The following is a 57,671-nucleotide window of genomic DNA, read 5'->3' as shown; positions in this document are numbered from 1 at the left end:
CAGCGGGGTGGTAACCTTTAACGCCAGTTGGGGCCAGACCGCACGGGCGTCAACCCCGACAGGTCATGGGCGGCGCGCAGGCCACCACCGGCCCGACGGCCACCACGTGCGCCACCACGGCTTTCTCCCGCAGCGCCACGGCCTGCGCCACCACGGGCCTCGGCGGTTTTTTCGGCTCCGGCTTTCAGCACCGGGGCGGCCGCCAGTTCCGCTTCAAGCTGGGCAATACGCTTGCGCACGCTTTCACGCAGGGCAGGCGAGGTGTGAGACTTCATGGAAGCCAGCGTCTCCTTGAGGTCGCGCAACTGCTTCTGCTTTTCCGCCAGTGAGCGACGAATGGGCTGGTTATCCGACATCTGACCATGAAACGAACGCATCGTTCTCTCTCTTCCCCCATACAGAGGCCGCGCGCCTGTTTACCGCACGGCAGATTATTGAAAATACCGGATTCCCCGCCCCTTTATTCAGGGGCGGAACAGCCGCAACACCGCACAGCCCGCCAGCATGGAGCCAACGCTATGGCGCGGATTGCGACCGTTTTATGAATTTCGGTGCAGGATCTCCCGCAGCGCATCAAGCAGTGCCTGGCACTGCGCGTCCGTTCCGACCGTGATACGAAGCCACGCTTCGGTGCGCTCACCCTTAAGGTGACGGACGATAATCGCTTTCTCCCTCAGTCGGGCGGCCAGTTCAGCCGCCTCGCGGTTCGGGTGGCGAGTGTACACAAAATTCGCACAGGACGGCAAGACATCAAAGCCGTGTTCCACAAGCCCGGCAGACAACCGCTCACGGCTGTCGATCACCCGCTCCACACACTGGGCCAGCCAGACTTCATCCTCAACAGAGGCCAGCGCTCCGGCCTGCGCCAGACGGTCGAGCGGATAGGAGTTGAAGCTGTCCTTGATACGCGTCAGCCCTTCGATCAGCTCAGGCTGGCCATAGGCAAACCCGACACGCAGCCCTGCCAGCGCCCGGGATTTGGAGAAGGTCTGCACCACCAGCAGGTTGGGGTATTCCCGCACCAGCCCTGCGGCACTCTGCGCACCAAAATCAACATAGGCCTCATCCACCAGCACCACGCGATCCGGGTGCTGTTCAAGCAGGCGACGGATCGTGTCCAGATCCAGCGCCATGCCAGTGGGGGCATTGGGGTTTGCGAGCACCACACCACCACACGGGCCAGCATAGTCCTCCACCTGCACACGCATACCATCATCCAGCGGCACCAGACGGTAAGGCAGGCTGTAAAGGCCGCAATACACCTTGTAAAAACTATAGGTTACATCAGCAAACAGAACCGGCTCGCCATGGCTGAAAAACGCCTGAAAAGCATGGGCCAGCACCTCGTCCGACCCGTTACCCACGAACACATGCGCGGCATCCAGCCCTACGCGCTGGCCCAGCGCCGTACGCAGGGCCAGCGCCTCGGGGTCGGGGTAGAGTCGCAGCGTGTCATCCGCCGCCGCACGCAGAGCCGCCAGCGCACGGGGCGAGGGGCCATACGGCAGTTCGTTGGTATTCAGCTTGATCAGATTGGCGATACGAGGCTGCTCACCCGGCACATAAGGGGTCAGGCGATGAACGAGAGGGCTCCAGAAACGGCTCATATCCGACGCAATCCAGCAAAAAACGACACATTAGGCCACCGGCGGAGCAGCGTTTGCCCCGCCGGTCATGACCGAAAAAAGAAAAAACAGACCCGGCTTTTCAGGCTTTGTCCGACTGCTGTTCCAGCACCTGCGCCAGCGCAGCGCCCCCCTGACGGCGGGCCAGTTCAATGGCGTTCAGGCCCTCGCCATCCCGGCGGTGCGGATCAGCACCGGCCGCCAGCAACAGGCGCGCCATGTCTTCGCGCCCGAACATGACGGCAAACATCAGCGGCGTGCGGCCCACGGCATTGGCCACATCCACCCCGGCTCCGGATTCCAGCAGCAGGCGCGCCAGAGCCAGATCACCCTTGAAGGCAACCCCGGCAAGGGCGGTCGCCCCTTTTTCGTCCTGCGCATTAACATCCGCGCCGTGGGCCAGCAGAACCCGCGCGGCTTCAAGGTGGCCGTTATAGGTAGCCAGAATCAGGGGCGTATAGCCTTTGTCCGTACGCAGGTCAGGCGCCATGCCCGCACCGAGAAAACGGCCAAGCAGTTCTGCCTCACCCTCGCGCGCGGCATCCAGAAACAGGGCTTCCACCTGCGCACGGGTAAAACCGGGCGCATCCCCGCTCTGGCCCCGGCCCGTGCTGTCGGACCCGTGCGGAGTCCGGGCAGACTCTTGCGTCATCATTGATCTCCGGCAAACATGAGTGAAGGACAGACGGAAAAACCATCCATGCCCAGCCAGCATATCCTGCACGGAGCCAGACGGCAAACATGGCGGCAAACGTCCGCTACAGCCCTTCCGGCCCCTGCGTCTATGCCCGGCATAACCGCCCCTCGTGCACCTAAACCAACGCACATGACTTGCCGAAAAACCCGGAAACATGGAAATGTGCCCCGCATGGTGTAGGGCTGGTAGCAGACCCTTGATTGTTTATGACGCCACAAAGGTACAACTCAGGTGAAGAACAGGTCTGTCATGCGCGCTTCTCTCCCCTCCCCCGTTTGCGCGCCGGAAGGTGTTTCCTCCGCGGCTCCCCGCAACGATGCGCTGGACACAACGTGCATCAACACCATGCGCACATTGGTGATGGACGCTGTGCAGAAAGCCAATTCGGGCCATCCCGGAGCGGCCATGTCCATGGCGCCGGTGGCCTATACGCTGTGGCAGAACGTGCTACGCTACGACCCCGCCGACCCGCTATGGCCCAACCGCGACCGCTTTGTGCTGTCCATCGGCCATGCCTCCATGCTGCTGTATACCCTGATCCACCTTGCGGGCATCCGGCAGGTGAAGGATGGCAAGGTCACGGCCGAACCCGCTCTGAGCGTTGCCGACCTTGAGCAATTCCGCCAGCTTGGCTCCAAAACCCCCGGCCACCCCGAATACGGCCACACCACGGGCGTTGAAACCACCACAGGCCCGCTGGGCGCTGGCTGCGCCACCTCCGCAGGCATGGCCATGGCCGAAAAATGGCTGGCCGCACGCTACAACCGCCCCGGTTTCGAGCTGTTCAACCACGCCGTTTATACCCTGTGCGGCGATGGCGACATGATGGAAGGCGTAACCAGCGAGGCCGCCTCCCTTGCCGGGCACCTGAAGCTGGGCAACCTGATCTGGATTTATGATTCGAACCGGATTTCCATCGAAGGCTCGACCGATGTCGCCTTCACGGAAAACGTGGCCGAGCGCTTTGCCGCCTATGGCTGGCAGGTGCTTGACCTGCCCGATGCGAACGACACCGCCGCCCTGCAAACCCTGCTGACACAGGCCCGCGCCGAAACCGACCGCCCCACGCTGATTATCGCGCATTCCGTCATTGCCTGGGGCGCGCCCCACAAGGCGGGCAAAGCCTCAGCCCACGGCGAGCCGCTGGGCACGGAGGAAGTGCGTGAAACCAAAAAGGCGCTCGGCTGGCCCGAGGACAGCCAGTTTCTGGTGCCCGATGGCGTACTGGCCCACCTGCAGGCAGGCCTTGGCGCACGCGGCGCAGCCGAGCGGGCGCGCTGGTATGCCCTGTTTGATGCCTACCGCGCAGCCAATCCGGCCGAAGCCGCCGAACTGGATGCGATTTTTGCCAACACCCTGCCCACCGGCTGGGACGAGGCGCTGCCCACCTACCCCGCCAGCGCCAAAGGCACAGCCAGCCGCGCCAGCTCGGGCGAAACGCTGAACGCACTGGCCACGCGCCTGCCCTGGCTGCTTGGCGGTTCGGCCGATCTCGCACCCTCCACCAAAACCCTGTTGAGCGGGCAGGACAGCTACCAGCCACCGCAGTGGGGCGGGCAGTACAGCGGACGCAACTTCCATTTTGGCGTGCGTGAACACGCCATGGGTTCCATGGCCAACGGCATGGCGCTGTATGGCCTGCGTTCCTACGCTGCGGGCTTCCTGATTTTTTCGGACTACATGAAGGCGCCTATCCGCCTTTCCGCCCTCATGGGGCTGCCGGTTACCTATATCTTTACGCACGACTCCATTGGCGTGGGCGAAGACGGGCCGACACACCAGCCAATCGAACAGCTTGTCCAGCTCCGCGCCACACCGGGCCTGACCACCCTGCGCCCCGCCGATGCCAACGAAGTGGTGGAAGCATGGCGCTTTGTGGCCACCCACACCAACGGCCCCGTAGCCCTCGCACTGAGCCGCCAGAACCTGCCGACACTCGACCGCACGCAGTTCGCCCCCGCCAGCGGTGTGGCCAAGGGCGGCTACGTGCTGGGTGGCAATGAAGCCCGCCCCGCCGTGATCCTGATTGCCACGGGCAGTGAAGTCGGTCTGGCTGTCAGCGCCTATGAAACCCTGCGGGCCGAAGGCATTGCCGCACGCGTTGTGTCCATGCCGAGCTGGGAACTGTTTGAAGCGCAGCCACAATCCTACCGTGATACGGTGCTACCCCCCGATGTAACTGCAAGGGTAGTGGTGGAAGCCGCCTCCCCCATCGGCTGGGATCGCTACGCGGGCGCTACGGGTGAAATCATTGCCATGCGTGGCTTTGGTGCCTCGGCCCCGGCGGGGCAACTGGCCGAGCAGTTCGGCTTTACGGTTGAAGCCGTACTGGCGGCCGCCCGCCGTCAGCTCGCCCGCGCGGGCTGAATCATCCCGGCACGGGCCACCCACACGGTGGCTACGGCCAGGCCAGATGGCCACAGGACAAAAGACCACGCCCACCCCGGCCAAGCCGTGCAGCCACAGGCCAGCCGGGGTACGGGAGCGGATGACAAGCTAAGGACAGGTGCATGACAGCCTCCGCCATTTCCGGTGCCAACCCGTTGCAGGGTCTGGCGACATTCCAGCAATCTCCCTGGCTGGACTTCATCCGACGCGGCTTTGTGCAGGACGGCTCGCTCGAACGTCTGGTGCAGGCAGGCGACATCCGGGGCGTGACCTCAAACCCCGCCATTTTCCAGAAAGCCATGGGCGAAGGCACGGAATACGACGCGCAGATGCGCGATGTGCTGGCCCACGCCACCCCCACACCCGGCGCGCTGTACGAACAGCTTGCCATCCGCGACATTCAGGCTGCCGCCCATGTGCTGGCACCGGTTTACACCGCCAGCGCCGGGCGCGATGGCTTTGTCAGCCTTGAGGTTTCGCCCTATCTCGCGCGCGATGAGGAGGCAACCGCCGAGGAAGCCGCCCGCCTGTGGGCTGCGGTGGACAAAGCCAACCTGATGGTGAAAATTCCCGCCACCCCGCAGAGCGTACCCGCCATCCGGCGCAGCATCGCGGCGGGGATCAATGTCAATGTCACGCTCATTTTCTCGCTCAGCGCCTATCGCGATGTCGTGGAAGCCTGGCTGAGCGGGCTGGAAGAGCTGCACGCACGCGGGGGCGACCTGTCGCGCGTGGCCTCGGTGGCCTCGTTCTTTGTCAGCCGTATTGACGCCAAGCTGGACAGCGCCATCGACCGCCGCGTGAAAGCAGGCGACAAAGATGCCCAAGCCCTGCTGGCCCTGCGCGGGCAGGTTGCCATTGCCAATGCCAAGATGGCTTATGCCTACTGGCAAGAAATCATGCAGACCCCGCGCTGGAAAACACTGGAAGCCGCCGGAGCGCAGACGCAGCGCCTGCTCTGGGCTTCCACCGGCACCAAAGACCCCGCCTATAGCGATGTGCTGTACGTAGAAACGCTGATCGGCCCGCACACGGTCAACACCCTGCCCCCCGCCACGATGGACGCCTTCCGCGACCACGGCACCCCGCGTGAAACCCTGACCGTAGGCGTGGATCATGCCCGCCATGTCATGGAACAGGCCGAGACGCTGGGCCTTGATCTGGACGGCGTAACCGCCACCCTGCTCGATGAAGGCGTAAGCGCCTTCGAGGATGCGTTTGACGCGCTGCTCGGCTCCGTGGCGGCCAAACAGGTAGCCCTGATGGGCAACAGCCTGACCGACATGAAAACCGCCCTGCCCGCAGAACTGGAAAGTGCGGTAGCCAAAGGGCTGGAAGAATGGCGGCGCAGCGGGGCCATCCGCCGCCTGTGGGCGCATGACGCCAGCGTGTGGACCAATGGGCCGGAAGGCCAATGGCTCAACTGGCTGGGCGCGGTTGATGCCGGGCTTAAAAACCTTGCCGCGCTTGAAACCTTCCAGAACGAAGTCAAGGCGCGTGGATTCAAGCACGTGCTGCTGATGGGCATGGGCGGCTCCAGCCTTGGCCCGGAAGTGCTGGGCATGACCTTTGGCAAGCATGAAAGCTTTGGCCATCTGCTTGTGCTCGACAGCACCGATCCGCAGCAGGTCGCGCATTTTACCAGCCAGATCGACCCGGCACATACGCTGTTTATCGTGGCGTCCAAGTCCGGCACCACGCTTGAGCCCAATATCATGCTGGCCTATTTCCTTGATCTGGCCCGCAAGGCGCTGGGCGAGGCAGCAGGCACACAGTTTGTGGCCATTACCGACCCCGGCTCCAAGCTGGAGACACTGGCGCAGGCCGAAGGCTTCTGGAAAATCTTCCCCGGCGACCCGCAGATCGGCGGACGCTACTCCATCCTGTCCAATTTCGGGCTGGTGCCTGCCGCCGCCATTGGTGTGGCGCTGCGCCTGTTCTTGCAGGACGCGCAGCGGGGCGCGCATCTGTGCGATGCCTCAAGCCCGCCCGCCGTCAATCCCGGCGTGCGTCTGGGCACGCTGCTGGGTGTGGCCGCACGCGAGTTCGGGCGCGACAAGCTGACGGTGATCGCCACCCCTGAAATCGCGGATTTTGGCGCATGGCTGGAACAGCTCGTGGCCGAATCCACCGGCAAGCAGGGGCGCGGCATTATCCCACTGGATAACGAAACCCCCGGCGGGCTGAAGCACTACGGCAAGGACAGGCTGTTCCTTTACCTGCGCCTCGCCCCCTCGCACCGCCATGAACAGGACGAAACGGTAGCCGCACTGGTGGAGGCCGGGCAACCTGTCGTCACCATTACGCTGCATGAGCGCCGCCAGATCGCGCAGGAGTTCTTCCGCTGGGAAATCGCTACCGCTGTCGCGGGGGCATTCCTTGGCATAGACCCGTTCGATCAGCCGGATGTCGAATCCAACAAGATCGAAACCCGCAAGCTGACGGAAGCCTTCGAAAAAACCGGAGCGCTCCCGCCCGAAACACCGTTTGCCCGCTTTGGTGCGCTGTCTTTCCTTGCGGACCCGGCCAACACGCAAGCCCTGACCGCCACCACGCCGGACAGCGCCGCCACTGTGCTGCACACGCATTTCTCGCGCCTGCGCGCTGGGGACTACGCCGCCCTGCTGGCGTTTATCGTGCGGGATCGCCGCACCATGGAATGGATGCAACATAACCGCCTGCATGTGCGCGATGTCTGCAATGTCGCCACCACCGCGCAGTTCGGGCCGCGCTTCCTGCATTCCACCGGGCAAGCCTACAAGGGCGGGCCGGATACGGGGGTGTTCCTCCAGATTACGGCGGATGACGCGCATGACCTGCCCGTGCCCGGCACAGGCTACACGTTTGGCATTGTCAAAGCCGCACAGGCCCGTGGCGATTTCGATGTTCTGGCCGAACGTAAACGGCGCGCCTTGCGGGTTCATATCCACGGCGATCTGCACGAAGGGCTTGCAGCGCTGGCCACCGCACTGCATGACGCCCTGCAAGCAATAGCAGCGGAGTAACAGAAATGCGGATCGGCATCGTCGGACTGGGCCGGATGGGGGGCAATATTGCCGTCCGCCTGACACGTCATGGGCATGAAGTTGTGGTGCATGACCGGGATACGGCAGCGGTGGAAAAAACCGTGGCCCGCGCAGAAGCCGGGCGCGCCACCCCGGCCACAAGCCTTGCGGAACTGGTGACGCTGCTGGGCGCTGGCAGCCCGGACACCACCCGCCGCGTGGTGTGGTCGATGCTGCCCGCAGGCGACATTACGGAAGAAACCGTTCAGTCACTGGCCGGGCTGATGGGCCGGGGCGACATCATCATTGATGGGGGCAACACCTACTACAAGGATGACATCCGCCGTGCGCGCGTGCTGGCGGAAAAAGGGATCGACTATCTCGATATCGGCACATCCGGCGGGGTGTGGGGGCTAGAGCGCGGCTACTGCATGATGTACGGCGGCGACAGACAGGCTGCTGATTACATCGACCCCATCCTGTCCGCCCTCGCCCCCGGCAAGGGTGACATTCCGCCCACGCGCGGGCGTGAGCGCGATGGCCTCGACCCCCGCGCCGAGCAGGGCTACCTGTATTGCGGGCCTGCGGGTTCGGGCCATTTTGTCAAAATGGTTCATAACGGCATCGAATACGGCATGATGCAGGCCTTTGCCGAAGGCTTTGATGTCATGCACCGCAAGGATTCGCCGCTGGTGGCCGAGGGTGAGCGCTTTTCGCTTAACATGGCCGACATTGCCGAAGTCTGGCGGCGCGGCAGCGTTGTCTCCTCATGGCTGCTCGACCTGACGGCTGAAGCCCTCGCCCGCACGGGAGACCTGTCTGAATTCAGCGGTGAAGTATCGGATTCCGGTGAAGGCCGCTGGACAATCGAAGCCGCGATTGAAGAAGCCGTGCCGGTGCCGGTCATGACCGCCGCCCTGTTCACGCGCTTTCGCTCACGCAGCGGCAACACCTTTGCTGAAAAAGTCCTGTCGGCCATGCGCTTCGGCTTTGGCGGGCATGTAGAAAGCAAGGACTGAACACCATGTCTGCCCCCCCGAACGCCGCTACCGGCGCATTGCAGGTTTTTCCCGATAAAGACACGCTGGTGCAGGCGCTGGCCGAGCATCTGCTGGCACTGGCCGACAGCACGCTGGCTGAAGGGGGGGCTGAACGCTTTTTCCGCATCGCCCTCAGCGGGGGCGGCACCCCGCAAGCCCTGTACACGCTCATGGCCAGCCCGGACTATGCCAGCCGCTTTCCATGGGCGCGTACGCAGTTTTTCATGGTGGATGACCGCTTTGTCCCGCACAGCCATGCGGACAGCAATGGCGGCATGCTCCAGCGCCTGCTGTTCGATAAGGTGCCTGTGCCACCGGCCAACATCTTTCTCATGCCTGACAGCGGCGCCCCGGCCGATGCCGCACGCACTTACGAAACCACGCTGCGCCACGCCACGGGCCTGACAGAACTGGCCACAACCGATAAGGCCACAACCCCGCCGCTGCTTGATGTCTGCCTGATGGGCATTGGCACCGACGGGCACACCGCCTCGCTGTTTCCGGGGCTGTCGGTACTGGACAACACCACAGACTGGGTAGCGCATTGCACGCCCGCTACAGCCCCCCATACCCGCCTGACCCTGACCTACCCGGCCATTGCGGCCAGCCGCCATGTTATTTTTCTGGTCGCCGGGGCCAGCAAGCAGGCCGTGCTGGGGCGTATTCTGGCACAGGATACCAGCCTGCCTTCCACCCATGTAACAGCCCTGCGTGACCTGACATGGTATCTCGATCAGGCGGTCGCCCCTCCGCCAGCCTGATCCAAAACCCTTTGGCATCGCACCGTGCGTGGGGGTATCGTGCGGGCGTTGCCAGCAAGGCTCTTCTTCTTGCCAAAAGATGAACGATTCTTCATATCCTTGGCAGAACCGTATTCAGGACACCCCGCATGACCGCCACACCGCCCGATCCCGCAGCTGCCTTCAAGGAACAGGCCGCCATCGCCGCTGCTGCCCTGGTAGAGGACGGCATGGCTGTAGGGCTGGGAACAGGCTCTACCGCCCGGTTTGTGGTGGCTGAACTGGGCCGCCGCGTGCGCGAGGAAGGCCTGCGCATTCGCGCTATCCCCACTTCTATCGTGACGGAAAAGCAGGCGCGTGAGGTCGGTATTCCGCTCAGCACCTTTGCACAAACACCCGCACTCGATATCGCCATTGATGGCGCGGATGAAATCGAACCCCGCAGCCTCAACCTGATCAAGGGTCTGGGTGGCGCGCTGCTATGGGAAAAAATCGTGGCCTCCGCCGCCGCGCGTTTTGTGATCGTGGCTGATGCTTCCAAATATGTCGATCATCTGGGCGCACACTGCCCGCTGCCCGTGGAAGTCATTCCTTTCGGCTGGGAAAACGTGGCCCGCAAACTCGGCGCTCTGGGCGCACAGGTAACCCCCCGCCGCCAGCGCGATGGCAGCTTTTTCCTGACCGATGAAAAAAATCTGATTCTGGACTGCGTGTTCGGCCCTATCATGAACCCCGATGCCCTCAGCACGGCTCTGGCCGAAACGGTGGGCGTGGTGGAACACGGGCTGTTCCTGCATATGGCAAGCCAGACCATTACAGCAGGCCCCGATGGCCTGCGCGTGCTCGAACCGCAAAAGAGCTGATCCGCCCACAGTAAACCAAGACAAGGGGCCAAGCCTGTGCCGCAAAATGCCTCCACCCTACCGCCTGACCACCCCCTACCCACCCAACCGGCTGCGCAGGGCATTACGCCCCGGCTGGTGGTGGTCATGGGGGTGGCGGGGGCTGGCAAAAGCACGGTTGCCGAGGGCCTGCACAACGAACTGGGCTGGCCGTGGCAGGATGCGGATGCCCTGCACAGCCCCGAAAGCCGCGCCCTTATGGCGGCAGGCACCCCTCTGGACGATACCCAGCGTGTGGACTGGCTGACCCGCTGCCATGCATGGCTGGCTGAACAGGCCCGCCATGGGCACGGCGCCATTCTGGCATGCTCCGCCCTGCGTCTGGCCCACCGCGACAGGTTGCGGGCGGATCATCTAAATCCGTTTTTTCTGGCCCTCAATGCCGACCCGGCCAGCCTGACCCAACGGCTGGAAAAACGGCCCGGCCATTTCATGCCCGCCAGCCTGCTGCCCAGCCAGCTTGCCACGCTGGAACCCCTGACCCCGGAGGAAAGTGGCGTGACCCTCCAGAGTCTGGCACAACCGGCAGAGACCATAGCCTTGGCCCTGAACGCCCTAAAACGGGCCGACCAGACTTAAAGGCCAAAGCCGGGGAGAAAGACGATGGGACATAACTACGCCAGACCGCTGACACCCGGCCAGAAACTTGAGCGCCTGTTAGAACGCATCCCCCCTGCATGGCAGATCAGGATAGAGCGTCAGGCGGGCGAGGCAACATGGCGCGCTTTAGCGCACCCTCCGGGGCAGGATGGCCAATGGAGCGACCCCGCCGCCGATCCGGCCGATGCGCTGGAAGATAGCTGGCGGCGCAACCGCACCGTACTGGCCTGAGGGATGGCCTGTCCTGTGCAAACCCCGTCGAACCCCTTCAGGCCTGCGGCCTGCCAGCGCCACCCCCGCCCAGCCCTAAAGCGCGTGGCACAGGCCATGCTGGCGGGTGTTTTTGCGGCACTTCTGCCAGCACTCCCTCTCCCTGCGCAGGCCGCGCCCCCACGCATGGTCACGGACATGGCGGGGGTGGCCGTCAGTATCCCGCAAGACAATGGGCCGATTGCCGATCTGTGGTACGCCCATAACGAAATCACCATCATGCTCGGCGGGGGAAGCCGCCTTGCTGTCAGCGCTGAAAGTCCGGCAGACAGCCCTTGGCTGTTTCATTTCTTCCCGGCCCTGCTGTCTATCCGCACAGGCATTCGCCCCGATACCGCCAGCGCGGAAGACCTGCTGGCCCGCCATATAGCGCTTGTCTTCGTTTCCTCCCGCGCCAAGGCTGAGGAACTGCGCCGCGCGGGCCTGCCTGCGCTGAGTGCGGAATACGCCACACAGGACAACCTGCTGCGTTCGCTCGATATGACAGCGCAGGCCCTCGGCACGGAGCAAGCCGCCCGCACGGCCGCTCTGTACCGCCAGCAGATGGCAGACGCCCTGACCCTGCTGCACACCCGGCTTGCCTCCCTGCCCGAACAGGACAGGCCGCGCGTGCTGCATATCGCCCGATTGGAACCCCTTCAGGTGGATGGCAGCAATACGCTGGTAGATGCCTGGATTACGGCAGCGGGCGGGCGAAATGCCGCTACGGTTTCGGGTAATCACCGCCCTGTTTCCGCTGAACAGATTCTGGCGTGGAATCCTGACATTGTTATCGTGGATGCCGCAGCCGGGGCCGTGCCTGCCACCTCACCCCTGACAGCTCTGCCCGCCCTGCAGGCCGGACGGTGGTGGCGCAATCCGCGTGGCATTTTCGCTTGGGACCGCTACGGCTGCGAAGACCTGCTGCAACTCTACTGGGCAGCGGCACGCCTGCACCCCCACCGTTTTGCGGATATCAATATCCGCACGACTGCACTGACATTTTATCAGACATTCTTTCATGTCAGCCTGACAGATGAGGAAATGACCCGTATCCTGTCGGGCGATCCCCCCCTATCGCCTTTGGCTGATAACACACGGGAAGAAAAGGAAAACAAGCCGTAATTCGTGACCCCGCTTAATGGTGCGGGCATAAAAAAGGTTTCCAAACCATGACTATGGAAACCCGCGTCCAACGCACGGTCTTACTTCTGGTGCGTTGCTTTTAAAGCTTGGATCGCCTCTGCCCCACCCTTGGCCTGTCATGGATCGCGAACAATGTCCTTTTCATCCTCTGTTTCCGATACCCCTTCCTATGAAACACTGAACGATACGAAGATGCTGCTCGATTTTTTTCAACTGGATGAAGCTCAGTGTCGCGCCATTCGCTCGATGCGCGATGTCATTGATCAGGCTCTACCGACCGCTCTGGACAAATTTTACGATCAGGCCAGAAAAACGCCCCAGACTAGGAGCTTTTTCTCCTCCGAGCAGCATATACAGCATGCTCGCACCGCCCAGATCGCGCACTGGAAAAACATTTCCAATGCCGATTTCGGCGAAGACTACAACAAGCGCGTGCGCGCTATCGGCACCGTGCATGCCCGTATCGGACTGGAACCGCGCTGGTACCTGGGTGGCTACGCCATTATTCTGGATTCGCTGATCCGCTCGGCACTCGAAAAAGCTGCGCCGCGGCGCGGCCTGTTTGGCAAAGGGGTGGACGAAACCTTCAGCGCCGGGCTGGCCGGGCTGTGCAAGGCGGTTCTGCTCGATATTGATCTGGCCATTTCCGTCTATCTGGAAGAGCTGGAAAAAGAGCGTGAAAAGGCCCGCGCCGAAGTGCAGGCCCGCCAGAGCAGTCAGGAAGCTCTGATCGAAAACCTCAAGGCTGGCCTGCTGGCCCTTTCAAAAGGGGATCTGGGCTTCCGGTTCGAGAACAGTTTCGAGCCGGAATTCGAAGAGCTGCGTGAAAACTTCAACGCTGCCGCAAACGCCCTGTCCAGTGCGCTGGGGCAGGTGTCCGGCGCTGTCACCCATCTTGAAACCGGGGTGGATGAAATCGCTATCGCCGCCGAAGACCTTGCACGCAGGACAGAACGGCAGGCCGCCAATCTGAGCCATGCCGCAGCCTCTGTGCGCACGGTCTCGACCGGGGTGGAACAGACCGCCCAGATCACGCTGGCTGCCTCAAAAGCCGCCAGCAGTGCGCGGGATGCGGGCCACAAGTCCAACACCGTGACACAGGAAGCCATTGCCGCCATGCGCGACATTGCGGCGTCCTCTGAAAAAATGTCCTCCATTGTCGATCTGATTGACGAAATATCGTTCCAGACCAACATTCTGTCGCTCAATGCCGGGGTGGAAGCCGCCCGCGCGGGAGAGGCCGGGCGGGGCTTTGCCGTGGTCGCAACCGAAGTACGCGTGCTGGCCGAGCGCTCGGCCCAGTCCGCCAAGGAAATCCGTAAGCTGATCAGCTCGGCGGGCCAGCAGGTAAACCACGGCGTCCGTCTGGTCGGCAATGCCAGCGACACACTGGCCGACATGTCACGACAGGTGGAAGATATTGCGGATTTTGTAAGCCGCGTCAGCAATCTTGCACAAGAACAGGTTTCAAACCTGAACGAGATCAACCGATCCGTTGCCGAAATAGACCAGACCACGCAGCAGAATGCCGCAATGGTTGAACAATCCAGTGCCGCAACCCATACCCTGCGCACCGAAACGCAGACCCTGACACGCACAATCAGCCATTTCAGGCTGGCCGAACGCAGCGCCAATCTTCCGGCACAGCTTGGCAACACCAAACCCAGACCATACACTCGTCCGGGGCTGATCGTGAACAACGGCTAGGCCCGCCAAGCACAAACACGGGCCAGGCCCACGCCGCATCAGGGACAGAATGACACAATCACCTCTGACAATCGTCAATGTGGGGGATTTTCCTACCGGGCTTCGCTCCAACACCCAGTATTCCATCCAGATCAAGCTTGCCAACGGCTTTACGCGTCTTGGCCATCTGGTACTCAACTTTGCCGACAGGGATATGGCCCGGGCGCAGTCATGGCTGAAAAGCCGCAAGCTCGGGCGGCGGGCCGTTAACGCAACCCTGATCGCGTTCTGCCGCCACCACCGGCCCGACCTGATGTTCCTTGGCCATGCGGACATGATTAACCCGCAAACGCTCGACATTATCCGTGAAAGCCTGCCCAACCTGCGGATTGCCCAGTGGAATGCCGATCCGCTGTTCGAACCCGACAATATCCGCCGTATCCGCAACAAGCTCGCTCAGGTGGATGCCACCTTCATTACCACGGCGGGCGAACCGCTGGCGCAAATGCGTGAGGGCGGGCGATACGTCATGAGCTTCATGCCCAACCCGGTTGATCGCTCGATAGAACGCGGCCGGGCTGATCTGGTGCGCGATCTGCCTTACGACCTGTTTTACGCCTGCGGCAACCCGCGCGAACCTTTGCGCACGATCTGCGGCACGGCATGGGATATGGATCGCTTTATCGGCCAGCTGGCCGAGCGCCTGCCCCAGCTCCGCATGAAACTGGCGGGCCTGCGGGGCATGCCGCATATGAACTCCACCAATTACATGCACAGTGTCGCATCCTCCGCCATCGGGCTGAACATCTCGCGCCGGGCTGATCATTTCCTGTACAGCTCAGACCGGATCGCCCAGCTTGCAGGCAATGGCACGCTGGTCGCCATAGAACGCCAGACGGGTTACGAGACATATTTCGAAGAAGACGAAATGCTGTTCTTCGCAACACAGGAAGAACTCGAAGAAAAACTGGCCCGCCTGACGGCCGAACCCGAAACGCGCATGCGCATGGCCGAAGCAGGCCGTGCACGCTATTTCGCGCGTTTCAATGAACAGGCCGTAGCCGCACATCTGATCGCGGTGCTGTTGGGCGAACGCGCCCCCGAAGACATGCCATGGTAAAGGGGACTACCGGCCTGTCCGACAAACCCGGATCAGACGCCATGACCGCCCTGCGCGCCAGCATGGGCCAGTGGTGGAACCGCTTTGCCACCCAATGGCGCGACACACCTCGCCCGCTGCTCCATCAGGTTACCCTGCTGGTGCTGGCGGCCGGGTTTGTTCTGTACCCCGAGCCAATCTGGGCAGATGTGTTCTACATCCTCATGCTGCCGCTGGCCTTGCGTGCCCTGTGGCATGCACAGGCCCAGATACGCCAGACCCTGCCCGCCCAGAAAACGGGCATGGCCGCATGGCGTACCCTGCTCGCCCGCTACTGGCGCAGCCTGCCTGTGCCAACACAACTGGCCGTAGTCATTATCGCATGGTTTACAGCCTCGCTGACATGGGATGCGCGCGTACCCTTCTCCCCCGGACTGATAGCCCTGTGGACCCTGAACGTGGTGTGTACGCTGGCCTTCGTGCTCAGCCTTGATGACGGGTTGCGCCACGGCAGGCAGTTCCGCGAGCGACTGATCTGTGTCCTGATCGGCGCGGGTATGGTGAACCTTCTCATCGTCTTCGCCCGCCTGCCCTTTCTGTTTTCGGCATTATCGAATGCCGGGCCATTCCGCATGACCGGCTGGGCGGCTTCTCGCCACCAGATTATCGGGGCAATCATTATCGGCACCATCGTGCTGCTGGCGCTGGATCGGCTGTGCCGCCATTCTTTTGCGCGGCACAAACCCGGCGTGCTCCCCGCAGGCCGTCTCCTGTGTGCGGCTGTCTGCTGCATGGGCTTCCTGTTTATGGTACTGACAGGTAGCCGTGGCCCGGTGGGCAGCATGGTTGTGGCGGCCCCCCTTCTGGCGTTCTGGGCCAACCCACGTCTGGCCCTGAAGCTGACGGCGGGCCTCCTGCTTCTGGCCGCCGTGCCCGTGCTGCTGACATTCCCCACCCTGCATCATGCCTGGCAGATGGCGATGGAGCGCGGCGATTCCTCCCGGCTGGCCATCTGGCGGACATCATGGGAGGCCATTCAGCAGCACCCATGGCTGGGCTATGGCCCGACATACCATCTCGCGCGCATTCATAATGAATCCTTTCCCCACAACCTCTTTCTGTCGGCCTGGGTGTATAATGGTGTGGTGGGGCTGGGGCTGCTGCTGGTTTTCATGCTGTCCGCCCTGCGCGCAGCCCTTGTGGCCACACCAGCAGAGCGCCCGCTGGCGGTCATTCTGCTCCTGTTCACCACGCTTTGCGCCATGACGGATATGAGCCAGATCGCCCGTGGCCCGAGCATGATGTGGTACCTGTTCTGGCTCCCGCTGCTGTTTGTTGCCTCGACCCCCGCCCGCACGAACACCCCGCCCCCGCCATAAGAGCACGCCCCCGGTTGAACCGGGTGCGGCCCTGCTGGTAAGACTGGCGGCATGACAGCCCTGCTGGAGCACCTGCGGAGTCACAACACTCCTGCCCGCCTGCTGGCCGCCCTGCGCGCGCTGGTTCGCACGGATTTCCTGTGGCTGGTTTTTCTCGCGGCCCTGTCCGGCGTACTGGCCGGGCTGTGTGTCGCGGCCATGACACAGGCCACCCTGCTTGCACACCACCTGATTGCACCGGGTATCGGGCGGCTTTCGGGACTGGCCACTGTCAGCCCGTGGCGCGTGCTGTGCGTACCGGTTGCCGGTGGGCTGCTGCTGGGCTGGTGGCAAAGACGCCTGAACCAGCAAAAACGCCGACGCCCGGTTGACCCGATCGAGGCCAATGCCCTGCATGGGGGGCGCATGTCGCTGGCCGATAGTCTTGTGGTTGCAGGGCAGACGGTGCTGTCCAACGGCTGCGGTGCCTCTTTGGGGCTGGAAGCGGGCTTCAGCCAAATGGGTTCCGCCATTGCCTCACGCATAGGCCGTCTCTTGCGGCTGCACCGCGCCGATGTGCGACTGCTCGTTGGCTGCGGGGCGGCGGGGGCTATCGGGGCGGCGTTCGATGCCCCGTTGGCTGGGGCATTCTATGCGTTTGAACTTATTATCGGCTCCTACGCCTTCACGCTGCTCGCCCCTGTCGCCAGCGCGACACTCTGCGCCCTTGCGGTTGCACGGCTGACAGGGGCATCACTCCCGGCTGTTACAGTGGCCTCCCCGGACACCATTCCGCCTCTGGCGTGGCCGCTACTGATTATTCTGGGCATAGCCTGCGCACATGCGGGCATTGTGCTGATGAAAAGTGCGGCACGGGCCGAAACCCTGTTTCGCCAGTTGCTCAAACAGGACTGGCTGCGCCCCGCTCTGGGGGGACTGCTGGTGGGGGGGCTGGCGCTGATTTCTCCCTCCGTGCTGTCATCGGGGCATATGGCCATGCGGGCACGGCTGGTTAGCCCGCCGGGTATGGAACTGGCGCTGGAACTGCTGTGCCTGAAGGTGCTGGCCACCGTTTTGTCCATCGGGGCGGGGTTTCGGGGCGGGCTGTTCTTTGCCTCGCTCTATCTGGGGGTGCTGGTGGGGGCGGTGTTCGCGGGGCTAATCGCGCCCTTTGCGCCCCTGCCGCTTTCGCTCTGCACGGTCGCGGGCATGGGGGCTTTGGCCACCGCCGTTATCGGCGCACCGCTGACCATGATCCTGCTGGCCCTCGAAACCACCCACAGTGTGGGCATGACGGCCAGCGTGGCGCTGGCGGCCATTGCCGCATCGCTGACCGTCCGGCGGTCGTTTGGCTACACCTTTGCCACATGGCGCTTTCACCTGCGCGGGGAAAATATCCGCTCAGGCGTGGATGTGGGGTGGCTGCGCGCCCTGACTGTCGCGCATATGATGCGCACCGAGACAGACTCCCTCCCCGCCGATGAGCGGGTGGAAACCGCCCGCACCGCCCTTGCAGGCCGGATGCCGCGCCATATTGTGCTGCATGATGCCCACAACCATTATCAGGGCATGGTGGACACCACGCGGCTGATGTCCATCAACGCCGTGCCGGAACACCCGCTATCGTCTCTGGCGGAGGCCCGCTTCGAAACCCTCAGCCCCGAAACCTGCATGGCCGATGCCGTAGCGGCCTTCGAGCGCACGGGCCGCCCTGCGCTGGCTGTGGTGGATGGCACGGGTCGGGTACTCGGCCTATTGAGCGAACGCTATGTGCTGCGCCGCCATGCGGAGGAGCTTGAGCGTATCCGCCGCGATCTGGCAGGGGAAAAACACATCCGCTACACACCTGCCCCCCGTAGCGGCACGGGTAGCGGCCCCCACCCCTAGCACGGACGTGAACACGCCAGACCTTGTCCGGGGTCAGGGCCGGGGTTCATAGTCGTAGTCCGTCATTTTGCGGGACACAGGTATGTCATGACAACGCACCACACCCTTCCCCCTTCCATGAAGGCGGTCTGTTTTGAAGAACCCGGCGGGCCGGACGTCTTGCGGGTTGAATCCATTGCCTTACCCACACCGGGCCGGGGCGAGGTGCTGATCCGTGTCATGGCCGCAGGGGTAAACCGCCCGGATCTGATCCAGCGGCAAGGCCTGTATCCGCCCCCGCCGGGTGCCAACCCACGACTGGGGCTTGAAATCGCGGGCGAGGTGGTTGCCTGCGGTGCACCGTTGGAAGAGGCAACCATGCCCGCCATCGGCAGCCGTGTCTGTGCCCTCACCAATGGTGGCGGCTATGCCGAATACTGTCTGGCCCCCGTAGGCCAGTGCCTGCCGTGGCCCACGGGCTTTGATGCCGTACAGGCCGCCGCCCTGCCCGAAACATATTTTACGGTCTGGTCAAACCTGTTCATGCCCGCCCTGCCCCCCAAAGGCACGCGCGTGCTTATTCATGGCGGCACAAGCGGTATCGGCACCACGGCTATCCAGCTTGTACGCGCCTTTGGGGGCGAAGCCTTTGCCACGGCGGGTTCCGCTGAAAAATGCGCCCTGTGCGAAACGCTGGGAGCACGGGCCATCAACTACCGCGAAGAAGACTTTCTGACCCGTATCCGCGCCATGACGCATGATGAGGGCGTCAATATCATTCTGGACATGATTGGCGGGGCGTATTTCAACCGCAACCTCAAATCCCTCGCGCCTGATGGGCGTCTGGTCATCATCGCCCTGCAAGGCGGGGCCAAGGCGGAACAGGCTGATCTGGCCCGGATCATGACCCGCAGGCTGATCGTAACCGGCAGCAACCTGCGCCCGCGTGATGCCGCCGCCAAGGCACGCATCGCCCACGGGCTGCGCACCCATGTCTGGCCCCTGCTGGAAGACGGCACAATCCGCCCGCTTATCCATGCCACCTACACGCTGGAACAGGCCGCCAAGGCTCAGGCCGACATGGAAGCGGGCACACATTCAGGCAAGATCATATTGCGGGTCGCCACCGACTGAGCCATATACGCGCCCACCCGGTGGCCCGGCCTCTTGACCCCGCCCCGCTCTTGAAGAATTGTACGGCTTTGAGAAACTGTGGTGTGTCATGGAACCTTCTGTCGCCCTCCGGCCCGAAACACTTGACGCCGCCGCAGCCCACGATGGCGCGACGCCCAGCCCGCACACCATCGCTGACAGACTAAGCGCCATCCGTGCTCGCATGGATGAGGCCGCCGCACAGGCCAGCCGCAACCCGGCTGATGTGACGCTGGTCGCTGTTTCAAAATTTCACCCACAGGCCAGCGTGCGGGCAGCCATGCAGGCCGGGCAGCATGTTTTTGGCGAAAACCGTGTGCAGGAAGCCGCTGAAAAATTTCCCGCCCTGCGCACAGACAGCCCGGATATGCGCCTGCACCTGATCGGTGGACTACAGACCAACAAAGCGCGTGAAGCTGTGCGGCTGGCCGACATGATAGAAAGTCTGGACCGTCCGGCACTGGCTGATGCGCTGGATCGTGCCGCCCAGACACAGGGCCGCCTGCCCGACCTGCTGGTGGAAGTAAACACCGGAGATGAGCCGCAGAAATTCGGCGTCCCGCGCGAACAGGCCGATGCCCTGATCCGCGCCTGCCGCCAGCGCTTTGGCGACAGGCTGCGCGGGTTGATGTGCATTCCCCCCGCGCATGAAGACCCCCGGCCACATTTCCGTCTGCTCCGCGCCATGGCCCACACACATGGGCTTTCGGTGCTGTCCATGGGCATGTCCGCCGATTTTGAACTGGCCATAGCCGAAGGCGCAACTCTGGTGCGGGTGGGCACCGCCATTTTTGGCCCGCGCCCCACGCCCGCAACCACCCTTGCGCCCTGAGCCACATTGCTCTGCCCCATGCAGGCAGCGGGTATGCCTTGCCTCGGGCCTTTGTCTAACTCTATGCACAGTTCGGGGATCGCGCCCCACCCCTGACACACAGCCAGAGGCACCATGACCGACCCTACCCCCCCCACCGGCCCGGCCCCCACCGGTAGCGCGGCACACCCCACGGACAACCGGGACGCAGCGCCCCGGCATATTGCCGAGTTCGACGCCGACCAGCCCCAGCACACGCTGGCACCTGTCGGCATGGCCGCCCTGCTGGGCGTGCTGGGGGTCGTTTATGGTGATATCGGCACCAGCCCGCTTTACGCCTTCCGCTCCACGGTCGAGATTATCTCGGGCCACCATACGGCTGAACCGTGGGAAATCATGGGGGTGGCGAGCCTTATCTTCTGGACGTTGATCCTGATCGTGACGCTGAAATACGTCACCCTGATCATGCGCGCCGACCATAATGGCGAAGGCGGCATTCTGGCCATCATGTCACTGGCGCAGCGTGTTTCAACGCAGGCCCGTACACGCACCATTCTGGCCATGGTGGGTATTGTGGGGGCGTGTCTGTTTTTTGGTGATGGGATCATCACCCCCGCCATTTCGGTGCTTTCCGCGATCGAAGGGGTGGAAGTCAGCATCCCTGCGGCCCATGACTTCGTTATTCCGGTCGCGATTATTGTCATTATCAGCCTGTTCAGCGTGCAGTGGGTCGGCACCGGGCGGGTCGGCACGATTTTCGGCCCGATCATGCTGCTGTGGTTTGGCACCATTGGCACGCTTGGCCTGCTGCAGATCCTGCATCACCCGCATATTCTGCTGGCTCTGTCGCCCACCTATGCGCTGGAGTTCGTGTTCTATCACGGCAGGCTGTCGTTTCTGGCTCTGGGCGCTGTCGTGCTGTGCGTAACCGGTGGCGAGGCGCTTTACGCCGATATGGGGCATTTCGGGCGCACGCCCATCCGCTATGCGTGGCTGTTCTTTGTGCTGCCCATGCTGGTGCTGAACTATTTCGGTCAGGCTGCTCTGGTCATTGCCGAGCCTACAACGCTGGCCAACCCCTTCTTTCTCATGTGCCCGCACTGGATGCGCGGCCTGATGGTGGTTCTGTCCACGCTGGCCACGGTCATTGCCAGTCAGGCTGGTATTTCGGGCGGGTTCTCGCTGTGCCGCCAGCTTATCCAGCTCGGTTACATGCCCCGCCTGCGGATTACCCACACCAATGCCGAAGAAGAAGGGCAGATTTACCTCCCTGACTTCAACCGCTTTCTGGCTATCGGCTCGGTGCTGCTGGTGCTGGCCTTCCGCAGTTCCGATGCCCTTGCCTCGGCCTACGGCATTGCGGTTACGGGTACGTTCATCTGCACCTCCATTCTGGCCATTGCGGTGTTCCGGCGGCACTTCAACTGGCCCGCATGGCAGGTGGGGCTGGTGTTTGGCGGCTTTCTGATGCTGGATGGCACGTTCTTTCTGGCCAACGCGCTCAAAATTCCCGATGGCGGCTGGGTGCCGGTGCTGCTCGGCTGCGCGCTGACACTGATGATGACGACATGGAAAAAAGGTCGTGGGCTTATCATCAGCCGCCAGCGACAGGACAGCCTGCCCATGGGCAGCTTTATCGCCCGTCTGCCGCAGTCACGCACCATCCGCGTGCCGGGCATGGCAGTGTTCATGACCAGCACGCCCGACTTTGTGCCGCCCTGCCTGCTGCACAACCTGCGGCATAACAAAATCCTGCATGACCATGTGCTGTTCGTAACCGTACAGAACCTCGACCAGCCCGAGGCCGAACGCGGCCACCGCGTGACGGTGGAAGAACTCTCGCCCGACATCTACCGCGTAATCCTGCGTTACGGCTTTATGGAAATGCCCAATATCCCCCGTGCGCTGGAAGAACTCAAAACCAACGGCGTGGATTTTGATGCCCTTCAGGCTTCCTACTTCACGTCACGCGAGCTGATTACCCGCTCCTCCGTGCCGCGCATGTCGCGCTGGCGGATGTCCATCTTCATGTTCATGGTTCGTAACTCCACCTCCAGCATGGAATTCTTCCGCATTCCGCCTGACCGCGTGGTGGAGCTGGGCGTGAAGGTGGCGATCTGAGCCGCCCCGTGCCGCTTTCCACACCCACCACACCGGCATGGGCTGAACGCAAACCCATGCCGGACAGTGCAGAGAGCGCAGAGCCGCTCGCACTTTATATCCATTGGCCGTTCTGTCTGGCCAAATGCCCGTATTGCGACTTTAACTCCCACGTGCGCGCGCCTGTGCCTCAGGCCCGTTTTGGCGCGGCTCTTGAGCGCGAACTGGCCTATGAAGGCGCACAGCTTGGCCGCCGCCGTCTGACATCCATTTTTTTTGGTGGCGGCACACCTTCGCTCATGGCCCCCCAAACCGTGGCTAACCTGATCTCTCTCGCCAAAACCGTTTTTGACCCGGCCCCTGACCTTGAAATTACGCTGGAAGCCAACCCAACCAGCGTGGAATCTGCCCGCCTGCGCGACTTCGCCCAGGCCGGGGTCAACCGCATATCACTGGGTATTCAGGCGCTGGATGATGATGCCCTGCGCTTTCTGGGGCGCGAGCACTCGGCAGCACAGGCACTGGCCGCCCTTGAATGCGCACGCGGGCTGTTCGGGCGCATGACGTTCGACCTGATTTACGCCCGTCCCGGCCAGAGCCTGAGCGCATGGGAGCACGAGCTACGCACAGCACTGGCGCTGGCCGCCGACCACCTGTCGCTCTACCAGCTCACCATTGAGCCGGGCACAAAGTTCGAGGCCCTGTACCGCACCGGTGCCTTTACCCTGCCCGATGAAGACACTGCCGCTGCCCTGTATGACAGCACAGACCGGATTACCCGCGCCCACGGGCTGGACGCGTACGAGGTTTCAAACTACGCGCGCCCCGGTAGCGAAAGCCGCCATAACCTCACCTACTGGCGCTATGGCGACTATCTGGGCCTTGGCCCCGGCGCACATGGCCGCATAACGCAGGAGGGGAGCCTCTACGCTACCCGCCGCCACCGCGCGCCAGAACCTTGGGCCGAACGCGTGGAACAGCACGGAACCGGCGAAACCTCGCGCGATGCTCTCAGCCGTGCCGAACGGGCGCGTGAAATGCTCCTGATGGGCCTGCGCGTGCGTGAAGGGATAGACCTCACACGCTTTGCCACCCGCACCGGCCTGCCCCTGCAGGACGCACTGGACGCCACCATACTCGCCGCAGCGGTGGAAGAAGGTTACCTGATCCATACACCCCAGACCCTGCGCGCCACACCGGAAGGGCGGCTGCGGCTTGAAGCCCTTTTAGGCGCACTGGTTCTGTAACCGCCTGCCTTGGCACAACAGGGCGGAACCCCCATGTCTGGAACCATGCTGAACCTGATAAAACTGGTTGTGGGCGTCAGTAGTCTGGAAGAGCTGGCCGCCCGACAGACCCTGCCCGAAAACGCCCGCACCCTGCCCGGCCACGCCACACCGCTACCGGTGGTCCACACCCGCTCCTTCCCCCGCCGGAAAGATGAAATCCTGCCCGGCGGTTCGCTCTACCGGGTTATCGGGGGGCTGATCCTGTGCCGTCAGGAAATTCTGGCTATTGAAACCAGTACCCGCGCGGATGGCACATCCGGCACGCTGTTTTTTCTCAACCCTACGCTTATTCGCGTGCAGGCCTGCCCCATGCGGCCTTTTCAGGGGTGGCGCTACCTGACCGCAGCCGACAGCCCACCTGATCTGGATAGCCCTGATACGGCCCGGCCCAGCCACCCCGGCACCCCCCGGACAGACAAAGCAGACACCCTGCCCCTGCCTTTACTGCGCGAACTGGCCCTTCTGGGCCTGTAACACGCCCCTGTCCGGCGGTTTTCTGCGAGGCGGCCCTCTTTTTATAAAAAAGTGAAAAAAGAGGGCGTTACCCGCTTGACGCTCCGCTCAAACACCATTAAACCACGCTTCAACAACGCGCCTCTGTCCCGTTCGTCTAGAGGCCTAGGACACCGCCCTTTCACGGCGGCAACACGGGTTCGAATCCCGTACGGGACGCCATCTTAAAAAATGGCTTTAAGCGTCAATCAGAAAATATGAACCTCTCTTTTTGAGAGAGCGTAGGCTCAAAAAAGAGCCTTCTGATACCGATTGCCCATGCTGGCTTTCCGTATTCAACCAGACAATCCACTCCCATATCTGTTAAGCACAGTCCTGTTCCGCCTTGCGCGAGACGCTGTACTGACACAGGCAAGCCTCTCAGACATCACAGTCTGCTGCTTCATGTGCTCAGGCAGCGCTATTCCCCATGACTGGCGTTAAAACGCACAAAATTCCTTTTTATATTTTCCCAAATGGCCACCAGAGCCGGGCAAAACCCTAGATTTTGTTATGCCCCAACCGAGCGCATCAACATGCTGTGGTCAAGGCCAGACTGCTCTGCGTCCGAGCAGTCCTGACACGCATTCATCCCATTATTTATCCACAGGGGAAAATATCTTTTGAAAAAAAATAATCCGTGAAAAAAGCGCTAAACCGGCATTTTTTCAGGATTCGCTGTTGCCTGCGATAAGGGAGCAACATTTTCCACATAGTTATCCCCAAGGGGGAAAAGGCCATGTCAGAAGCGGGTATTAAACCCTGAATTTAATACCGGAACAGGCAGGCCGTTGCTTCAGACAGATCTGACAGGCTCAGGGAGGACGCCACATTATGGCTAAGAGCAACCAGCACCGTTCCCGCCACAAGGATCATGGTGGCACCATCGCGTAACCGCTGTGTCATTCTCTCGCACTCCTGTTCTGAAGCATTTGACGCGCAGCATGGCGCTGCACATTTTGTGCGGAGATGCTGGGCAATCAAAATTTTAACGATTATTTTTACGAGACAACCTAAAGCACGATCATCAATATGCAGTCAATATAAACACCGACATGCCGATGTTAATTTACGCCAGCGGGATGCGGGCAGCACAGGGAATGTAATTTATATCATTTTATATCAATATGTTGCTTATAATACTATTTTTTATGGTTATTTAAGAACAAAAAAAATCCGCCTGCAAATGCTCACAGGCGGATTCCTTACGGCCGGATATGCCGACTCATCAAAGCTGCATGAATCAGCCCATTTTGCGATCAACCGCCAGCCCGGCCGATGCCTGACAGATCGGCATCATTTCGATGTAATTCACATTCACATGCGCAGGCAGCCCGACAATCCACGCAACAGTCTCGGCAATATCATCGGGTGTCAGCGGCTGCGTGCCATCATAAACCGCCGCGGCCTGCCCGGCATCACGCAGGCGCACCAGACTGAACTCACTGCCACCACACAAACCCGGCGCCACATTAGTAACCCGCACGGCATGGCCCAGCAGGTCGCTCCGCAGATTTTGCGTAAACTGCTCCACAAAAGCTTTGGTACCACCGTAAACATTCGCGCCCGGATAAGGATAGCGCCCGGCCGTACTACCAAGCATGATGACATGCCCGCGATTACGCTCCACCATACCGGGCAGCAGCGCCCGTGTCATTTCCACCATACCGCTGATATTGGTGGCGATCATGGTTTCCCAGTCATCGGGGTTGGTCTGCCAGGCTTTTTCAAGGCCAAGGGCAAGCCCGGCATTGTTCACCAGCACATCAACCGCACGCCAGCCTTCAGGCAGGCTTTCCGGCAGGGCGCGCACCGCGGCCTTATCGGTTACATCCAGTTCCACCGGCAGCAGGGCATCGCCCAGTTCCGCCGCCAGATCGTTCAGACGCGCCAGCCTGCGGCCCGTTGCAATGACATTATAACCGTCGCGCACGAGCCTGCGGGCAATGGCTGCGCCAAACCCTGCCGTAGCGCCCGTTACCAGTGCGATCGGCCGCTTTGCGGTGCCTGCGGCGCGCGAAAGGGTGGCATGGGCCGGAATTTCATTCATGATCTTGTCCACCTGAGTTGTTCTGAAACACAAACCCAGTTGGCCAGCCCTTGCCCCTGATGGCAACCCCTCCCCAGCGAACAGGCTTTTTGCAGGGGGCTAGTCCCTTCAGCCGGGCCCAGCCCCCATCCGGGGAGAGAAAACGCTTATTGCCTAGAGCGTGGTTTCAATCACCCCATACCAGCCAAGACCCTTATAGGTTTCGTAGCCGGGGGTAAGGGCATAGGCGATCAGCTTGTCGCCCTGACAGTAAAAGCCACGCGGGCCTTCGGGGCGGAAACTGAACGTCTCGGACAGAATACCTTCGTCGTTAGACGAGGCCAGAACGCGGCGATTGGCATCCACCAACATGACGCGGGTGCTGGCTTTTTCGTTTTCAGCCAGTCGCACCCCTTTGACAATGCCTTCAGCCTGCGGGGCCCAGTCAAAGGCAATACCCAGCACACCAAGCGCCTTCCCCTGTTCCTGCCCACCAGCACGGATAGCCGCGCTGTAAATGGCCACAGGCGTTTCATCCAGCGCGGGGAAACAGCGTACATCGGCCACGGCATATTCATCGCCGCTGCGGGTGCGCATGGCGTTTATAAACCAGTCTTCGCCCGACATATCACGCCCCATAAGGCGTGGATGGCGCTCAGGGCGGCCACACACCACCACCTTGCCATTGGCATCGGTAATGAACAGGTCCACGTAAACGGTATAGGACTTGAGAATGGTCGCCAGCCGCGCACTGGCGTGGCGATACGCATCGGGGGAAGCTTCTTCCAGCGCCTGCACCACAGCACTGTCCGTGGCCCACCAGCGCACATCGCAGGAGCGTTCGTATAAATTACGATCAATCAGATCAACCGCATTCAGCGCCAGATCGGTCATACGCTCGCCACGTGAGTTGAGCAGAAGATCGCTGCCTGCATCACGCAGTTTTTTGGTGCTGGCATCGGTTGCCGTGCGCAGTTCGTTGGAAATTTCGATAATCCGACTGGAAATCCGGCCCATTTCATCCGCCAGCAAACCGAATGCCACACCTGCCTGCCCGGCTCTGGCCGCTTCTATTCTGGTATTGATGGCAAGAAAGCGGGCCTCGCTCATGACAGAGGCAATCAGGTGTATTTTATCACGCGTAACGTGAGAAACTTCGTAAGCAAGCTGGAGGATGTCATCCTGCATTCTGGCTGTTTTCCTGTCAGGAGATCATGATGGCATCCTGCCGTTCATGCCATAAAAAAATACGGAGCGATGTCAGGAATGGCAGGGCATCAAATCGTTACGGGATAGAAATTTAATACCAGAAACTTTCTTAAATACGCCAGATATGTCAAGAAAAATCTCTGTAAGGCCACACAGACGTTTTTAAACGTTCAACCAAAAAACATGCCATACCAGTCCTGAAATTCCGCAGGCGGCACAGGTCTGCCAAACAGATAGCCCTGCACAACATCGCACCCCATATCGAGCAGTTTTTCATTCTGGATGACGGTTTCCACCCCCTCGGTCACAACCGTAATGCCAAGCCGTTTACCAATGTTGATAGCGGCCTCGGTTACGACAAAAGCGCCGACATCTTCTTCAAAATTTGCAACAAAACTGCGATCTATCTTGATTTCGGTCAAAGGCAGATCAGCCAGACGCGAGAGGGATGAAAATCCCGTACCAAAATCATCGAGCGACAGCCCAACCCCTATGGCCCGAATAGCGGCAATGGTGGCCATGGTTTCGGCGTTCTGGCGCATCATCACCCCTTCGGTGATTTCAATCGTCAGGCGCTCGGGAGCAAGGCCATATTCATCCAGCAGGCTGACAATCTGGCGTGGCAGACTGGCGGAGCAGAAATGCGTGGCGGAAATATTGACCGCCACCACAGGCACGTGCAGGCCCATGCCATCCCACTCCACAAGCTGGCGGCAGACTTCCATCAACGACCAGCGCCCCAGCTCCTCAATCTGCCCGGTTTCCTCGGCAATGGGAATAAAGCGTGACGGCGGCACGGAACCCAGCACCGGGTGTGTCCAGCGGGCAAGCGCTTCCACCCCATACAGGCTGCGCTGGGCGGCGTTGATCTGCGGCTGATAGAACAGGCGCATCTGCCCTTGTCGGGCGGCATCACGCAGGGCGGAGCCGATAACCAGCCGCTGCTCAATGCCCTTGTGCTCAAACCCGCCGAAAAACCGGTAGCTGCCGCGCGCGGCGGTCTTGGCATCGCGCATGGCGGTTTCGGCCCGGCCCAGCATGTGCTCCACATCCGTGCCGTCATCAGGATACAGGCTGATACCAATGCTGAAGGACAGCACAAGCTCACGCCCGCCCACTTCCACCGGGGCGCGCATGACATCGGCCAGACTGTCCGCAAAAGCGCCCGCGCCCTCACGATCCCCTCCGGGAATGACCACCACGAAGTCATCACCCCCCAGACGCCCGATAACAAAATTGCTACGGCAATGGGCGGCAAGCCTGCGGGCTACGGTCTGGAGCAGCACATCGCCCTGATCGTAACCCAGCACGTTGTTGACATCTTGGAACAGATCCAGATCAAGCATGAGCAACGCGAAAGGTAGCGGCGAGGCAACGCCGGTCATTTCCCGCAGAACCGTGGCAATGGATGAGCGGTTGAGCAGGCCGGTCAGTGCATCGTAGCGATCAAGATGGTTCAGGCGCTGGCGGGTCTTGCCCTGTTCGATAATGGCGGCACAGGACGGCACGCAGCCTGTCACGATTTTTTGTGGCCAGTCGGTCATTTTTTCACGATTGCGTGAATACAGCGCAAAAATACCGATCAGCTCACCCGCGCCATTCCGCACCGCACTGGCCCAGCAGTCAAACAGTTCGGCTTCCTGCCCATCGGCTCCGGGCATTTCGCGCCAGACAATGGCGCGGGCAGATTTCGGGTCGCTGCACAGAACCTGCACATCATCATCACTGAGGGAGACATGGGCCAGCATGGTCATCCAGCGCCGGGGCAGCCCCTCACCGGAGAGCACTTCCAGCCAGCGCTCGGGCGTAACCTGCAACAAGGCCGCAATACTGTTGGGTACAAGCCGCTCGGCCTCGGCACAGAGCATGTCGGCCACGTCCTGCGCGGTGCTATCCGCTGCCAGCACGGTAAAGATCTGGCCTTGCAGGTCCAGCAGCTTGCGCCGGTGGCTTTCTTCCGTCACCCCTTTGACAACGGCCATGTAATACCGGCGTTGATCCGGCCCCACCAGCCCGCTGGAGATGGACATTTCAGCCGCGACGTAATCCCCATTGCTCCGCACAAAAGTGACTTCGCGCGAGGTACCGACAATGCGGCGCTGGCCTGTCTCGCGGTTGCGGTTGACGTAGCCATCGTGTCGGCCCCGATGTTCCATCGGCACCAGATATTTGACGTTACGCCCCAGAACCTCGCGGGCGGTGCACCCCCACAGCCTTTCGGCGGCGGTATTGAAAAAAACAACATTATTCATGTCATCAATGATGATGACACCATCCGTTGCCTGAGCCAGCATATCCGCGAAAAAAGACGTCTGATCAGGTAGGCTGTACTGCACGGGCTGAGTGGCAGGCATTGTCGCAACCTTGCGGCGAGACACCGCTGCTGAAGAAATTCAAAAAACACATCCCTCACCAGACTGATCTGGTGGTTTTCCTGCTTCTACGGCCATGAGCCTCCCATGATGTTTCCTGATGTACCGACAGGAAACACAGTCTTAAAAATACCCCCGTGCCACACGGTGGGGTGTGCTTTGGCACTGGCCCGGCTCCGGCCTGTTTCAATAACGAGGCTCCGCTTGTTTCAGGTCACAACCCCACAAGCAGAACGCCTTGAAATAACACCGGGTCTAAAAAAAATGCCGCAAGGACGGTCTTTTTATTTCTTCTGATATTCTAGTTCAAATAGTTAAAAGAAAGTTTCCATTCCCCGATAAACAAAAGAAAAATATAAGATTCTGTTAATATCTTTGCGCCTATCGCGGCCAAGCTGCAAGCGGCTGCGGCACCCGTAGCTTACAGGCCACAGGTGCCGCCCATTATACAGCAACGAACAGCGTTGCTCCCCTTAGAGTCACTGGGCGGTATAGCCGCCGTCTATCACCAGTTCGCTGCCTGTCATAAACTTCGATTCGTCCGAAGCCAGATACAGAATGCCATAGGCAATATCGTTGGGTTCACCCAGATGGCCGATGGGGTGCAGGTCCACCAGCTTCTGCCGGGCTGCGGCATCCTCTGCCGTCAGCCCCTGCACCATCGGTGTCCAGATATAGCCCGGATGCACGGAGTTGATGCGAATCCCGTAGCCCGATTTGGCACAGTGCAGCGCCGCAGATTTGGTAAACAGCCTGACCCCGCCCTTGCTGGCGTTATAGGCGGCCAACGTCGGGTCACCGATCAGACCTTCAATGGAAGACAGATTAATGATGGAACCGGCCTTATGCTCCTTCATCAGCTCAATGGCGTATTTCGTACCCAAAAACACGCCATCGAGGTTGATGGACTGCACCCGCCGCCAATGTTCAAGGTCAGTGCTTTCCACGGTGCCATTATAGGCAATACCCGCATTGTTGACCGTAATATCAAGCCGCCCGGCCTGCGCGCGCACAGCAGCCAGCACGGTCTGCCAGTTTTTTTCATCGGCGGTATCCAGTCGCAGAAAGGACGCCTGCCCTCCAGCCTGCTCGATTTCCTGCACAACCTGCGCGCCGTCCTGCTCTTTCAGGTCGGTTACAAAAACTCTGGCCCCTTCACGCGCCAGCAACAGGGCCGTGGCCCTGCCAATTCCATTGGCCGCACCTGTGACCAGCGCGACCTTGCCTGCGACACGTCCCATAACCGTTTCCTCCTGCGTTGTGCCCGTTCGCGTATCATGCGGCAAAAACGGACCGGGGCTGCGCCCTGCCACACGACACCGGCGCACCTCTTGTGCCGCGCCCGGCCGCCGCTGTCGTTGACGCACATCAACACGACACACATGAAAAACCCATGAACAAACCAGCCCCGGCGCAAACAGGCCTTGACCCCCGCACGCACCCTGTCCGATACCCGGCAGTGGCGGCAGAACACGGACAGACAAAGCAGGATGGACGCATCATGACTTCACGCCGGGCCTTTACACCCGACACGCCCTTCCGCCACGGCTGGACACACCGCCCCTACCGGCGTGCTGGCGCGGGCCTGCTCGCGCTCGCTTTGTATGCTCTCCCCCTCTCTTTCGCAGGGCTTGCAGCCTCCGCCCGGGCGGAAGATATGTTCGCGACCGTTGGCAGTCCGTCCAACCCTGCCGTGGTCTCGCCACAGCCCGGTGCCGCGGCCCGGCTGATCGGGTTTCGTTCGGCCCGTTTCGGCATGAATGAAGATGGCGTACGGCAGGCGATCAGCACCGATTTCGGTCTGGACGGCCATGCCATACATGCCTCGATCAACCCCGAGCAACGCACGCCGGTTCTGACCATCGTTGTGCAGCATCTGGCCAGCGGCAAGTCCGATGGCCGGGCCGCCGTGCATTATGTTTTCGGTTATCGCAGCCACCTGCTGAGCGCTGTGCATGTCACGTGGGAAACAGCAGATGACCCCGCCAACACCGCCTCAACCCTGCTCGAAACCGGCTCGCTGCTTCAGGCCTATTTCGAGCAGTTGAGCTTTCCCGCCGGGCGGAGCGCCACCAACGCCATCATGGCGGATGGCTCGGTCATTCTCTTTCGCGGCATGGACCAGCAGGGCCATACAGTCGCCCTGTTCATTACCGGTCAGGTCGGACGCCCCGAAGGCGCGCAGGTCGAACGCATGACACCCAGCGCCCTGATTCTGGCCTATACCGAAAACCCCGAACGGCCAGACATCTTCCACCCCGGCCAGCCGTGAACCCTATCCGGGTGCCACGCATGGACAACCGGGGAGTGGTGGCAATTATCACCGCCATCGTACTCCCGGTGTTTCTGCTACTGGGGGCTATGGGGCTGGATCTGGCACGCGGTTATATTGTCAAACAACGGCTCCAGACCGGGGCCGATGCCGTGGGCAGCCTTGTCGCAGCCCAGATGCGCACACTGGGGGCCGATACCCCGCCCGATGCCACCTGCGCCCATAGCGGGCAGATTTTTGCCGCCAATTTCAACCCGAATACGCTTTTCCACGCGGCGGTCACACCGCCTGCCTGCGTGTATGACCCCGCCCTAAAGCAGGTGGTCATTACCACAGCGGCCAGTGTGCCGCTGGTTTTCGGAGCGCTCCTGCACCGCGATACACTCAGGCTGGTGGCCAGAGCCTACGTAGCCCTTCCTCCGGCCTGATAACCCACTGCCCTGCCCCGCGCCCATTCAGTGCGCGGGCATGGTGCTCAGGTTGGTATCGCCTGCATGTTGCGTGCCATCCACCCCGCCAACCGGCGCGGGCGACCGCAGATTGCCGTATTGCAGCGGGCCAAACGGGCGGATAGCCCCTTCAGACGGCAACGCCTTGCGCGACCAGCCACCACCCAGTGCGGTAATGAGTGCGACCGAGGCCTGATGCTGGCGGGCATCCACCTGCACAAGGGTTATGCGCGCACTCAGGGCAGCCTGCTGCGCCACCACCACATCCAGATAATTGGTCAGCCCGCCCGTATAGAGCGCCATGGTCATGTTCTGCGTACGCAGGGCGGCTTCCACGGCCTGACGCGCCTGATCCGTTTCCGTACGCAGGCGATTGACGTTGGTCAGCCCGTCTTCCACCTCGGCAAAGGCATCAAGCACCGTGCCGCGATAGCGGTCTTCCGCCTGACGATACTGCGACCATGCCCGCTGCAGTTCCGCCCGGCGCACCCCGCCCTGAAACAGCGGCAGCACGGCCTGTGCGCCAAACTGGTACATGGAGTTGGACAGCGTGGCGAGGTCAAACCCGTTATCCATGAACCCCGTCATGGCGTTAAAAGTCACATGCGGGTAAAACGCCGCACGTGAAACCCCGATAGCCCGGTTAGCCTGCGCCATCGCACGCTCGGCGGAGGCAATGTCGGGCCTGCGTTCCAGCAGGGTGGACGGAAGCCCTGCCGAAGGCTGCACATCTGTCAGGTCGATCCGGTCACGCGGGGCGATATGAAAGGCCGCTGGCGCCTGATTGACCAGAATGGCCAGCGCATGCTCCATCACGTCGCGGCTGGCATGGATATCCGTCTCGCGCGCCTGCGTGGAGGCAAGCTGGGTTTCGGCGCGGGAGACATCCAGCCCGGCGGAAATGGCCCCGGCCAGACGCAGCCGGGTAATATGCACGGCCAGACTGTAGTAGCGGATGGAATCCCGATAGACCGCATCCTGCGCATCAAACCCACGCAAGGCAACGTAGTCGCGCGCGACCTCGGCCTCCAGCGCCAGACGGGCAACAGCATAATCCGCCGCCTGCTGCTGGGCCGACTGCTCGGCCATGCGCTTGCGGTTACGAATGGCAGACCAGAAATCCGGCTCCCATGTCGCGGCGGCCTGATACTGCTCGGACGACATATAGGCCGGGCCAGTAGCCCCCGCACCACGCCACAGCCTGTGGTGCGACGATTTGTAGCGCTCGCCCCCGGCCATGCCCTCAATCTGGGGGTAAAGATGGGCTGCGACCTGAGCTGCGACATCCCGCGCCTGCGTAAAGGCTTCAGCCGTGGCTTGCAGGTCCGGGTTGGCGGCCAGGGCCTGCTGTTCCAGCCTGTTGAGTTCCGGGTCACCAAAAGCCGTCCACCAATCCGGGCGGAACGCTGTCTCATCAGGGTGGCCATAGCCGATCACCCCCTGCCCTTCCCAGTCCGGTGGGTACACCAGTTGTGCGGGATGGTAGGCGGGGGCCATGTCGCACCCATTGAGTGTCAGGGCCAGCAGAGCGGCCCCCCCGATGGCACGCGCGTTCCGCATGGGCCTGCGCAGGGGCCGCAAACGGCGCATTACCGCTGTCCGCCCGCTTCTGGCACAGAGCGTTCCTCTGGCATGGCACGTACGTTATCGGGCTGGCTCTCATGCCCGCTCCGGCCCGCCGGGCCGGACAGGTGGCCATGCAATGACCCGTGTAGCTGACCAGCTTCCGGCGTGGGTGAGGGTGAAGGTGCCGCCGGTGTTGGCGCATGAGGCTGGGGCGCCAGCGGAGCAACAGGAGCCGCAGGCGGATAAACCGGCGCATTATACCCGCGCGTGGCTGGCACAATCAGCACCTTGTCCCCATCCAGCAACCCGGCGGACGGGTTGTTGATTACCCGGTCATTCGCCTTCAGCCCGGACAGGATTTCCAGCGTGGTGCCGTAAATCGTGCCCACCTGCACCGGCACAAGATGTACATGATCCGTTGAATCCACCAAGGCAACCTGCGTGCCCTGCGCGCGAAAAAGCACCGCCCCTTCAGGCAGAATCAGCACACCGGGGGTACCGGGTGCTTCAAAATGCGCGGTGGCATAGGAGTTCGGCCACAGCTCGCCATTGGGGTTATCCACCATTAGCTCGGTATTGACCGTGCGTGTGCCGGGACTGAAAGCCGTAGCGGTGGCCAGATACCGCGCCTCGAAAACACGGCGGGGAAACTGCGGCAAAGAGAGGGTGGCCGTCAGGCGGGGAGAGATGACATCCGCATAATCCTGCGGTACGGCCACGAACACGCGCATGGCATGTACATCCGCCACCGAAAACAGTTCCGTGGCATTACCGCTGGAGCCGACATCGCCCCGGCCCGCATTCACGTAATCGCCCACATCGGCCATACGCGCGGTCACAATCCCATCAAACGGCGCGACAATACGCTTGAAACCTTCCAGCGCCTTGAACCGCTCCATTTCATGCCGGGCGGCCTCAACCTGCGCCTGTTCGGCCTCGGCATTGGCGGCCTGCACATCCACTTCCTGCTGGGAAACAGCCTGCGTGCCTTCCAGCGCCTTCCAGCGCCGTGCCGTAATCTGGGCCAACTTGTAACGCGCCAGCGCTACATCCAGATTGGCGGTGGCCGCAGCGTATTGCGCGTCCAGACCCGGTGTGTCGATTTCGGCCAGAAGATCGCCCGCATGCACATGCGCGCCGATATCCTTGTACCACATTTTCACGTAGCCCGAGACCTGCGCATAGATCGGGGCCTGATACCACGCGGCAATATTGGCGGGCAGGTCGAGCTTACGGGTATCAGGGCCGGGAGCGGGCTGGATCACCTGCACATGCGGCAGAGCGGCCTCGGCCGTGGCGCGGGCTACCTTGTCATAATTGATATGCCGCCAGACAACGCCGCCACAGGCCAGCGCCAGTGCGCCGCCTGCAAGCAGGGTCAGGATCAGGCGCGCTCTGGGGGAGACATGCCCGCGGCCCGCTGTCACCGGTGCGCCATCCGGCTGGCCGTTCTGCCCGCCCGATGCCGGGGGGGCCGGTCTGTGGTCGTTCATGCTGGCTCTCCCGCCTGATTATCTTCCCCCGCTTTGCGCCTGCGGCCATGCAGCAGGGCAAACACACACGGCACGAACAGCAGCGTGGCAAGGGTTGCCACTGTCAGCCCGCCAATAACGGCGCGGCCCAGCGGCGCGTTCTGTGAATTGCTCATGGACATGGGCAGCATGCCCACAATCATGGCCGATGCCGTCATCAACACCGGCCGGATACGCTCAAACCCGGCATCCAGCGCCGCTTTCACGGCATTGCCGTGGCGGGCCAGCTCATCCCGCGCAAAGGACACCACCAGAATGGAGTTGGCCGTAGCCGTGCCCATGCACATGATCGCTCCGGTCAATGCGGGAACAGACAGGGCCGTGCCAGTCAGGAACAGCGCCCAGGCAATGCCCCCCAGCGCACCGGGCAGCGCGGTAATGATAATGAACGGGTCAAGCCATGACTGAAAATTGACCACCGCAATCAGGTAGACAAGCAGAATGGACATGGCCAGCCCGCCCAGCAGTTCGGCATAGGCCCAGTTCATGGTCACGCCCTGACCATACACACTCATGGAAGAAGAGTGCGGCAGGTTGGTGCGTTCCTCATCCACCACGCGGGCCACCTGCCGCGCCACCGTGCCCAGATCCACCCCTTCGTTGGAGGCGTAGATGTTGATGGCGGGCATGATGTTGTAATGCGAAATCTCGGCCGGGGTGCCGGTGGCGGTAATCTGGCTCAGCCCGCCCAGCAGCGCCGGGGGCGCACCGCCCGCATTGCCGCCTTCATGGTCAACCGGCAGCAGCTCAAGGCTGTTGAGGGTCTGCAGATAGGGAGCGGGGGTCTGAATATCAATCAGGTGCGAAACCCCGGTAGCGGGATCAAGCCAGTAAACCTGCCCCACCTGCGAACTGCCCGACAGCGCAACCAGCATATTGTTGGCCACATCAGCTTCCGTAATCCCCGTGCCCAGAGCGTAGCGGCGGCGGGTGCGGATATGCAGGGTCGGCTGGGTCATCGGCTCCTGCACGCTCACATCCACCACGCCGGGAATACGCCGCAGCCGGGCGGCAACACGGTTGGCAAAAGCAAAGTTGTCCTTGAGCGCACGCCCGACCACCTGCACATCCAGAGGGGCGGGTGAACCGAAATTGAGGATTTTTGCCGTCAGGTCAGCAGGCTGGAAGGTCATTTCCGTGCCGGGGAAGGCGCGCGCCAGCCCCTTGCGCAGAATGGCGCGGTATTCCGCCACGGGGGATTCGGGATTACGCAGCGAAATGGTCAGATCGCAATCCTGTGTGCCCACTGTGGGGGTGGGGATATAGGTCTGGTTAAGCGGGCTGAACGGCAAGCCGCAGTTATCGACAATCGACACAACCTGACCGGGCAGCAGACGCGCGATCTCGGCATTGACCAATTGCGAAATTTTGCCGGATTCCTCCAGCCTCGTGCCAATAGGTGCACGCATGTGCATAGCCAGCACATCGGAATTGATTTCAGGAAAGAAATCCTGCCCGACAAAAAACAGCAGCCCGAGCGAGGCGACCGCCGCCAGCAAAAACCCGCCGACAAAGCGCCCGCCAAGGCCGATCAGCGTATCCAGCAGCGCCTTGTAGGCATGACGGAAACGCTCGAACCCGCGTTCGAACCCACGTTGGAACCGCACCAGAAAACCACGCACACCCGCAGGCTGCGGGCCGGATGGCGCACCATGCCCGGCACCATGCTGGCTTTCCTGCCCGGCCAGCATGTATTTGGCCATGGTCGGCACCAGTGTGCGCGACAGGATGAACGATGCCAGCATGGCGAAAATAATCGCTTCTGCCATAGGCGTGAACAGCCAGCCCGTTACCCCGGTAAGCTGAAAAAGCGGCATCCACACAATGCAGATACACAGGGTGGAAACAAATGTTGGCACCACAATCTGGTTGGCTGCATCAATAATGGCCTGTTCCAGATTTTTCTGCTGCGCCAGATGGGCGTCGATATTCTCGATCATGACGGTTGCGTCATCCACCAGAATACCAACGGCCAGCGCCAGACCACCCAGCGTCATGACGTTGATGGTCTGCCCCGCCCAGTTCAGCCCGATAATGGAGCACAGCATGGCCAGCGGGATGGAGGTGGCAATAATAACGGTAGAACGCCACGACCCCAGAAACAGCAGCACCACAAGCCCGGTCAGCACGGCGGCGGTCACCATTTCCTGCACCACGTCGCGCACGGATTCCTTCACAAAAGTGGAGGCATCGCTAATGACATCAATCCGCACGCCATCCGGCAGGGTTTTGACAATACCGGGCAGCAGTTTCTTGACCCCCGCCACCACATCCAGCGTAGAGGCGTTGCCCGCCTTCATGATAACGATCAGAACACCCTGCTGGCCCTTGACCAGCACGAGGTTGGTCTGCGGTGGCCCGCCCCGATGCACCCACGCCACATCCCGCAGATGGATGACCGAATTGCCAACCTGCTTGATCGGCAGGTCGTTGAACGCCTCAAGCTCTGTGGGCGAAGCGTTGCTCTGCACCATCCAGTCAAAATTACCGATCCGCTGATCACCGGCGGGCAACACGATATTCTGCTTGGCCAGTGCGGCTGTCACATCCGTGGCCGACAGCCTGTGGGCCAGCAGCTTGGTGGGGTCGAGATCCACCATGACATTGCCCGGCTCACCCCCATACGGATTGGGAATAGCCGCCCCCGCCACCGAAACCAGTGCCGGGCGCACCAGATTGGAGGCCATGTCGTAAATTTCGGACGCCGTCATGTGGTCTGACGACACCTGAAGTGTCAGAACCGGAACTGATGAGGCATCCATCGCCATAATCAGCGGCGGCGTACTGCCGGTGGGCATCTGCTTGATGACGGTCTGCGAAACAGCCGTCACCTGCGCCTGCGCCACGGCGGTATCCGTGCCGGGCTGGAAAAAGATCTTCACGATCCCACGGCCGTAGTACGACTGGCTCTCGATATGCTCGATATTGCCGACCGTCGCTGTCAGGGCGCGTTCGTAATAATAGATGATCCGCCCTGACATGTCCTCGGGCATCAGACCGGTATAGGTCCACACCGCCGCCACAACAGGAATGCGGATGCTAGGGAACACGTCGGTAGGCGTCCTGACGACCGCACGGACGCCAAACACCAGAATCAAAATCGACAGTACTACAAAAGTGTACGGCCGTTTGAGCGCGACGAGAACAATCTGATTCATACGGCCATGCTCCTGTATCCGGCGCAGACCGCTGAGCGGCATAGGATCGTCATGGCATTCTTTCTAGTCCGGTTTTTTTCGAACAGCCAAGACGCATTGACCCGGCCTCTCTGGCAAAACCGGAGAAAACCGCGCATTTTGAAGCGACATAAAATTTTTATTACAGACTGTTAAGACTTACTCACATCACCTGAGCGTCAACGGCGCTTTCAGTGCAAAAACGGCGCTACTGTAGAGCGTTGGCAGCAAACCACCCCCCAGAATCCGGCTAGGCTGCGCGGGTATGCAGCCCTGCACCACCACAAAAGTCCCTGCCACACCTGACAGGGCAGACAGCCCGGCCGCCGGGTCATGCGGGGTGCAGCCCCCCGCCGCATCAGGCCCGTAACGCGTGATGGCCTGCCCGCCGGGCGCACCAGAGGGGGCTGGCTGAACCGTAATAATGCCAAGCTGCAACACAGCCCCTCCCTGCACCAGAACAGGCAGGGTCTGCTCGTTATGCAGCACGGTCTGGATAAAAGCGGCTGAGGGCGCATCGGCCCGTGCAATCATCTGCCCGACATGATCTGTCAGGGTGGAAAGCTGATACCAGCGCCGCAGCGCCTGCCCCACCTCCACCATGCCCGCCAGCAGCACGGCGCAGAGCGAAAAAACAAGCGCGGCTTCAATCGCCACATTACCGCTACGCGGGCGCGCAGGCTTTTGGCGCATTATCATGGATCAGAACCCTGACGGAATGCCGCATGGCTGGCTGGCCCAGCAGCATGCTCATCCACGGTGTAAAATAGGCCTGCGTGTAACTGAATGTATAAAAAGCCGTACTGTCAGGCTGTGGCTCGGCACTGACACGCACCAGAGCCGCACGCAGAATACCCCCCGTATCCTCCGCCACAAGATCAGGCAGGGCCGCACAGGTGCCGCCTTTTGGGGTGCGCCCGGTTTCTACAAAACGGGCGGCATCTTCCGCCCCGTTCTGGAGCATGATGGCGGTCAGCATCTGCCAGCCGGTTTCCATGAAACCGACCAGAAAAATAATCATGACTGGCAGGATCAGCGCGGCTTCCAGCGCCGCCACGCCACGCCGCGCACGGAGCAGGCGGCCCCATACGCCCTGCCGCACTGCACGCGCTCCAACGCCCGACCTGCCTGCCACACAGCCTCCTGACCGGGCCTATCAAAAACCCGTCCGCAACGCCGCCCTGCTCCTACGATAAAACCCGGCAACCCACCCTGTATAGCCGCCCCTGTGTGGGGCCGGATACAGGGCGGAGCAAAGACACCGCAGGCTTAGCTTCAGGCCGTGGGGGCTTGCGCCTGCTTGTTGGCGGCATCAATTTCAAGCGCCCGGCGGGCCATGGCCAGCGCCCCCTCACGGGTGGCCGCTCCACAGATAAAACGGGCCGGATGCGCGAACACGGCATCGGCAATGCCCGAAGCTTCGGCCAGAGCCTGACCATCCAGCCCGGCCCAGGCATCCGGCAGCGACACGCGCTGCCCGAACTCGCCCCGCGCAGGCGGCACCGCCTTGATGTTCCACTGACCGCTCGGCGCGGGAGAGACCACATACACCACCGGCAGATCATGCTCGAAAATGACCTTTTCGGTCGGCATGCCGGTTTCCATCAGCAGAATGCGCTTGTCTTCTGCCTGCGCAAACGCCTCCAGCACGCGGGTAACCGCCTTCTGGCTGGCCCGCACGCGCTCCACCGCATTGACCAGATGCGCCGCAACAGCAGCCGCGGCATTGGCAAAGCCTTCCGTCTCGCGGCGGGCGGCTTCCTGCGGGCCAAACAGTTCGGCGGCATCCCATGTCGGGCCGCTGGCGGATACGATTTCAGCCAGAGACAGACGCCCCATCTTGGCCACGCCGTTATCATCAAGGTCGATAGGCAGCACCAGCCCCTTGTCCACACCCTGCCAGATGGCGTTCAGCCGCGCCTCGTCCAGCTCCGTGCCTTCCGCCGCCATGGTGGCAGACAGGATATTGCGAATGGCCGCCCGGCCGTAATCCGCCCAGAGCAGACCCGCAGCACTATAGGGCGTGCCATCTTCACGCAGGGGCTTGTCGCGCATGTGGTGGTCGTACCGGCCTGCAGGCGGGTTATACACCCCGCCGACATCGAACACGATATCCGCAGCCCCGATCCGGGTCTTGTCACGGCTACGCTCGAACACAAGCCTGTCGGGGGCTGCCGTACCCAGTACGCGGCCACGCAGGTCGCCTTCAGGGGCCAGCGCGTAGTGCAGCACGACGTAACCCAGAGTTTCATCCACATGGAAATTGCCCGAATGGGTCAGTGCCCGTACGGGCGACGTTGCAGTATCCAGACCAATGGGCGTGTGCTGTGCCATAAACAAACCTGCCGACTACGTGAAATCAAGAAACGAAAAAACCGCCATCCCGGAACAGCGCGTAAACCAGACCGCCGGGCATGACGTACAAAAAAGAACAGAAAACGGCGTCAGGCCCGCGCAGGCTCCAGCACCCGCTCCGCCAGCACGCCGTAACCCAGCCCCAGTGCTGCCCACAGAACAAGCTGCATGCCCAGCGCGGATTCCCTGAAACGCCAGAGCACCTGTGCAGGAAAATCCGCTGGCACTTCGGAGATATCAGGCAGCATGGCCGACAGCCCGGCCACCAGCACGCCATAAAGCAGCACGCCCAGCACGTTGGCATTCCAGCCACCCAGACGGGGCGTGAAATGCCGAGCGATCACCACCCCGATCATGGCGGAACAGAACGACAGCCCAAGCATGATGAAATATGCCGCCGTGCGCACACCGATTGTCTCCGGGTCACCCACGGCGGGCGGGTTGGGCGGATATTTGAGACCGGGTACGATCACCGCCACCACGCAGCATATCACGGCCAGCCACAAAGCCAGTGGCCGCGCGCAAAGCCGCGAAAACCGCCCATACACACAACTGAACACAATGGCGAACACCCCGCCATAGGCCGCGCCATACAGCACGGTGGCGGTCAGCAGGCCCCAGCCCGCCTGCACGCCCCGGCTTATCAGCTCGGGTTCAGGCGGCTCATTAGCCAGAGCAGCCTGCGCCGCCTCGTAGGCAATGGCGAGGTTGACCTGTGGTTCGCCAAAAACACGGGCGAAAACAAACGCCAGCAGAGCCGCGAAAACCCCGACCAGCATGCCCCGTGACAAAAGACGGCCCATCATCATCGCACGCTCTCGCCAAGCTCAACGGGGCGCATCGGCAAATGCTGGATCAATGACAGGGAAAACCCAGAAGGTGGCGGCCATCATGCACGAACTCATGCACCGCATGGCCAGAAACCAGCGCTGTGGCACCCTGCTCGGCTCCCACAAAATACAGCACCACAACAAACAGCAGCGCACCAAACACGGCCCACGGCGCCACGGCCTTGAGCGGAACGGGTACGGGAGCAACTGCGACTGTGGGTTTCAGGGTTGCCGTAGCCATTGAACTGGTCTCCTTGGGTCAATATCCCGGGATTGGCACAAAGCCGAAATCTGGGTTCACAAACACGAATCTCGCGGGCCTTGTCAACATAACACACTGCAACCCGGCACCCTGCCTTTTCTTACAGCAGCCGAACCCGCCAGCGCCCATGCCGGGTTAGCGCAAGCCATGCGCCTGCGGCCACATCCAGATCGGGCGGGGTGGTTGCGGCGGGGGCCAGAAGACCGTGTGCAAGCCCCACCATGACCGAGGGGGCGACCATCAGCAGCGCCTGTGTGCCATCAGGCACTTCGGTCTGGAGCCAGTGCAGCAGCCGGGTGGTAAACTGCTGCCAGCTTTCCCCCTCCGGTGGGGCAAAACAGGCATCCTGCGCAAAAGCCTGTAAAGCGTGCACAGGCAGGCCGGACAGCGCACACCCCGCCCACTGCCCAAAATCACGCCCGCGCAGGGCGGCCGTGGCAGTAAGGCTCTGCATACTAAAACCCTGCAACGCATCACCCAGCAGGGCCGCAAGCCCCGTGGCATTGTCGTCCGCACAGAAAACCTGCATGGGCTGGCCACACAGGGCCAGAATACGCGGCGGCACCGCGCAGCATCCCGGCACCGACAGATCCACCCCCGAGGTCATGATCCCCCGCGCGGTTTGTGCCGCAGGCGGCAGGGCCAGACAGAAAAGCCGGGAGACCATCAGCCCGGTTGCACGCAGGGCTGGCGTATCATGCGTCCACGCTCACGTAACCGGGCAGGGCTTCCACCGCAGCCACCCAGCGGCGCACGGCGGGATAGGCATCCAGCGTAATCCCTCCCTCTGGCGCGAGAGCGATATACGGATAAGCCGCGCACTCCGCCAGCGTCGGGCGCGAGCCTTCCAGCCAAGGGTGCAAGGACAGCCATTTATCCAGCGTGCCAAGGGTACGGGCCGCATTGGCCACGGCATTGGGGTAATCCAGAGGAGCATCAAAAACACGCACGAGCCGGGCATCGGCGGGGCCATGCTGAATTTCGTTGCCGCTGATGCTCAGCCATGCCGCCACCCGCGCCCGCGCAGCCGGTTCGGACGGCCACCACTCCCAGAGCTGATGGCGCTCAGCCAGATAAACAAGAATGGCCTGCGAATCCCACACGACCGTATCGCCATCCTGCAACACCGGCACTTTCTGCCAGGGATTGAGTGCGGCAAACCAGGGCTGATGCTGCTCTGCTGCCGCCAGATCGACATCGCGCACGCTCAGTTCAAGGCCGTTCAGCGCTGCAAACAGCCTGACCTTGTAGCAGTTACCCGAGGGCGGGCAGTTATAGAGAATCATGACCGGACTCCATTTTTTGCCGCACGGGCCATAGGCAAGACAACGCTTTACACAGGATCAGGCGGGTGAAACAAAGACACCCGCGCCCTGCCTGCTCCCTGATTAAAGCTGGATCATACTGGTGAACAAAACACAACCGACCACCTGCCCGCCGGACAGCCACACCCCAGAGAGCGGGACACAGCCCGCCAGGAGCAGAAACCGGCTGGTACGCTGGTTTGCCACATCCTGCCGCAAGCCGCTGTTCTGGATCGTGCTGTTGGCTATTGCGCTGCGTCTGCCCGGACTGAGCTGGGGGCTACCCGCCTCAGATGGGTGGGATGATGATGGCGTGGCACCGCGCAACTTTCTGGTCGGGCTGGCCATGACTTACGTGCCGGGCTCCTTTTTTACCTACCCGCCCCTGCACATGATCTGGCTGACCCTGCTCAACCTGCCTGTGGTGGGCATAGCCATCGCCCATGCGCCCGCCTACAGCCAGCAGGCCGTTATCAGCACGTTTATTCATGTACCATACATGACCAGTTTTGCCCTGACGGCGCGCGCACTCAGCCTGCTCATGTCGGTGGGTACCCTGCTGCTGATCTACCGCCTGACCACCCTTGTCGCAGGGTCACTGGCCGGGCTGTGTGCAGCGGCGGCCTGTGCGCTGAATGGTGGCATGGTCTATTATGGGCAGGTGACCAATCTGGACGGGCCATATCTGTTCTGGGCGACACTGTGCCTGTGGACATGGATGCGCTTTTTGATGGCGGGCGATCTGCGTAGCCTGCGCTGGGCCGCCTTGTCGGCCGCTGCGGCCATTGCCACCAAGGATCAGGCCTATGGCGTTTTCCTGCTGACCCTGCCTGCCTCTTTCGGCCTGTCACTAGCGCTGGACCCGGCAGCCCGGCAGCGTATTCCGGCCCTTATCCTGCCCATGCTGCGCTGGGCCGCCATCAGTCTGGGCCTGCTGCTGCTGCTTGATGGTGCGTTAACCAATCCTTCAGGCTTCGCGCGGCGCATGGCGTTCCTGCATGGGCCAGCCAGTCAGGATTTCATGACCTATACCACCGACATCACCGGGCGTATGCGGCTTGTATGGGATATGATCACGTGTTTTCCACGCTTCTATCCCGCAGCGACAGCCCTGCTTGCGGTCGCTGGCCTTGGTCTGATGTGGCAGGCCACACGCACACAGCCCGCCCGGCGGGTTGCCGGGCTGGTGCCGGTGCTGGCCGTTCTGTCCTTTACGCTGTTCTTCAATGCCATGGCGCTGCGTACGGATAATCGCTTTCTCCTGCCGCAATCGCTTTTTATCGCGCCCTATATCGGGTTGGCCTGTGCCCGGCTGCTGACGCTGAAACAGCCCGCCCTAAATCTGGCCGCCCGCGTAGGACTGGCCGGGCTGGCCGCAACGGCCCTGTGGCGCTGCGCGGGGCTTGACGCCGCCATGCTGAACGACCCCCGCTACGATGCCGAGCACTGGATGGCCGCCCATGTCCAACCGGGCGATGCCGTGGAAGCCTATGGCCGCAACGCCTTTCTGCCGCGTCTGCCGCAAGCCGCACACCTGACCCGGCTCGACACCATAGCACTCAAACGCCGCAACCCCCTGCCCGGCGTGACAGAATCCATCGCCCCGTTTGCACAGATAGAGGAACGCAAACCCCGTTTCCTGATCGTGCCGGATTTCTGGGCACAGAGCTATCTGCCCCATGCCGCCCCCACGGATCATCAATGGGGTTTGAAAACACCGCGTGTTACACAGCAATCTCAGGGTAGCACACAGGAAAGCACTTTCCTGCGCGATCTGTTTGGCAACAGGCTGTCTTACCGGCTGGCGAAGGAGGCGCGATACGCCCCCTTCCTGCCTGCCCCTGAAGGTTATGAAAGTCTGGGGCAGACCATCTTTATTTTCGAACGTCTGCCACAAGCGCCCGCATCGCCCGAGCAGGCCCCCGCGCGCGGGGAATAACCGTTACGAACCTGCCGCTGCCGCGAGCAGGTTCGCCAGATCATTGGCGGCATCTGACAGGTTGTTACGACGCACGAGCACAATTTCAATCCCCGGCACGGCGGGCAGGGTGGTGCCGCTAATCATCGGCAGCCCCTCCGCTATGGCAAAGCGCCGCGTACGGCAGCTTACCCCCATACCACCCCGCACGCCTGCGCGCAGGGCAGGCAGGTTGGGGGTTTCCATCACCAGCCTGTAACCACGCCGCGCATGCCCCAGCACCCTGAGCGCCGCCTCGCGAAAACGGCAGGGAGGTTCAAGAAGAACCAGCGGCACCTCAGCACTTTCCGCACTCTGTGCGCTGCCGATCCATGTCATGCGATCCTGCCCCACCACCTCCCATGTGGCGTCCGGGCGGTCTCCATGCTGGCCGAGGCAGAGCACAAGATCCAGCCGCGAGCGATCAAACATTTCAAGCAGTTCAGCTGAACCGCCTACCCGCACCACCAACCGCGCACGCGGGTGGCCAAGGCGGAACTGCTCCAGCACATCAGGCAGCAGCGTATCGGCAAAATCCTGCACCATACCAACACAGATCGGGTCTGGCTCCAGATCCTGCCCCAGCGTGCGCATGATCCGGTCATTCAGGGCCAGCAGGGTGCGAGCGTGGTTGACGAGTTCCTCGCCAATGGGGGTCAGGATCAGGCGCCGCCCATCCCGGCGAAAGAGTTTTTGTTGCAGGACATCTTCCAGCCGCTTCATCTGTAGGCTGAGGGCGGACTGGGTAAGGAAAATCATTTCCGTTGCCTGCGCCATGGAGCCAGCCTCCACAATCGCGACAAACGAGCGCAGCAGTTCCGTAGGCACGTTCCGCGCCATACGCTGGGGCAGAGCGACACCATGGGCCGCGTGGGGGGTATCAGACACAACACGTTCTCCTGCCGGGCCACTGCCCTGCGCCATATGAGCGGCGGCAAAGTGCGGCTTGACAATTCCTCGCTTGATTTAATCATTTTTGCAAGTGTTATATTTATAATTACCGTAAAATATTAGTGCGTTAGGAATTTCACGATGCCAGTAGAATTCATCGGCTTCATCAACAGCCGCAGCCACTCGGAAATCATCCCTGCCACCGGCCCTACCGTAAACCCGCACTATATTGAAACTGCGGCTAAAATTCATGAAAATGGTGGTTTCGACCGCGCTCTGGTGGCCTTCCATTCGGATTCCCCCGAAAGCATTCTCATCGCCCAGCATGCCGCCGCAGCCGCCCCCGATCTCGGGCTGCTGATAGCGCATCGCCCCGGCTTTAATGCCCCGACCATCGCCGCACGGCAGTTCGCCACCCTTGATCACCTGACCCGTGGCCGGGTTGCGGTGCATATCATTACCGGCGGCAGTGATGTGGAACTCCAAGCCGATGGCGACCACACAACCAAAGCCCAGCGTTACGCCCGCACCAGCGAGTATCTCGACATCGTTCGCAAGGAATGGTCTGAAACCACGCCGTTTTCCTACAAGGGGGCGTTTTACGATGTGCGCGGCGCCCGCGCGAGCGTGCATCCGTACCGCGAGAGCGGCATTCCGGTCTATTTCGGCGGTTCATCAGAAGAAGCCATTGCCGTGGCGGGCCAGCATGCCGATGTTTACGCCCTGTGGGGTGAAACCTACGAACAGGTGAGCCAGACCGTCGCCCGCGTGCGGGCCGCCGCTGCACGCCATGGCCGGTCTCCGCGCTTTTCGCTTTCGCTGCGCCCCATCCTTGCCGCCACGGAGGAAGAAGCCTGGGCGCGCGCGGACAGAATTTTAGAAACTGCCCGCGCCCTGCAACAGCAAACCGGTTATGTGCGCTCCGCCGAGATCCCCAATGAAGGCTCGCGCCGCCTGCTGGCCGCAGCCGCACAGGGCCGCAGGCTTGACCAGCGACTGTGGACGGGCATTGCCGAACTGACCGGGGCCAAAGGCAACTCCACCTCGCTGGTGGGCACCCCCGAACAGGTGGCCGATGCCCTGCTGGATTACTACCGTCTGGGCATTTCCACCTTCCTGATCCGTGGGTTTGACCCCCTGCCCGATGCCTATGAATACGGGCGCGACCTGATCCCGCTCGTGCGTGAACGCATCGCCCGCGAGGATGCCCGCAACACCCCCCACGCGGCCTGAAAAACCTCAGCCCCACACACAGGCACGAGAACAGCACGGGCTGGCCGCAGGCAACCACGCGGCCAGCCCCGCCGCACTTAAGCTCTCTTACACAGGACAGAACCCCGGCCCATGACCACGCCAGACCCGCTCAGGAACTTTGTTGTCCGTTTCACGCAGTTGCACGATGCCGGGCTTGAACCCGCCCGCCTGCAAAGCGAAGGGGCCGACCTGCTGCGCCAGCTTGTCGCGCAGGATACATGGCTACCCGAAGCCTTCGCCCGCCCCAGCCCCGAGCGTTACAGCCAGTATCTGCTCCATTGTGACCCGCTGGAGCGGTTTTCGGTCGTCAGCTTCGTATGGGGGCCGGGCCAACAGACCCCCCTGCATGACCACCGCGTATGGGGGCTGATTGGCATGCTGCGCGGGCGCGAGAGCGAAACCCAGTACAGCCGCACAGCGGATGGCCATTTCCACCCCGAAGACGTAAGCTTTCTCGAACCCGGAGATGTCGCGGCCCTGACACCGGGCGTGAACGATTATCACCGCGTGGCCAACGCGCTGGAAGACCAGCCCTCCATTTCCATCCATGTCTATGGCGCGAATATCGGTGGTGTCTCCCGCGCGACCTACGATCTGCAGACCGGGGCGGAAAAGCCTTTTATCTCGGGTTATTCCAGCCAGCAGACACCCAATCTGTGGGATCGTTCCCTTGAAAGGCAGCCAGCATGAACGCGCTTTTTCCATCCCGCGCGCCTGTGGCCACCACCACTGCACAGGCCGTACGCGAAGCCCTGCGCAATGGGCAGGAAATTGCCCTGCTTGATGTGCGTGAGGAAGCCCCTTTTGCCGCAGGGCATCCGCTTTTTGCCGTCAATCTCCCACTTGGCCGGGTAGAGGAGCGGGTAGCCTCCCTTATTCCGCGCAAAACCGTGCCCGTCGTAGTGTACGACAATGGCGAGGAGCTGGCCCCACGTGCCGCCTCCTTACTGAATACACTGGGTTACAGCGCCGTATCCCTCCTGCAAGGCGGGCTGGAAGGCTGGCAGCAGAGCGGGGGAGAGGTGTTTATTGACGTTAACGTACCCTCCAAGGCGTTTGGCGAACTGGTTGAACATGTGCGCCACACGCCCTCGCTCCCGGCGGAAGAATTACAGGCCCGCCTGAACCGTAACGAGGATCTGGTTATCCTCGATGCGCGGCGCTTCAGTGAATACACGACCATGTCCATTCCGCAGGGTCGCTCGGTACCGGGGGCGGAACTGGCCCTGCGCGTGCGCGACATCGCGCCCTCTCCCACCACCACGGTCGTCGTCAACTGCGCGGGCCGCACGCGTTCCATCATCGGGGCGCAGTCACTGGTCAACGCCGCCATTCCCAACCCGGTTTACGCCCTGCGCAACGGCACCATTGGCTGGACGCTGGCCGGGTTTGAACTGGCACATGGCGCAACCCTGAGCGCAGGAGACCCCACGCCCGCCCACCACGAACAGGCCCGCCAGACAGCGCAGGCCCTGGCGCAGGCCACGGGGGTGGAAATCCTGCCCGCCAGAGCGCTGGCCAGTCTGGCGGCCGATCCAGCCCGGACACTCTACCTGCTGGACGTACGCAGCCCCGCCGAGTACGAGGCCGGGCATCTGGCAGGGTTCCGCTCCGCTCCGGGCGGGCAGCTTGTACAGGCAACGGATGAATGGGTGGCCGTACGCCATGCCACCCTTGTCCTGACCGATACCGATGGCGTGCGCGCACGTATGACCGCGCACTGGCTCCGTCAGCTTGGCTGGCAGCACGTGCATGTGCTGGACGACTGGACCGACCTGCCCCGTGCTACAGGGCCTGAACCCACCGCCCTGGCTCGCCCCCTGCCACACGCACCAGAGCTGACGCCCCAAGCACTGGCCACGGAACTGGCCTCAGCCCGCCCGCCCCTGCTCATTGATCTGGCCTCCAGCCCTGAGTTTGGCAAAAGCCATATCTCCGGTGCATTTTTTCTAATTCCCTCAGTGCTGTCTCTCCCCCCCTCCGCATGGCCAGCCCCCCTGCGTGACGCCCATGATATTGTGCTGACTTCGCCAGATGGCGCTGCCGCGCGGCTGGCCGCAGCAACGCTGAAAACACAGGCCCGGCACGCACGCGTACTGGCAGGCGGCACACAGCGCTGGCAGGCCGAAGGGCTGGCGGTGGAACGCGGGTTGCCACAAGAGCGCCTGCTCTCCCCCCCGCAGGACGTGTACAAACGCCCGTATGAAGGCACGGACAACGCCGCAGCCGCCATGCAGGCTTATCTGGACTGGGAGTTCGGGCTGGTGGCTCAGCTTGAACGCGATGGCACGCACGGCTTTACGGTTTACTCGCCCGAGCAGCCCTTTTCAGAACCCGGCGCGGCCTGACCCCGCCGGGCTGAAAAAATCCGGCCCCTCTTCAGGGGCCGGAAAACCCCTGAACAAACGCATCCTGAAAACTATCCTTGCGCGCCAGCAGACCCGCCGCGCGATAGGTCTCGGCTACGGCTTCCTCAGCCTTGACCGTCTCTTGCGTAACCGGGCCGGGCGTTGCCATGAGCTTGTCAGACACGGCCGCAGCTACAGGCACAGGCATGCCGGTCTGGCGTGCAAAAAGCTGTACATATTCAGCCTGATGTCCGATCCCCCAGCCGTAAGCGGCGGTCATCCGGTGATAGAAATCCGCCAGAATAGTCGGTTTGGCCGCCAGAGCCGCCGTGCTGGCAACAAAGAAACCATCATTGGGCATCAGCCCCTGTGCATCCGCCACCACATGCCCATGTCCACCCACGACCGCCAGCGACACATATGGCTCCCAGGTAGACCACGCATCAACCCGCCCGGTATCCAGTGCGGCCTTGGCCTGTACCGGCAGCAGGAACACAAGCTCAGGCGCAGGGGCGGGAATAGCCCCCGTTGCCAGCAGGCGCAGCAAGAGCAAATGCCCGATAGAGCCACGCCCCGTTGCAATCCGCTTGCCCGAAAGCTGGGCAGGGGTGGTTAGGGGCGATCCTTCCACGGCAACAACCGCCGTGGCGCGACCGGGCTGGTGCTGCGGCACCTGCCAGACAGCCTTGACATCCAGCCCCGCACCCCATGCGAAAACAAACGGGCCATCCCCTACGATACCGGTATCGACAGCCCCCGCACCCAGCGCCTGCAACAGCGGGGCTGCGGCATCAAACTCCACCCAGCGGATATGGTAGCCGGTGGTATGGTCCACCCCGGCGGCCTGCATCAGAGCTTTTTGCTGGCCTTTCTGGTCGGCTACAATCAGTTCCGGCTCGGCATAGGCCACCCCTGCGCCAAAAGCCGACAGGCATAGCCCTGCCGCCACAACCAGGCCTACCCCCCGCCGCCGCACACGCCTGACGGCAGGAGAAAAATCGCGTGTATTCTGTTTCATGCGCCCAGATTATCCAGCCACCTGATGCCATTCAACAAAAGCACGCTAAAGTGTGATATTAATATAATTAATGCACTTTCATTCCGTACATAAGGCTAGGCTGTTGCACCAGACCTGCACAGCCATGAAGAGACCCAGCCATGTCCGGCGCCAGCTTCCACAACGCCCCGCCCCTTCTCCCAAGGGACAAAGCCTCTCTGGCGGCCCCACCTGCACACCCCCGCCACCAGAAGACAGGCACACGGGGCCCGATCCATCGTATCCGCTGGTCGGTGTTGCCCGCACTGGGGCGCTATGCCTCACCGGTCATACTGGTGCTGCTCTGGCAGGCGGCCTGCTCCACGGGGCTTATCTCAACCCGGCTGTTCGCCTCACCCCTGCAGATACTCGCTACCGGCTGGGGACTGGCGCAGGATGGCACGTTGCAGGCCAATCTGGGCGTATCGCTCCTGCGCGCGGCCTCGGGTCTGGCGCTAGCACTGGCCACGGGTATCAGTCTGGCGCTCATCGCGGCCCTGTCACGCATCGGCGAAAACGTGATTGACGCCCCTATTCAGATCCTGCGCACGCTCCCGGTTCTGGCACTGGCACCGCTGTTCATTCTGTGGTTCGGCATAGGGGAATTACCCAAGGTGCTGCTTGTGGCCCTTGGGGCGACGTTTCCGGTTTATCTAAACCTGCACAAGGGTATTCGTGCGATTGACCCCAAGCTGCTGGAAATGGCGCACACAATCGGCCTGTCGCGCTGGCAGCGCATCCGCAATGTCATCCTGCCCGGCGCATTGCCCGACCTGCTGGTAGGCACCCGGCTGGCCGTCAGCATTGCGTGGCTGATGCTGGTGGTGGCCGAACAGATCAACGCCAGTAGCGGAATCGGACATATGATGATGGATGCGCAGGATTTCCTTCGCACCGACATTATTTTCGTGGGTCTCGCAATTTACGGCCTGCTTGGCCTTATTTCCGATCAGGGGGTTCGTATTCTCGAACGCCGCGCACTGGTATGGCGCCAGCCTTCCGCTCAGGGAAGGGGGCAGAATCATGACTGAAACCCTTTCGCACAATAAAGAGACTTATCAAAATACCTCACAGCCCGCCGTGCGGGTACGTGGCCTTAGCCGTCGTTTTGGCAATAACCCGCCCGTGCTGCATGGGCTGGATCTCACCATCGCCCCCGGTGAATTTGTTGCCCTGCTGGGCCATAGCGGCTCTGGCAAATCTACATTGCTGCGTACCCTGGCGGGGCTTGACCCTGTAACCGAAGGCGAAGTTTCAACACCGGACGAAATATCGGTTGTTTTTCAGGAAAGCCGCCTGCTTCCATGGAAAACCGTCTGGGAAAACGTGGCCCTTGCCCAGCAGAGCGCCACCCGCGCACAGGCCACCCGCCTGCTGGATGAAGTCGGGCTTGCCCACCGGCAGGATGCGTGGCCCCTGACCCTTTCAGGGGGCGAGGCCCAACGTGCCGCCCTTGCCCGTGCACTCATACGCGAACCGGCTTTTCTGATGCTGGATGAACCTTTTGCCGCACTGGATGCCCTGACACGCCTGCGCATGCAGGCACTTGTCGCAACGCTCTGGCAACGCCACCACAGCGCAGTACTGCTTGTCACCCATGATGTGGATGAAGCCCTGACACTGGCTGACCGCGCCATTGTTCTGGACAAGGGGCGGATCAGGCTGGATATGCCTATCCCCCTTGAGCGCCCCCGACGCCATGCCGATCCGGTTTTTGAACGCCTGCGTACACAGCTTCTGGAAGAACTGGGCGTTCACACGTAAAAAAATATGATCATAACTTAGTATATCGATAATTGGCAAAGTTAGCCTTTGCCATTCCTCGCATGATTTTTATACAGAAATATCGCACTATCATGCCATAAACGGCATGGGATTTGCGTAAAATGTCAGTAGAATTCATCGGGTATGTCAGTGCGCGTGAACAGACCGAAATCGTCGGCCCCTACGGCCCGGAAGTCGATCCCGCTTACATAAAAAGCACGGCCCTTCTGCATGAGCGTGGCGGTTTTGACCGGGTACTCGTGGCCTTTCACTCGCATTCACCCGATAGCCTGCTGGTGGCGCAACATGCCGCGCTGGCAACCAGCAAGCTTGGTGTACTGGTTGCACACAGGCCCGGTTTTGCTGCCCCTACACTGGCGGCACGGCAGTTCGCTACCCTTGATGCTCTCACAGGCGGGCGTGTAGCCATACATGTCATTACCGGTGGCAATGACATAGAACTTCAGGCCGATGGCGATCATCTGACCAAAGCCCAACGTTATGCACGCGCTGCGGAATATATCCGTATTGTCCGGCGGGAATGGCAAAGTGGCCCGGCGTTCGACCACGATGGCACTTTTTACCGTCTGCGCGGGGCACATGCCGCCATTCGGCCCAGACAGGAAGGCAGCGTGCCGGTCTATTTCGGCGGGGCTTCAGACGAGGCCATTGCCGTTACAGCGGAACTGGCCGATGGCTACGCCCTGTGGGGCGAACCGCTCGAACAGGCAGCCGAACTCGTCAACCGCGTGCGTAATGCCGCCAGCCTCCATGGCCGCAACCTGCGGTTTTCCATTTCCTTCCGCCCTATTCTGGCCGCCACGGAAGAAGAAGCCTGGGCACGCGCCGCAGCCATAGAAGCCACGCTGCTTGAACGACAGCAACGTGAGCAACAGGCCCAGCAGTCTGGCGACATCGCTCTCGATAGCGCAGGCACCCGCCCTACCGATACCACCCTGCCCACCAACGAAGGCTCACGCAGGTTGCAGGCCATTGCCGCGCGCGGAGCCCGCCATGATGAACGTCTGTGGACTGGTGTTGCACAGGCCACCGGGGGGCGCTGGAACTCAACGTCCCTCGTCGGCACACCCGAGCAGGTGGCGCAGAGCCTTTTACAGTACTACCGCCTTGGAATTCATACTTTCCTGATCAGGGGTTTTGATCCCGTACCGGACACCGTTCTGTTCGGCCGTGAACTGATCCCCCGCGTGCGCGCACTGATCGCACAGGAAGACGCCTTAGCACACCACGCCGCGTAAAACCCCTTCATTTCATTTTCCAAACGGAGAGTATACCGCCATGGTCCGTACAGGGTTTCGTGCCCTTCTGCTTGCATCGCTGCCCGGTCTCGCTGCCGCGCAGACCACAGCCGCCGCTGAAACGCACACCAAAACGCCTTCCATTAGCGCGAAAACACCTAAAAAAACCTCTGCCCCACTTGTTGGAGCGGCAGAGGCCATAACGGTGCATACAAACCGCAATACACCGCATCTGGCCCGCAAGGTGCCACTGGGCGCACTGGGCAACAAATCCGAATTTGAAACGCCTTTTTCGGTCAGTTCCATTTCCGCAGCCCGTATGGAGGCCATGCAGGCAAACGACATCAACGATGTCATGCGCTACGAACCCGGCGTGCAGGCAACTTCAAACGGGGGTTCCACCGCCTCTGGTTCCAGCGTGCGTGTGCGTGGCCTCAATCTGGACTGGACCAACGGTTACAAAATAGATGGGATGGCCATTCCCTTCTGGTATATCGATCTGCCCGTGGCCAATTTCGATACCATACAGGTTTACAAGGGGGCATCAGCCTTCATGTACGGGTTTGGCTCGCCGGGTGGTGTGCTGGATTACCGGCTGAAAGCACCGGTGGAAAACCGCAAGCTGACACTCGAAGCCGGTTACCGATCCGATGCCGTGTTCCGCCAGATGCTGGATGTCGGGGGGTCGCTCGACAGCGCCCATCGCATCCAGACCCGGCTTTCCTTCGGGAGCGAAGTGGGCGATCAGTACAATTCCAGCTTTGTCCGCAACCTGTCCATGTCATTTACGACCAATGTGCGTATTACTGACAAACTTCATTGGCGTTTCAATAGTTTTTACATGAATACGCTACAAAAAGGCATGGTCAACACCGTTATGACCACGCCGGGGCTTGCCGTAACGCCTATCAGCGGGCGGGCCGCACTGGGTGCGCCCGATTCATGGAAAACCAACGACCTCAAACGCTTCAGCACCGGTCTGGACTGGGATTTCGCCCGTAACTGGACAGCCAGCCTGACCTACGCCTATACCCATCTGGATGAACGCTTCCCTGCAAGCCAGCTTTACTTCACCAGTTCAGGCGGTGATTACAAAAGTCAGGCTTATGAGCAGTTGCGTATTCTGACTTATCATCAGGTCGATTTTACCACACAGGGGCATTTCGATACCGGGCCTTTGCATCATGAAATCATGGTGGGCATGACCTGGCTACGACAGAACTTTGATTGGGATGCCAATGTTGGCGCGAAATTACCTTTTGAATACGGTAATATTTACACAGACCGCCCAAGCCTGACGAGTGCCACCAATTTTCATCCGCGCATGTACCGCTACATCAACTACCAGCAGCTTGCCCCTTTCTGGAGCGACACCATAAGCTGGGGTCAGTGGTCGCTCATGGCTGGCGCACGTTATACCGCTTACAGCGAAGACGATTTTTCAAAAACTGGCAGCACAACTGGTTCGCATCGCAACAACCCGGTAACCCCCGTGGTCTCGCTCAGCTACCGGGCAACACCGTGGCTTAACGCCTATTTCAGTTGGGTGCAGGCCGTACAGGCTGGTGGACAGGCGCCGCAAGGCACCAATAATTACGGCGATGTCTTCAGCCCGATCCGCAGCGATCAGTATGAACTGGGTGTAAAAGTCCAGCGCCGGACATTCAGCGGCACACTGGCCCTGTTCCGTATGGATACCGGAGCCGCCTACACCAATGCCCAGAACTACTACGTGCAGGATGGGGTTTCGCGCTATCAGGGCATCGAGGCATCGGCCTCATGGCTGGTAACAAAAGACCTGAACCTGAATGCAAGTCTTGCCTATCTGGATGCCCGCTATATCAAAGCCGCCGCAGGCTATGCAGGGCATCAGCTCGAAGCTGTGGCGCCGTTTCAGGCGGCCTTCAATGCGGATTACCGCATTCCGCTCGTAAAAGGACTCAGCGTGAATGCGGGCTTTAATTACGTCTCGCGGAGTTGGCTGGATGCAGCCAATACGGTGCGCATGCCGTCCTACATTGTAGGGGATGTGGGCGCGGCCTACACAACACACGTCGATGCTCACACCCTGACGTTCCGCGCCAATGTCGAAAATATCGGCAATGTTCGCTACTGGATGAGCCGTGGCAGCTACAATATCTTTCCCGGCGCACCGCGCACCATTACCCTTAGCGCACGCCTTGACCTCTAGCCGCGCGTAAACATGCCGCCCCCCCAAAGGGCGGCATAAAACCCGATCTGAGCCAAGTGTTTACACAAAAAAAGGCCCGGCAGATTCTGCCGGGCCTTTTTTAGTAACAGGCTTTTTTCTGCCCTAGCCGACAGGAAAGCGACCGGGGAACACAACATCCGCCAGCGGCAGACGGTCAGACGGCTGCTCCCGCTCCGCCAGCCCTTCAGGCAGGGTATCGGCCGCAGCCTGACGGCCAATCACAATCGCCGCATGCAGGTCATGATCTTCCGGCAGGCCAAGCCCTTCATGCGCCAAGGCATGATCAAAACCACTAATCGGATGCGTAGCCCAACCATTGTGCCAAGCCTGCAACTGGACCAGCACACTCGCAGCCCCGGTATCGAAGGCATGGGTCGGGTTAGCCCGGACACCGCCATTTTTGGTATCGTCCGTCACCCGGCGCGAAGCCACATAGACAATAGCCGAGGCATGCTCCGCCCACGAGCGGTTGAACGGTACAAGCCAGCCCAGAAAGCGCTCCCAGTCCGGGGTATCGCGCCGGGCATGGATAAAGCGCCAGGGCTGGTGATTATAGGCCGATGGCGCCCAGCGCCCGGCTTCAAGCAACGCCAGCAGATCTGCCTCGCTGATATCAGCAGGCGTAAAAGCACGAGGCGACCAGCGCTGGAGAATGAAGGGCGCTGCATGTGAGCCCCCTCTGGCAGAGACAGGAGCAGTCATGACATACCACCATGTATGAGTTTCATACGATAAAAGCTAGCGCACACACTGGCGAAAAACCAGCATGACGTCTTGCGCGACCTTCAGGCCGGTACAGGCTCGGCCGGTATGGGCAGGGCATGGAAATCACGCCCGAACCATGCCAGCCCCGCCACATCCTGCGCGTGCAGGCCGATCCGCTGCACATGACACAGCAGAATATCGTGCGAGCCAGCAGGGTAAAATGCCCCCACGCGCCCTGTCAGCCAGGCAGCGGCCCGCACCAGAACCGGGGGATTCCCTTCGGATTCCCGCCAGTCATTATCGGAAAATTTTTCTTCCTGCGTAATCCGGCTTGAAGCAAAACGCATGGCCAGCGCCTCATCCCCCGGCGCAAGAAGGCTGATACCCACAACGCCGTTTTCAACAAACGCGGCATGAGAGCGGTTATCCCGGTTCAGGCAGACCAGCACAGAGGGCGGTTCCGCACTGGCTGAACACAGGGCCGAAACCGTCAGACCGTGCCGCCCGGCGGGGCCGCTGGTTGTCACCAGCGCCACAGGGGCTATCAGGCGGCTCATGGCATCACGGAAAGCCTGCGCGGGTGGGGTTGCCCCATCCGTCTGAAACCCTGCTGTATGAGACATGATATTTCCTTAACCGGGCTG

General features: G+C 61.5%; 48 protein-coding genes, 1 tRNA gene and 1 pseudogene. 28 read left to right on the top strand and 22 right to left on the bottom strand.

Annotation, left to right across the window (positions count from 1 at the left end; genetic code table 11):
• Window positions 1–140: 140 nt before the first annotated feature.
• The 3 genes and pseudogenes from J2D75_RS14475 to J2D75_RS12015 all read right to left on the bottom strand — a co-directional run.
• A pseudogene (locus J2D75_RS14475) lies at window positions 141–377 on the bottom strand (hypothetical protein); the annotation flags it as partial.
• A gap of 162 nt (window positions 378–539) precedes the next feature.
• On the bottom strand, window positions 540–1,607 hold the full coding sequence (gene hisC, locus J2D75_RS12020) for a histidinol-phosphate transaminase (protein WP_207855058.1): 1,068 nt from the start codon (window positions 1,605–1,607) through the stop codon (window positions 540–542).
• Between the two features lie 100 nt (window positions 1,608–1,707).
• Entirely contained in the window at window positions 1,708–2,277 is a 570-nt protein-coding gene (locus tag J2D75_RS12015; protein ID WP_207855075.1) for an ankyrin repeat domain-containing protein, read from the bottom strand.
• A 294-nt stretch (window positions 2,278–2,571) separates the two neighbouring features.
• On the opposite strand from J2D75_RS12015, the gene tkt reads away from it, so the two are divergent.
• From tkt to J2D75_RS11925, 18 genes are all read left to right on the top strand, one after another.
• Window positions 2,572–4,689 carry a transketolase gene (gene tkt / locus J2D75_RS12010; RefSeq protein ID WP_207855057.1) on the top strand — a complete coding sequence of 706 codons (2,118 nt, stop codon included), beginning with the start codon at window positions 2,572–2,574 and terminating at the stop codon, window positions 4,687–4,689.
• Between the two features lie 143 nt (window positions 4,690–4,832).
• A complete protein-coding gene (locus J2D75_RS12005) occupies window positions 4,833–7,715 on the top strand; it encodes a bifunctional transaldolase/phosoglucose isomerase (protein ID WP_207855056.1) in 2,883 nt (960 codons plus the stop codon).
• A gap of 5 nt (window positions 7,716–7,720) precedes the next feature.
• Window positions 7,721–8,734, top strand: a complete 1,014-nt coding sequence (gene gnd / locus J2D75_RS12000; protein WP_207855055.1) for a phosphogluconate dehydrogenase (NAD(+)-dependent, decarboxylating) — start codon at window positions 7,721–7,723, stop codon at window positions 8,732–8,734.
• 5 nt (window positions 8,735–8,739) lie between these two features.
• Window positions 8,740–9,516: a 6-phosphogluconolactonase gene (pgl, locus tag J2D75_RS11995; protein ID WP_207855054.1), complete on the top strand. Its 777-nt coding sequence runs from the start codon at window positions 8,740–8,742 to the stop codon at window positions 9,514–9,516.
• Between the two features lie 128 nt (window positions 9,517–9,644).
• Window positions 9,645–10,358, top strand: a complete 714-nt coding sequence (gene rpiA, locus J2D75_RS11990; RefSeq protein WP_207855053.1) for a ribose-5-phosphate isomerase RpiA — start codon at window positions 9,645–9,647, stop codon at window positions 10,356–10,358.
• Between the two features lie 36 nt (window positions 10,359–10,394).
• A complete protein-coding gene (locus J2D75_RS11985; RefSeq protein WP_207855052.1) occupies window positions 10,395–10,976 on the top strand; it encodes a gluconokinase, GntK/IdnK-type in 582 nt (193 codons plus the stop codon).
• A gap of 24 nt (window positions 10,977–11,000) precedes the next feature.
• The gene (locus tag J2D75_RS11980) at window positions 11,001–11,228 is read left to right on the top strand and encodes a hypothetical protein (protein ID WP_207855051.1); all 228 of its coding nucleotides are present in this window, start codon (window positions 11,001–11,003) and stop codon (window positions 11,226–11,228) included.
• A gap of 15 nt (window positions 11,229–11,243) precedes the next feature.
• Window positions 11,244–12,371 carry an ABC transporter substrate-binding protein gene (locus J2D75_RS11975; protein WP_265783028.1) on the top strand — a complete coding sequence of 376 codons (1,128 nt, stop codon included), beginning with the start codon at window positions 11,244–11,246 and terminating at the stop codon, window positions 12,369–12,371.
• Window positions 12,372–12,524: 153 nt separating this feature from the next.
• The gene (locus tag J2D75_RS11970) at window positions 12,525–14,099 is read left to right on the top strand and encodes a globin-coupled sensor protein (RefSeq protein WP_207855050.1); all 1,575 of its coding nucleotides are present in this window, start codon (window positions 12,525–12,527) and stop codon (window positions 14,097–14,099) included.
• Between the two features lie 49 nt (window positions 14,100–14,148).
• Entirely contained in the window at window positions 14,149–15,198 is a 1,050-nt protein-coding gene (locus J2D75_RS11965) for a glycosyltransferase family protein (protein WP_207855049.1), read from the top strand.
• Complete coding sequence (locus J2D75_RS11960) at window positions 15,192–16,556, top strand: O-antigen ligase family protein (protein ID WP_207855048.1); 1,365 nt, start codon at window positions 15,192–15,194, stop codon at window positions 16,554–16,556. Before J2D75_RS11965 ends, J2D75_RS11960 begins: the two co-directional genes overlap by 7 nt.
• Window positions 16,557–16,607: 51 nt before the next feature.
• A complete protein-coding gene (locus J2D75_RS11955; protein WP_207855047.1) occupies window positions 16,608–18,422 on the top strand; it encodes a chloride channel protein in 1,815 nt (604 codons plus the stop codon).
• An 87-nt stretch (window positions 18,423–18,509) separates the two neighbouring features.
• Window positions 18,510–19,535, top strand: coding sequence for an NAD(P)H-quinone oxidoreductase (locus tag J2D75_RS11950; protein ID WP_243428720.1), 1,026 nt, complete (start codon window positions 18,510–18,512; stop codon window positions 19,533–19,535).
• Between the two features lie 88 nt (window positions 19,536–19,623).
• Window positions 19,624–20,385 carry a YggS family pyridoxal phosphate-dependent enzyme gene (locus J2D75_RS11945; RefSeq protein WP_207855046.1) on the top strand — a complete coding sequence of 254 codons (762 nt, stop codon included), beginning with the start codon at window positions 19,624–19,626 and terminating at the stop codon, window positions 20,383–20,385.
• 114 nt (window positions 20,386–20,499) lie between these two features.
• The gene (locus tag J2D75_RS11940; protein ID WP_207855045.1) at window positions 20,500–22,485 is read left to right on the top strand and encodes a potassium transporter Kup; all 1,986 of its coding nucleotides are present in this window, start codon (window positions 20,500–20,502) and stop codon (window positions 22,483–22,485) included.
• A 56-nt stretch (window positions 22,486–22,541) separates the two neighbouring features.
• A complete protein-coding gene (gene hemW, locus J2D75_RS11935) occupies window positions 22,542–23,711 on the top strand; it encodes a radical SAM family heme chaperone HemW (RefSeq protein ID WP_207855072.1) in 1,170 nt (389 codons plus the stop codon).
• 45 nt (window positions 23,712–23,756) lie between these two features.
• A complete protein-coding gene (locus tag J2D75_RS11930; RefSeq protein ID WP_207855071.1) occupies window positions 23,757–24,227 on the top strand; it encodes a DUF1489 family protein in 471 nt (156 codons plus the stop codon).
• 125 nt (window positions 24,228–24,352) lie between these two features.
• Window positions 24,353–24,428 (top strand) — tRNA-Glu (locus tag J2D75_RS11925).
• Window positions 24,429–25,013: 585 nt separating this feature from the next.
• Here J2D75_RS11925 and J2D75_RS11920 read toward each other — a convergent pair.
• The 5 genes from J2D75_RS11920 to J2D75_RS11900 form a co-directional block, all read right to left on the bottom strand.
• Window positions 25,014–25,151 carry a hypothetical protein gene (locus tag J2D75_RS11920; RefSeq protein WP_207855044.1) on the bottom strand — a complete coding sequence of 46 codons (138 nt, stop codon included), beginning with the start codon at window positions 25,149–25,151 and terminating at the stop codon, window positions 25,014–25,016.
• A 337-nt stretch (window positions 25,152–25,488) separates the two neighbouring features.
• The gene (locus tag J2D75_RS11915) at window positions 25,489–26,295 is read right to left on the bottom strand and encodes an SDR family NAD(P)-dependent oxidoreductase (protein WP_207855043.1); all 807 of its coding nucleotides are present in this window, start codon (window positions 26,293–26,295) and stop codon (window positions 25,489–25,491) included.
• Between the two features lie 153 nt (window positions 26,296–26,448).
• The gene (locus tag J2D75_RS11910; protein ID WP_207855042.1) at window positions 26,449–27,462 is read right to left on the bottom strand and encodes a cache domain-containing protein; all 1,014 of its coding nucleotides are present in this window, start codon (window positions 27,460–27,462) and stop codon (window positions 26,449–26,451) included.
• A gap of 191 nt (window positions 27,463–27,653) precedes the next feature.
• A complete protein-coding gene (locus J2D75_RS11905) occupies window positions 27,654–29,837 on the bottom strand; it encodes an EAL domain-containing protein (protein ID WP_207855041.1) in 2,184 nt (727 codons plus the stop codon).
• 497 nt (window positions 29,838–30,334) lie between these two features.
• Window positions 30,335–31,096 carry a glucose 1-dehydrogenase gene (locus J2D75_RS11900; RefSeq protein ID WP_207855040.1) on the bottom strand — a complete coding sequence of 254 codons (762 nt, stop codon included), beginning with the start codon at window positions 31,094–31,096 and terminating at the stop codon, window positions 30,335–30,337.
• A 260-nt stretch (window positions 31,097–31,356) separates the two neighbouring features.
• Between J2D75_RS11900 and J2D75_RS11895 the strand changes: the two genes are divergently transcribed.
• Window positions 31,357–32,127, top strand: coding sequence for a hypothetical protein (locus J2D75_RS11895; protein WP_207855039.1), 771 nt, complete (start codon window positions 31,357–31,359; stop codon window positions 32,125–32,127).
• 20 nt (window positions 32,128–32,147) lie between these two features.
• Window positions 32,148–32,555 (top strand): TadE/TadG family type IV pilus assembly protein, encoded by a 408-nt coding sequence (locus J2D75_RS11890; protein WP_207855038.1) that lies wholly within the window; start codon window positions 32,148–32,150, stop codon window positions 32,553–32,555.
• A gap of 27 nt (window positions 32,556–32,582) precedes the next feature.
• Here J2D75_RS11890 and J2D75_RS11885 read toward each other — a convergent pair whose 3' ends face one another.
• The 10 genes from J2D75_RS11885 to J2D75_RS11840 all read right to left on the bottom strand — a co-directional run bounded on the left by J2D75_RS11885 (window position 32,583) and on the right by J2D75_RS11840 (window position 43,583).
• Complete coding sequence (locus tag J2D75_RS11885; protein WP_207855070.1) at window positions 32,583–34,136, bottom strand: efflux transporter outer membrane subunit; 1,554 nt, start codon at window positions 34,134–34,136, stop codon at window positions 32,583–32,585.
• A 29-nt stretch (window positions 34,137–34,165) separates the two neighbouring features.
• Window positions 34,166–35,635 carry an efflux RND transporter periplasmic adaptor subunit gene (locus J2D75_RS11880; RefSeq protein ID WP_207855037.1) on the bottom strand — a complete coding sequence of 490 codons (1,470 nt, stop codon included), beginning with the start codon at window positions 35,633–35,635 and terminating at the stop codon, window positions 34,166–34,168.
• On the bottom strand, window positions 35,632–38,832 hold the full coding sequence (locus J2D75_RS11875; protein ID WP_207855036.1) for an efflux RND transporter permease subunit: 3,201 nt from the start codon (window positions 38,830–38,832) through the stop codon (window positions 35,632–35,634). The genes J2D75_RS11880 and J2D75_RS11875 overlap by 4 nt, the downstream gene beginning before the upstream one ends.
• 186 nt (window positions 38,833–39,018) lie before the next feature.
• Window positions 39,019–39,549, bottom strand: a complete 531-nt coding sequence (locus J2D75_RS11870) for a TadE/TadG family type IV pilus assembly protein (RefSeq protein WP_207855035.1) — start codon at window positions 39,547–39,549, stop codon at window positions 39,019–39,021.
• On the bottom strand, window positions 39,515–39,985 hold the full coding sequence (locus J2D75_RS11865; protein WP_207855034.1) for a TadE/TadG family type IV pilus assembly protein: 471 nt from the start codon (window positions 39,983–39,985) through the stop codon (window positions 39,515–39,517). The genes J2D75_RS11870 and J2D75_RS11865 overlap by 35 nt, the downstream gene beginning before the upstream one ends.
• A gap of 140 nt (window positions 39,986–40,125) precedes the next feature.
• Entirely contained in the window at window positions 40,126–41,184 is a 1,059-nt protein-coding gene (locus J2D75_RS11860) for an MYG1 family protein (RefSeq protein ID WP_207855033.1), read from the bottom strand.
• A 110-nt stretch (window positions 41,185–41,294) separates the two neighbouring features.
• Complete coding sequence (locus tag J2D75_RS11855; RefSeq protein ID WP_207855069.1) at window positions 41,295–42,011, bottom strand: CbtA family protein; 717 nt, start codon at window positions 42,009–42,011, stop codon at window positions 41,295–41,297.
• Between the two features lie 49 nt (window positions 42,012–42,060).
• Window positions 42,061–42,276, bottom strand: coding sequence for a CbtB domain-containing protein (locus J2D75_RS11850; protein ID WP_207855032.1), 216 nt, complete (start codon window positions 42,274–42,276; stop codon window positions 42,061–42,063).
• 121 nt (window positions 42,277–42,397) lie between these two features.
• Complete coding sequence (locus J2D75_RS11845; RefSeq protein WP_207855031.1) at window positions 42,398–42,964, bottom strand: histidine phosphatase family protein; 567 nt, start codon at window positions 42,962–42,964, stop codon at window positions 42,398–42,400.
• Between the two features lie 28 nt (window positions 42,965–42,992).
• On the bottom strand, window positions 42,993–43,583 hold the full coding sequence (locus J2D75_RS11840; protein WP_207855030.1) for a glutathione S-transferase family protein: 591 nt from the start codon (window positions 43,581–43,583) through the stop codon (window positions 42,993–42,995).
• A 121-nt stretch (window positions 43,584–43,704) separates the two neighbouring features.
• Here J2D75_RS11840 and J2D75_RS11835 point away from each other — a divergent pair, with 121 nt between their 5' ends.
• Window positions 43,705–45,540, top strand: coding sequence for a hypothetical protein (locus tag J2D75_RS11835; RefSeq protein ID WP_207855029.1), 1,836 nt, complete (start codon window positions 43,705–43,707; stop codon window positions 45,538–45,540).
• Window positions 45,541–45,543: 3 nt separating this feature from the next.
• Here the strand turns inward: J2D75_RS11835 and J2D75_RS11830 are convergent, their stop codons facing one another.
• A complete protein-coding gene (locus J2D75_RS11830) occupies window positions 45,544–46,446 on the bottom strand; it encodes a LysR substrate-binding domain-containing protein (protein ID WP_265783026.1) in 903 nt (300 codons plus the stop codon).
• A 144-nt stretch (window positions 46,447–46,590) separates the two neighbouring features.
• On the opposite strand from J2D75_RS11830, the gene J2D75_RS11825 reads away from it, so the two are divergent.
• The 3 genes from J2D75_RS11825 to J2D75_RS11815 all read left to right on the top strand — a co-directional run bounded on the left by J2D75_RS11825 (window position 46,591) and on the right by J2D75_RS11815 (window position 50,051).
• Complete coding sequence (locus J2D75_RS11825; RefSeq protein WP_207855027.1) at window positions 46,591–47,682, top strand: LLM class flavin-dependent oxidoreductase; 1,092 nt, start codon at window positions 46,591–46,593, stop codon at window positions 47,680–47,682.
• A 111-nt stretch (window positions 47,683–47,793) separates the two neighbouring features.
• Window positions 47,794–48,393, top strand: a complete 600-nt coding sequence (locus tag J2D75_RS11820; protein ID WP_207855026.1) for a cysteine dioxygenase family protein — start codon at window positions 47,794–47,796, stop codon at window positions 48,391–48,393.
• Complete coding sequence (locus J2D75_RS11815) at window positions 48,390–50,051, top strand: rhodanese-like domain-containing protein (protein ID WP_207855025.1); 1,662 nt, start codon at window positions 48,390–48,392, stop codon at window positions 50,049–50,051. Before J2D75_RS11820 ends, J2D75_RS11815 begins: the two co-directional genes overlap by 4 nt.
• Window positions 50,052–50,082: 31 nt before the next feature.
• Here J2D75_RS11815 and J2D75_RS11810 read toward each other — a convergent pair whose 3' ends face one another.
• A complete protein-coding gene (locus J2D75_RS11810) occupies window positions 50,083–51,069 on the bottom strand; it encodes an ABC transporter substrate-binding protein (protein WP_207855024.1) in 987 nt (328 codons plus the stop codon).
• Between the two features lie 140 nt (window positions 51,070–51,209).
• Between J2D75_RS11810 and J2D75_RS11805 the strand changes: the two genes are divergently transcribed.
• From J2D75_RS11805 to J2D75_RS11790, 4 genes are all read left to right on the top strand, one after another.
• Window positions 51,210–52,118: an ABC transporter permease subunit gene (locus J2D75_RS11805; protein WP_207855023.1), complete on the top strand. Its 909-nt coding sequence runs from the start codon at window positions 51,210–51,212 to the stop codon at window positions 52,116–52,118.
• On the top strand, window positions 52,111–52,851 hold the full coding sequence (locus J2D75_RS11800) for an ABC transporter ATP-binding protein (protein WP_207855022.1): 741 nt from the start codon (window positions 52,111–52,113) through the stop codon (window positions 52,849–52,851). The genes J2D75_RS11805 and J2D75_RS11800 overlap by 8 nt, the downstream gene beginning before the upstream one ends.
• A 122-nt stretch (window positions 52,852–52,973) precedes the next feature.
• On the top strand, window positions 52,974–54,110 hold the full coding sequence (locus J2D75_RS11795; RefSeq protein WP_207855021.1) for an LLM class flavin-dependent oxidoreductase: 1,137 nt from the start codon (window positions 52,974–52,976) through the stop codon (window positions 54,108–54,110).
• 40 nt (window positions 54,111–54,150) lie between these two features.
• Entirely contained in the window at window positions 54,151–56,301 is a 2,151-nt protein-coding gene (locus J2D75_RS11790) for a TonB-dependent siderophore receptor (protein WP_207855020.1), read from the top strand.
• A gap of 123 nt (window positions 56,302–56,424) precedes the next feature.
• Here J2D75_RS11790 and J2D75_RS11785 read toward each other — a convergent pair whose 3' ends face one another.
• The gene (locus J2D75_RS11785) at window positions 56,425–57,024 is read right to left on the bottom strand and encodes a nitroreductase family protein (protein ID WP_207855019.1); all 600 of its coding nucleotides are present in this window, start codon (window positions 57,022–57,024) and stop codon (window positions 56,425–56,427) included.
• A gap of 83 nt (window positions 57,025–57,107) precedes the next feature.
• The gene (locus J2D75_RS11780) at window positions 57,108–57,650 is read right to left on the bottom strand and encodes a flavin reductase family protein (RefSeq protein ID WP_207855018.1); all 543 of its coding nucleotides are present in this window, start codon (window positions 57,648–57,650) and stop codon (window positions 57,108–57,110) included.
• Window positions 57,651–57,671 lie beyond the last annotated feature (21 nt).

The sequence above is a fragment of the Acetobacter suratthaniensis genome, from assembly GCF_017377745.1.
GTDB lineage: Bacteria > Pseudomonadota > Alphaproteobacteria > Acetobacterales > Acetobacteraceae > Acetobacter > Acetobacter suratthaniensis.
Note: the sequence above shows the minus strand (reverse complement) of the source record. Positions and strands in the feature narration are given on the sequence as shown.

Coding starts and splice junctions, on each gene's coding strand:
- hisC (WP_207855058.1), bottom strand. CDS start 1,607: ATGAGCCGTTTCTGGAGCCCTCTCGTTCATCGCCTGACCCCTTATGTG.
- J2D75_RS12015 (WP_207855075.1), bottom strand. CDS start 2,277: ATGACGCAAGAGTCTGCCCGGACTCCGCACGGGTCCGACAGCACGGGC.
- tkt (WP_207855057.1), top strand. CDS start 2,572: ATGCGCGCTTCTCTCCCCTCCCCCGTTTGCGCGCCGGAAGGTGTTTCC.
- J2D75_RS12005 (WP_207855056.1), top strand. CDS start 4,833: ATGACAGCCTCCGCCATTTCCGGTGCCAACCCGTTGCAGGGTCTGGCG.
- gnd (WP_207855055.1), top strand. CDS start 7,721: ATGCGGATCGGCATCGTCGGACTGGGCCGGATGGGGGGCAATATTGCC.
- pgl (WP_207855054.1), top strand. CDS start 8,740: ATGTCTGCCCCCCCGAACGCCGCTACCGGCGCATTGCAGGTTTTTCCC.
- rpiA (WP_207855053.1), top strand. CDS start 9,645: ATGACCGCCACACCGCCCGATCCCGCAGCTGCCTTCAAGGAACAGGCC.
- J2D75_RS11980 (WP_207855051.1), top strand. CDS start 11,001: ATGGGACATAACTACGCCAGACCGCTGACACCCGGCCAGAAACTTGAG.
- J2D75_RS11970 (WP_207855050.1), top strand. CDS start 12,525: ATGTCCTTTTCATCCTCTGTTTCCGATACCCCTTCCTATGAAACACTG.
- J2D75_RS11965 (WP_207855049.1), top strand. CDS start 14,149: ATGACACAATCACCTCTGACAATCGTCAATGTGGGGGATTTTCCTACC.
- J2D75_RS11960 (WP_207855048.1), top strand. CDS start 15,192: ATGGTAAAGGGGACTACCGGCCTGTCCGACAAACCCGGATCAGACGCC.
- J2D75_RS11955 (WP_207855047.1), top strand. CDS start 16,608: ATGACAGCCCTGCTGGAGCACCTGCGGAGTCACAACACTCCTGCCCGC.
- J2D75_RS11950 (WP_243428720.1), top strand. CDS start 18,510: ATGACAACGCACCACACCCTTCCCCCTTCCATGAAGGCGGTCTGTTTT.
- J2D75_RS11945 (WP_207855046.1), top strand. CDS start 19,624: ATGGAACCTTCTGTCGCCCTCCGGCCCGAAACACTTGACGCCGCCGCA.
- J2D75_RS11940 (WP_207855045.1), top strand. CDS start 20,500: ATGACCGACCCTACCCCCCCCACCGGCCCGGCCCCCACCGGTAGCGCG.
- hemW (WP_207855072.1), top strand. CDS start 22,542: ATGCCGGACAGTGCAGAGAGCGCAGAGCCGCTCGCACTTTATATCCAT.
- J2D75_RS11930 (WP_207855071.1), top strand. CDS start 23,757: ATGCTGAACCTGATAAAACTGGTTGTGGGCGTCAGTAGTCTGGAAGAG.
- J2D75_RS11920 (WP_207855044.1), bottom strand. CDS start 25,151: ATGACACAGCGGTTACGCGATGGTGCCACCATGATCCTTGTGGCGGGA.
- J2D75_RS11915 (WP_207855043.1), bottom strand. CDS start 26,295: ATGAATGAAATTCCGGCCCATGCCACCCTTTCGCGCGCCGCAGGCACC.
- J2D75_RS11910 (WP_207855042.1), bottom strand. CDS start 27,462: ATGCAGGATGACATCCTCCAGCTTGCTTACGAAGTTTCTCACGTTACG.
- J2D75_RS11905 (WP_207855041.1), bottom strand. CDS start 29,837: ATGCCTGCCACTCAGCCCGTGCAGTACAGCCTACCTGATCAGACGTCT.
- J2D75_RS11900 (WP_207855040.1), bottom strand. CDS start 31,096: ATGGGACGTGTCGCAGGCAAGGTCGCGCTGGTCACAGGTGCGGCCAAT.
- J2D75_RS11895 (WP_207855039.1), top strand. CDS start 31,357: ATGACTTCACGCCGGGCCTTTACACCCGACACGCCCTTCCGCCACGGC.
- J2D75_RS11890 (WP_207855038.1), top strand. CDS start 32,148: ATGGACAACCGGGGAGTGGTGGCAATTATCACCGCCATCGTACTCCCG.
- J2D75_RS11885 (WP_207855070.1), bottom strand. CDS start 34,136: ATGCGGAACGCGCGTGCCATCGGGGGGGCCGCTCTGCTGGCCCTGACA.
- J2D75_RS11880 (WP_207855037.1), bottom strand. CDS start 35,635: ATGAACGACCACAGACCGGCCCCCCCGGCATCGGGCGGGCAGAACGGC.
- J2D75_RS11875 (WP_207855036.1), bottom strand. CDS start 38,832: ATGAATCAGATTGTTCTCGTCGCGCTCAAACGGCCGTACACTTTTGTA.
- J2D75_RS11870 (WP_207855035.1), bottom strand. CDS start 39,549: ATGATAATGCGCCAAAAGCCTGCGCGCCCGCGTAGCGGTAATGTGGCG.
- J2D75_RS11860 (WP_207855033.1), bottom strand. CDS start 41,184: ATGGCACAGCACACGCCCATTGGTCTGGATACTGCAACGTCGCCCGTA.
- J2D75_RS11855 (WP_207855069.1), bottom strand. CDS start 42,011: ATGATGGGCCGTCTTTTGTCACGGGGCATGCTGGTCGGGGTTTTCGCG.
- J2D75_RS11850 (WP_207855032.1), bottom strand. CDS start 42,276: ATGGCTACGGCAACCCTGAAACCCACAGTCGCAGTTGCTCCCGTACCC.
- J2D75_RS11845 (WP_207855031.1), bottom strand. CDS start 42,964: ATGGTCTCCCGGCTTTTCTGTCTGGCCCTGCCGCCTGCGGCACAAACC.
- J2D75_RS11840 (WP_207855030.1), bottom strand. CDS start 43,583: ATGATTCTCTATAACTGCCCGCCCTCGGGTAACTGCTACAAGGTCAGG.
- J2D75_RS11825 (WP_207855027.1), top strand. CDS start 46,591: ATGCCAGTAGAATTCATCGGCTTCATCAACAGCCGCAGCCACTCGGAA.
- J2D75_RS11820 (WP_207855026.1), top strand. CDS start 47,794: ATGACCACGCCAGACCCGCTCAGGAACTTTGTTGTCCGTTTCACGCAG.
- J2D75_RS11815 (WP_207855025.1), top strand. CDS start 48,390: ATGAACGCGCTTTTTCCATCCCGCGCGCCTGTGGCCACCACCACTGCA.
- J2D75_RS11810 (WP_207855024.1), bottom strand. CDS start 51,069: ATGAAACAGAATACACGCGATTTTTCTCCTGCCGTCAGGCGTGTGCGG.
- J2D75_RS11805 (WP_207855023.1), top strand. CDS start 51,210: ATGTCCGGCGCCAGCTTCCACAACGCCCCGCCCCTTCTCCCAAGGGAC.
- J2D75_RS11800 (WP_207855022.1), top strand. CDS start 52,111: ATGACTGAAACCCTTTCGCACAATAAAGAGACTTATCAAAATACCTCA.
- J2D75_RS11795 (WP_207855021.1), top strand. CDS start 52,974: ATGTCAGTAGAATTCATCGGGTATGTCAGTGCGCGTGAACAGACCGAA.
- J2D75_RS11790 (WP_207855020.1), top strand. CDS start 54,151: ATGGTCCGTACAGGGTTTCGTGCCCTTCTGCTTGCATCGCTGCCCGGT.
- J2D75_RS11785 (WP_207855019.1), bottom strand. CDS start 57,024: ATGACTGCTCCTGTCTCTGCCAGAGGGGGCTCACATGCAGCGCCCTTC.
- J2D75_RS11780 (WP_207855018.1), bottom strand. CDS start 57,650: ATGTCTCATACAGCAGGGTTTCAGACGGATGGGGCAACCCCACCCGCG.